Source organism: Rhizobium ruizarguesonis (genome assembly GCF_012349115.1).
GTDB classification, from domain to species: Bacteria; Pseudomonadota; Alphaproteobacteria; order Rhizobiales; family Rhizobiaceae; genus Rhizobium; species Rhizobium ruizarguesonis.
Genome location: NZ_PQIG01000083.1, coordinates 1 through 57274 on the forward strand (window position 1 = coordinate 1; position 57274 = coordinate 57274).

Annotated in this window: 53 protein-coding genes and 2 pseudogenes (1 of these 55 cut by a window edge); 39 read left to right on the forward strand and 16 right to left on the reverse strand. The window is 61.2% G+C overall.

The features are described from left to right. Positions 1-222 precede the first annotated feature (222 nt). From C3Y91_RS19165 to C3Y91_RS19175, 3 genes are all read right to left on the reverse strand, one after another. On the reverse strand, positions 223-2466 hold the full coding sequence (locus tag C3Y91_RS19165; RefSeq protein WP_168575697.1) for a glycoside hydrolase family 2 protein: 2244 nt from the start codon (positions 2464-2466) through the stop codon (positions 223-225). Between the two features lie 203 nt (positions 2467-2669). Continuing rightward, complete coding sequence (locus tag C3Y91_RS19170) at positions 2670-3668, reverse strand: LacI family DNA-binding transcriptional regulator (protein WP_105007459.1); 999 nt, start codon at positions 3666-3668, stop codon at positions 2670-2672. Positions 3669-3677: 9 nt separating this feature from the next. Continuing rightward, a complete protein-coding gene (locus tag C3Y91_RS19175; RefSeq protein ID WP_105007458.1) occupies positions 3678-4685 on the reverse strand; it encodes a Gfo/Idh/MocA family protein in 1008 nt (335 codons plus the stop codon). 202 nt (positions 4686-4887) lie between these two features. Here C3Y91_RS19175 and C3Y91_RS19180 point away from each other — a divergent pair, with 202 nt between their 5' ends. The 5 genes from C3Y91_RS19180 (at position 4888) to C3Y91_RS19200 (ending at position 9957) form a co-directional block, all read left to right on the forward strand. Then, complete coding sequence (locus C3Y91_RS19180) at positions 4888-6180, forward strand: ABC transporter substrate-binding protein (RefSeq protein WP_105007457.1); 1293 nt, start codon at positions 4888-4890, stop codon at positions 6178-6180. 106 nt (positions 6181-6286) lie between these two features. Next, entirely contained in the window at positions 6287-7174 is an 888-nt protein-coding gene (locus C3Y91_RS19185) for a carbohydrate ABC transporter permease (RefSeq protein WP_003543165.1), read from the forward strand. A 1-nt stretch (position 7175) separates the two neighbouring features. After that, on the forward strand, positions 7176-8087 hold the full coding sequence (locus tag C3Y91_RS19190; protein ID WP_105007456.1) for a carbohydrate ABC transporter permease: 912 nt from the start codon (positions 7176-7178) through the stop codon (positions 8085-8087). A gap of 19 nt (positions 8088-8106) precedes the next feature. Continuing rightward, complete coding sequence (locus tag C3Y91_RS19195; RefSeq protein ID WP_012759093.1) at positions 8107-9189, forward strand: ABC transporter ATP-binding protein; 1083 nt, start codon at positions 8107-8109, stop codon at positions 9187-9189. 18 nt (positions 9190-9207) lie between these two features. After that, entirely contained in the window at positions 9208-9957 is a 750-nt protein-coding gene (locus tag C3Y91_RS19200) for a ThuA domain-containing protein (protein ID WP_105007455.1), read from the forward strand. A 1-nt stretch (position 9958) separates the two neighbouring features. Here the strand turns inward: C3Y91_RS19200 and C3Y91_RS19205 are convergent, their stop codons facing one another. From C3Y91_RS19205 to C3Y91_RS19215, 3 genes are all read right to left on the reverse strand, one after another. After that, entirely contained in the window at positions 9959-10870 is a 912-nt protein-coding gene (locus C3Y91_RS19205; RefSeq protein WP_017995259.1) for an SMP-30/gluconolactonase/LRE family protein, read from the reverse strand. A gap of 95 nt (positions 10871-10965) precedes the next feature. Then, the gene (locus tag C3Y91_RS19210) at positions 10966-11787 is read right to left on the reverse strand and encodes an SDR family oxidoreductase (RefSeq protein ID WP_017995258.1); all 822 of its coding nucleotides are present in this window, start codon (positions 11785-11787) and stop codon (positions 10966-10968) included. 93 nt (positions 11788-11880) lie between these two features. Next, positions 11881-13068 (reverse strand): phytanoyl-CoA dioxygenase family protein, encoded by a 1188-nt coding sequence (locus tag C3Y91_RS19215; RefSeq protein ID WP_012759089.1) that lies wholly within the window; start codon positions 13066-13068, stop codon positions 11881-11883. 95 nt (positions 13069-13163) lie between these two features. Here C3Y91_RS19215 and C3Y91_RS19220 point away from each other — a divergent pair, with 95 nt between their 5' ends. Next, positions 13164-14189, forward strand: a complete 1026-nt coding sequence (locus C3Y91_RS19220) for a LacI family DNA-binding transcriptional regulator (RefSeq protein WP_105007453.1) — start codon at positions 13164-13166, stop codon at positions 14187-14189. Between the two features lie 64 nt (positions 14190-14253). Then, positions 14254-15471: an adenylate/guanylate cyclase domain-containing protein gene (locus C3Y91_RS19225; protein ID WP_105007452.1), complete on the forward strand. Its 1218-nt coding sequence runs from the start codon at positions 14254-14256 to the stop codon at positions 15469-15471. A gap of 17 nt (positions 15472-15488) precedes the next feature. Here the strand turns inward: C3Y91_RS19225 and C3Y91_RS19230 are convergent. From C3Y91_RS19230 to C3Y91_RS19245, 4 genes and pseudogenes are all read right to left on the reverse strand, one after another. After that, a pseudogene (locus C3Y91_RS19230) lies at positions 15489-15833 on the reverse strand (SDR family oxidoreductase); the annotation flags it as partial. A gap of 86 nt (positions 15834-15919) precedes the next feature. Continuing rightward, positions 15920-16321, reverse strand: a complete 402-nt coding sequence (locus C3Y91_RS19235) for a DoxX family protein (protein ID WP_105007451.1) — start codon at positions 16319-16321, stop codon at positions 15920-15922. Between the two features lie 153 nt (positions 16322-16474). Continuing rightward, a complete protein-coding gene (gene dgoD, locus C3Y91_RS19240; protein WP_064249342.1) occupies positions 16475-17623 on the reverse strand; it encodes a galactonate dehydratase in 1149 nt (382 codons plus the stop codon). Between the two features lie 66 nt (positions 17624-17689). Continuing rightward, the gene (locus tag C3Y91_RS19245; RefSeq protein WP_105007450.1) at positions 17690-18445 is read right to left on the reverse strand and encodes a FadR/GntR family transcriptional regulator; all 756 of its coding nucleotides are present in this window, start codon (positions 18443-18445) and stop codon (positions 17690-17692) included. A gap of 213 nt (positions 18446-18658) precedes the next feature. On the opposite strand from C3Y91_RS19245, the gene C3Y91_RS19250 reads away from it, so the two are divergent. The 10 genes from C3Y91_RS19250 (at position 18659) to C3Y91_RS19295 (ending at position 31813) form a co-directional block, all read left to right on the forward strand. After that, positions 18659-19642 (forward strand): arabinose ABC transporter substrate-binding protein, encoded by a 984-nt coding sequence (locus C3Y91_RS19250; protein WP_168575698.1) that lies wholly within the window; start codon positions 18659-18661, stop codon positions 19640-19642. A gap of 70 nt (positions 19643-19712) precedes the next feature. Continuing rightward, positions 19713-21218 (forward strand): L-arabinose ABC transporter ATP-binding protein AraG, encoded by a 1506-nt coding sequence (gene araG, locus C3Y91_RS19255; RefSeq protein WP_168575699.1) that lies wholly within the window; start codon positions 19713-19715, stop codon positions 21216-21218. A 17-nt stretch (positions 21219-21235) separates the two neighbouring features. Further along, complete coding sequence (araH, locus tag C3Y91_RS19260; protein ID WP_105007448.1) at positions 21236-22186, forward strand: L-arabinose ABC transporter permease AraH; 951 nt, start codon at positions 21236-21238, stop codon at positions 22184-22186. After that, the gene (locus C3Y91_RS19265) at positions 22183-23073 is read left to right on the forward strand and encodes an aldose 1-epimerase (RefSeq protein WP_105007447.1); all 891 of its coding nucleotides are present in this window, start codon (positions 22183-22185) and stop codon (positions 23071-23073) included. The genes araH and C3Y91_RS19265 overlap by 4 nt, the downstream gene beginning before the upstream one ends. After that, the gene (locus C3Y91_RS19270) at positions 23074-23853 is read left to right on the forward strand and encodes an SDR family oxidoreductase (RefSeq protein ID WP_105007446.1); all 780 of its coding nucleotides are present in this window, start codon (positions 23074-23076) and stop codon (positions 23851-23853) included. Positions 23854-24000: 147 nt separating this feature from the next. Further along, complete coding sequence (locus C3Y91_RS19275; RefSeq protein WP_017967997.1) at positions 24001-24432, forward strand: OsmC family protein; 432 nt, start codon at positions 24001-24003, stop codon at positions 24430-24432. A 285-nt stretch (positions 24433-24717) separates the two neighbouring features. After that, positions 24718-25326 (forward strand): TetR/AcrR family transcriptional regulator, encoded by a 609-nt coding sequence (locus tag C3Y91_RS19280; protein WP_168575700.1) that lies wholly within the window; start codon positions 24718-24720, stop codon positions 25324-25326. A 50-nt stretch (positions 25327-25376) separates the two neighbouring features. After that, positions 25377-26516, forward strand: coding sequence for an efflux RND transporter periplasmic adaptor subunit (locus tag C3Y91_RS19285; RefSeq protein ID WP_130763802.1), 1140 nt, complete (start codon positions 25377-25379; stop codon positions 26514-26516). Between the two features lie 29 nt (positions 26517-26545). After that, positions 26546-29689 carry an efflux RND transporter permease subunit gene (locus C3Y91_RS19290; protein ID WP_168575701.1) on the forward strand — a complete coding sequence of 1048 codons (3144 nt, stop codon included), beginning with the start codon at positions 26546-26548 and terminating at the stop codon, positions 29687-29689. A 213-nt stretch (positions 29690-29902) separates the two neighbouring features. Then, a complete protein-coding gene (locus tag C3Y91_RS19295; protein ID WP_168575702.1) occupies positions 29903-31813 on the forward strand; it encodes a beta-N-acetylhexosaminidase in 1911 nt (636 codons plus the stop codon). A 51-nt stretch (positions 31814-31864) separates the two neighbouring features. Here C3Y91_RS19295 and C3Y91_RS19300 read toward each other — a convergent pair whose 3' ends face one another. Then, complete coding sequence (locus C3Y91_RS19300; protein ID WP_168575703.1) at positions 31865-32776, reverse strand: ROK family protein; 912 nt, start codon at positions 32774-32776, stop codon at positions 31865-31867. A gap of 403 nt (positions 32777-33179) precedes the next feature. Between C3Y91_RS19300 and C3Y91_RS19305 the strand changes: the two genes are divergently transcribed. From C3Y91_RS19305 to C3Y91_RS19345, 9 genes are all read left to right on the forward strand, one after another. Next, positions 33180-33758: an exopolysaccharide biosynthesis protein gene (locus tag C3Y91_RS19305; RefSeq protein ID WP_174827078.1), complete on the forward strand. Its 579-nt coding sequence runs from the start codon at positions 33180-33182 to the stop codon at positions 33756-33758. Positions 33759-33907: 149 nt separating this feature from the next. Beyond that, complete coding sequence (locus C3Y91_RS19310; RefSeq protein WP_018072680.1) at positions 33908-34861, forward strand: sugar-binding transcriptional regulator; 954 nt, start codon at positions 33908-33910, stop codon at positions 34859-34861. A 146-nt stretch (positions 34862-35007) separates the two neighbouring features. Next, a complete protein-coding gene (locus C3Y91_RS19315; RefSeq protein WP_168575704.1) occupies positions 35008-36318 on the forward strand; it encodes an ABC transporter substrate-binding protein in 1311 nt (436 codons plus the stop codon). A 138-nt stretch (positions 36319-36456) separates the two neighbouring features. After that, positions 36457-37329, forward strand: a complete 873-nt coding sequence (locus C3Y91_RS19320) for a carbohydrate ABC transporter permease (RefSeq protein ID WP_018072682.1) — start codon at positions 36457-36459, stop codon at positions 37327-37329. 1 nt (position 37330) lies between these two features. After that, positions 37331-38161 (forward strand): carbohydrate ABC transporter permease, encoded by an 831-nt coding sequence (locus C3Y91_RS19325; protein ID WP_168575705.1) that lies wholly within the window; start codon positions 37331-37333, stop codon positions 38159-38161. A gap of 18 nt (positions 38162-38179) precedes the next feature. After that, positions 38180-39178 (forward strand): ABC transporter ATP-binding protein, encoded by a 999-nt coding sequence (locus C3Y91_RS19330; protein ID WP_168575706.1) that lies wholly within the window; start codon positions 38180-38182, stop codon positions 39176-39178. 84 nt (positions 39179-39262) lie between these two features. Further along, a complete protein-coding gene (locus tag C3Y91_RS19335; protein WP_168575707.1) occupies positions 39263-40744 on the forward strand; it encodes a mannitol dehydrogenase family protein in 1482 nt (493 codons plus the stop codon). A gap of 97 nt (positions 40745-40841) precedes the next feature. After that, the gene (locus C3Y91_RS19340; RefSeq protein ID WP_017967984.1) at positions 40842-41531 is read left to right on the forward strand and encodes an HAD family hydrolase; all 690 of its coding nucleotides are present in this window, start codon (positions 40842-40844) and stop codon (positions 41529-41531) included. Further along, the gene (locus C3Y91_RS19345) at positions 41531-43114 is read left to right on the forward strand and encodes an FGGY-family carbohydrate kinase (protein ID WP_026170945.1); all 1584 of its coding nucleotides are present in this window, start codon (positions 41531-41533) and stop codon (positions 43112-43114) included. Before C3Y91_RS19340 ends, C3Y91_RS19345 begins: the two co-directional genes overlap by 1 nt. Positions 43115-43199: 85 nt before the next feature. On the opposite strand, the gene C3Y91_RS19350 is transcribed toward C3Y91_RS19345, so the two are convergent. After that, positions 43200-44054, reverse strand: coding sequence for a MurR/RpiR family transcriptional regulator (locus C3Y91_RS19350; protein WP_018072687.1), 855 nt, complete (start codon positions 44052-44054; stop codon positions 43200-43202). Between the two features lie 235 nt (positions 44055-44289). Between C3Y91_RS19350 and C3Y91_RS19355 the strand changes: the two genes are divergently transcribed. Both C3Y91_RS19355 and C3Y91_RS19360 read left to right on the forward strand, forming a co-directional pair. Continuing rightward, on the forward strand, positions 44290-45003 hold the full coding sequence (locus tag C3Y91_RS19355; protein WP_018072688.1) for a sulfate transporter family protein: 714 nt from the start codon (positions 44290-44292) through the stop codon (positions 45001-45003). A 52-nt stretch (positions 45004-45055) separates the two neighbouring features. After that, positions 45056-45253, forward strand: a pseudogene (locus tag C3Y91_RS19360) (TetR/AcrR family transcriptional regulator); the annotation flags it as partial. Here C3Y91_RS19360 and nth read toward each other — a convergent pair. Then, the gene (nth, locus tag C3Y91_RS19365; RefSeq protein ID WP_018072690.1) at positions 45218-46024 is read right to left on the reverse strand and encodes an endonuclease III; all 807 of its coding nucleotides are present in this window, start codon (positions 46022-46024) and stop codon (positions 45218-45220) included. The pseudogene C3Y91_RS19360 and the gene nth sit on opposite strands and share 36 nt — an antisense overlap. Between nth and C3Y91_RS19370 the strand changes: the two genes are divergently transcribed. Both C3Y91_RS19370 and C3Y91_RS19375 read left to right on the forward strand, forming a co-directional pair. Then, complete coding sequence (locus tag C3Y91_RS19370; RefSeq protein WP_018072691.1) at positions 46023-46520, forward strand: DUF2244 domain-containing protein; 498 nt, start codon at positions 46023-46025, stop codon at positions 46518-46520. The two genes, nth and C3Y91_RS19370, sit on opposite strands and share 2 nt — an antisense overlap. A 79-nt stretch (positions 46521-46599) precedes the next feature. Continuing rightward, positions 46600-47472: a methylated-DNA--[protein]-cysteine S-methyltransferase gene (locus tag C3Y91_RS19375; RefSeq protein WP_024322943.1), complete on the forward strand. Its 873-nt coding sequence runs from the start codon at positions 46600-46602 to the stop codon at positions 47470-47472. Positions 47473-47508: 36 nt separating this feature from the next. Here C3Y91_RS19375 and C3Y91_RS19380 read toward each other — a convergent pair whose 3' ends face one another. After that, positions 47509-48534, reverse strand: coding sequence for a sugar-binding transcriptional regulator (locus C3Y91_RS19380; RefSeq protein ID WP_018072693.1), 1026 nt, complete (start codon positions 48532-48534; stop codon positions 47509-47511). 426 nt (positions 48535-48960) lie between these two features. Between C3Y91_RS19380 and tal the strand changes: the two genes are divergently transcribed. Both tal and C3Y91_RS19390 read left to right on the forward strand, forming a co-directional pair. Then, complete coding sequence (gene tal, locus C3Y91_RS19385) at positions 48961-49926, forward strand: transaldolase (RefSeq protein ID WP_026170946.1); 966 nt, start codon at positions 48961-48963, stop codon at positions 49924-49926. A gap of 93 nt (positions 49927-50019) precedes the next feature. Beyond that, entirely contained in the window at positions 50020-50688 is a 669-nt protein-coding gene (locus C3Y91_RS19390) for a DUF1345 domain-containing protein (RefSeq protein ID WP_018072695.1), read from the forward strand. Between the two features lie 54 nt (positions 50689-50742). On the opposite strand, the gene C3Y91_RS19395 is transcribed toward C3Y91_RS19390, so the two are convergent. Further along, a complete protein-coding gene (locus C3Y91_RS19395) occupies positions 50743-51543 on the reverse strand; it encodes an anti-sigma factor family protein (protein WP_018072696.1) in 801 nt (266 codons plus the stop codon). Further along, positions 51540-52295 (reverse strand): sigma-70 family RNA polymerase sigma factor, encoded by a 756-nt coding sequence (locus C3Y91_RS19400; protein ID WP_018072697.1) that lies wholly within the window; start codon positions 52293-52295, stop codon positions 51540-51542. Before C3Y91_RS19400 ends, C3Y91_RS19395 begins: the two co-directional genes overlap by 4 nt. 300 nt (positions 52296-52595) lie before the next feature. Between C3Y91_RS19400 and C3Y91_RS19405 the strand changes: the two genes are divergently transcribed. From C3Y91_RS19405 to C3Y91_RS19435, 7 genes are all read left to right on the forward strand, one after another. Next, entirely contained in the window at positions 52596-53570 is a 975-nt protein-coding gene (locus C3Y91_RS19405; RefSeq protein WP_024322938.1) for an MBL fold metallo-hydrolase, read from the forward strand. A gap of 20 nt (positions 53571-53590) precedes the next feature. Further along, on the forward strand, positions 53591-54055 hold the full coding sequence (locus C3Y91_RS19410) for a tetratricopeptide repeat protein (protein WP_018497505.1): 465 nt from the start codon (positions 53591-53593) through the stop codon (positions 54053-54055). A 57-nt stretch (positions 54056-54112) separates the two neighbouring features. After that, positions 54113-54559, forward strand: coding sequence for a DoxX family protein (locus tag C3Y91_RS19415; RefSeq protein WP_024322937.1), 447 nt, complete (start codon positions 54113-54115; stop codon positions 54557-54559). 136 nt (positions 54560-54695) lie between these two features. After that, complete coding sequence (locus C3Y91_RS19420; RefSeq protein WP_024322936.1) at positions 54696-55187, forward strand: hypothetical protein; 492 nt, start codon at positions 54696-54698, stop codon at positions 55185-55187. 194 nt (positions 55188-55381) lie between these two features. After that, a complete protein-coding gene (locus tag C3Y91_RS19425; protein WP_024322935.1) occupies positions 55382-55660 on the forward strand; it encodes a hypothetical protein in 279 nt (92 codons plus the stop codon). A gap of 248 nt (positions 55661-55908) precedes the next feature. Beyond that, positions 55909-56631, forward strand: coding sequence for a response regulator (locus tag C3Y91_RS19430; RefSeq protein WP_024322934.1), 723 nt, complete (start codon positions 55909-55911; stop codon positions 56629-56631). Continuing rightward, positions 56628-57274: the 5' end (the start) of a HAMP domain-containing sensor histidine kinase gene (locus C3Y91_RS19435; RefSeq protein ID WP_024322933.1), read on the forward strand. 730 nt of this gene lie beyond the right edge of the window; only the first 647 of its 1377 coding nucleotides appear in the window; the start codon lies at positions 56628-56630; the stop codon falls past the right edge of the window. Before C3Y91_RS19430 ends, C3Y91_RS19435 begins: the two co-directional genes overlap by 4 nt.

Here is a 57274-nt window from a genome sequence, read left to right on the forward strand (position 1 = left end):
TCGCCCGCCTGCGCGCCGATACCGGCATCGCTCCAGGACAAAACACCCGCCTGGCCTTCAATCTCGACAAGGCCGTGTTCTTCGATCCCAATAGCCAGCTCAGGATTGGGTGAGGGCCATTAGAGCGCCGCGCGCCTAACAAGACGCGCTAAGGACGCTCTAACACTTTGAGTTGGCGCATAATCCTTTCCGAAAATCGATTTCGATTTTCTGGGTTATGCGCTAGCCGGCCGTCACGCCCACCTTCACCGGGGGAAAACGCGAGGAGACCGCTTCGACGGTGATCTCGCCGGTGAACCCTGTCGCCTCCAGCCAGAAGCCGGCGGTGCCGCCCTGCAGCGGCACATTGGTCGGGCCGACGATCCTTGCCGGGCCGTGCACCTTCAGCGAAATGCTGTCGTTCATGAAGGGCAGGCGCTGGCCGCGCTGGTCGAGGGCGCGGATGATGACGCGTGTGCTGTCGCGTTCACGGGCTTTCAACGTCGAGCTATCGGCAACCACTTCCAGGGTCGTCGGCAATGGATCGGCCACCAGCGTCAGACTGGCCACCGGCTCGCCGCCGATATAGCCGGTGAAAGTGCCGTCGATCCATTCGAGACCCCAGGTGCCGAGCTCATCGGCGGTGAAGTGCCGATGGTCGAGCACGACGGGCGGATGCGGCAGATGCGGGTAATTTTCGCGATCCGGACCGATGCGCTTGCTGAGCGAGCCATATTGCAGCTCCACCTCGTCGCAGTTGGTCAGGATGATCAGCGGCAGCACGCCGCCGATATTGCGTTCGCCGCGCGCCCAGAAGGTCGCCGGCTTCATGACGATCTCCTCGGAAGGGTCGCACTGGCTGATATAGGCATAGGCCGCGAATTTCGGCTCGCGGAACATGTCCATGACGCCGTGATAGCAGATGCGGTCGCCGGAGCCGAAATCCTTGTGGGTGTTGTAATCGAACATGCACCAGCCGATGGCGCCGGAGATATCAGGATCGCCATAGGCGGCATTCAGCACTTCCAGGTGACGGCGCACATGCTCGGCCTGGCGCTGCTCCTGGTCATAAATCTTCGTCGGGTGCATGTGGCCGTTGAACTCGGTGATGAGGTACGGCACCTTGTGCGACAGTCCGGTATTTTCCTGCTGGGCGCGCAGCGCGGTGCGCGGGCGGTTGGCGCCCGGCAGTTCCTCATTGCCGAGGATGAAGTCGTTCATCGTGTAGACGTCTTCGAGCAGCTCGCTCTCGGTGAGATAACGCACGCCGCCGGTCTGGCGGGTGCTGTCGAGTTCACGGGCGAGGCGATTGGTCTCGGCGTAGAAATCGTGATTATCCTGCGATTCGTTGATGCGCACGCCCCAGATGATGATCGAGGGGTGGTTCCAGTCGCGCTCGATCATGCGGCGGACGTTCTCGATCGATTCCTGCTGCCAGTCGGCATCGCCGATATGCTGCCAGCCCGGGATCTCTTCGAAGACCAGCAGACCGATCGTGTCGCATCGGTCGAGGAACCATTTCGACTGCGGATAATGCGAGGTGCGGACGATATTGCACTTCAGCACCGTCTTCATGATGTCGGCGTCACGCTCCTGGGCGGAGCGGCCGGCGGCATAACCGACATAGGGGAAGGCCTGGTGGCGGTTGAGGCCGCGCAGCTTCAATGGCTTGCCGTTGAGGAGGAAACCTTCCGGCGTGAATTCGGCGGTGCGGAAGCCGAACCTGGTCGAGACACGGTCGGAGCCGTGTTCGGTCCTGATTTCGACGGTGACGTCATAGAGCGTGGGATCGGTGATGTCCCAGAGGGCGATGCCGGTGAGGCCGCCAAAGGAGAGCGTGGTGCGGCTGCCGATCGTTTCAGTGGCGGCGGTGGCGACCACCGTACCGTCGGCCTGTTTCAGCGTTGCGGTGACCGTCGCCGAGAAGCTGCGGCCCTCGGGATTGGCGATATCGACGCGTATGGTCGCCGATTTCTCCGGGCCGAGAACGTCTGTGGTTTCGATCTTGAGATTGCGGATCGAGACCGGGTCGGTGACCTTCAGCCAGACATCGCGGTAGATGCCAGCATAGGTCAGATAGTCGATACGGCCGCCGAAAGGCGGAATGTCGGGGTTTTCGCTGCCGTCGATCTTGACGGTGACGAGGTTCTCGCCCTTGACCAGCTTGCCGGTGAGGCGGGCCTCAAATGGGGTGTAGCCGTCCTTATGGGCAATGATTTCCTCGCCGTTCAGATAGACGACGCTGTCGGCCATGGCGGCGTCGAAGACGAGCGAAACTTCGCGGCCCTCGAATTCCGGCAGCCAGCGCAGCACCTTCTGATAGGTGAAGGCGCGCTGATAGCTGGTCTCGTCGAAATAGCTGAAGGGCAGTTCGACAGCGGTATGCGGCAGGCTGACCGACTTGGCGGCATCGAAAGTTTCGAGCAAGCGCTGGCCGAAGCCCTCGTGGAAACTCCAGCCTTCATTGAAGGAAACGACGGAACGCATTTCAGGCTCTCCAGATTACGGCATCAGGGACATTGCGGCACCTCTCGGCGCGTGAAAATCTGATCATCGGTATTCCTCCTCGATGCAATGGATGAGCGAGCCGCTAAAGCACGTCACAGCGAACTTGATTCATGCGACGCGCTTTAGCTTTTTTCATGCATGTCGTCACCCCGGAACCGCTGTACACTTCCAGGCGACATGCATCAGGCGGTCGAGCCCCAGCGGGCGGTGCAGGTGAGCGTGATGCTGTGCGGGCCTTCGATCTCGGCGTCATGCCGTTCGATCAATTCGACGACGGCATCGATGAAGGCGACGTGGTCGAGGCTCAGCGTGGTGAGGTCGTTGCAATCCCAGGCGGCCATGGCAATGCCGTCCTGGCCGACGATGGCGATATCATCCGGCGTGTTCTTGCCGAGCACCCGGCGGGCTGCATCGCGTGCGCCGATCGCCATGACATCGTTGCCACAGATGATGGCGTCGACCTTGTCACGGTGCAGCAGGAGCACGGCTTCCTTGAAGCCGGAATCATAGGAGTAGTCGCCGAAGGCCTGCGCCTCGAAGGCGAGGCCGCGCTTGGTCAGCGCATCGGCGAACCATTTGCGCCTGAGCTTGTCGATCCAGCTGGAATTGGTGCCGGAGAGGTAGGCGAAACGCTTTTTGCCGTCGCGAACGATCTTGCCGATGATCTCGTCGGCGGCCTCAGCGCCGTCGATGCGGATGCTGGAGACGTTTTCGTTGTCGAGCGGCTCGAAGGAGACGATGATCGGCTTCGTCGTGTGGAAGATATCAACGGCATCTTGCATCGACACCATGTCGGAGAAGACGACGACGTGATCGACCTGATAGGTGGAGGCAAGGCGCATCAATTGCAGCCGGTCGGAATGATCGGCGCAGCAGAGGATGATCGGCAGCAATTGTCTCGCTTGTAGGCGGTGGACGAGAAGCTGTTGTTCCTCAGCCTCGCAAGGGTTGCCGATCGCGTTGACGACCAGGGCGACGAGGCGCGAGCGCTGGTTGTTCAGTGAGCGGGCGATCGCGTTCGGCTGGTAGCCATGTTCACGGGCGACGGCAAGGATGCGGTCGCGCGTCGCGCTGCCGATGCGTGAATCCGGCGAGAAGGCGCGGGAAATGGTGGCGGAGGAGACGCCGGCGAGTTTCGCCAGTTCCTTCGAGGTGATCCGCCGTCTACTCATACCGCTCATCTTCAGCGCCTATCGGGCGACGATCCTGACGGAAGCGCCGTCGGCCGCTGCCGATTCCTTGATTGCATCCCATAGCCTAGCGAATCTGATGCCCATTTCAACGGAGCCGGAGTTTTCCATCTTTCCCTCGCGAATGGCGAGGAAATTCTTCATCGGATTGCCGAGAATCTCGGCTTCCTCGCGCGGCTCGGCAGTGCGCCCGACACTGATCTCGCGCCAGCCGCCCCAGGCGTCGATGCGCACGATCGCCTTTGAATAGAAGAAGGTGATGTGGGAGGCGCAGCCCGGAGGGCCTTCGCCGGCGGCCGTCAATGTCGCCAGCGCGCCGTTTTTCAGCCGGGCGGAGACGGCGGTGGCGATATCGACCTGTCTGCCGTGGTTGTTCATGTAGGCCGACACACTGTCGAAATCCGAATTGGCGAGCAGGCAGACGGTGTTCATCATGTGGGCGCCGGTATCGAACATGAAGCCGCCGCCGGAGATATCAGGCTGCTGCTTCCAGTGGCCGTCATAATTGGACGACCAGCTTTCCCAGATCATGCCCGATATGGCGATCAGCTCGCCGAATTCGCCGGCGAGGGCCCGCCGGCGTGTGTCGAGCACCAGCGGCGACAGGCCGCCCTGGAAGGCGGTGACGATGGTGACGCCGCTCTTTTTCTGCGCGGCGATCAGCCTCTCGGCTTCAGTGACTGTCGTCACCATCGGCTTTTCCAGGAAGAGGTCGAGGCCGGCCTCGGCCACGGCGGTTGCCTGCTCGGCATGGAAGGCATGCGGGGTGGAGACGTAGACGATGTCGAGTTCGCCCCGGCATTCCGCGAGCATCTGGCGATAATCCTCGAAGCTCCTCGGTTCTGGTGCGCCGGCGGCGAGGCAGACGTCGATCAGGCGCTGGCGCGACGCCGCCGTGGTGTCGGCGAGAGCAGCGAATTCGATCTCCGGCATCTTGACCCAGCTCTCGGCATATTCCGCCGCCTTCAAGCCAGCGCCGATGACGCCGAGGCGCAATTTCTCAGACATGAAATTCCTCCCTGAATACATTGTGCACACGATTACACAAACGGTATGGCGATGGCAATATCTAAATAAATAAGTAATATCAGTATATTAAAGCTCACTATCGAATCTTTTCAAAAACCGTCTTGTCAGCATTCGGAATGCGTGTACATTTTCACGACCGGTGCTGGAGGGCGCCGTGTCTCTACAAAAGGGAGGACTTCCGTTGAAGAAAATGGTTCTTGGCGGCCTATGCGCCATTCTGCTGAGCGCGGTTTCGACGCTGGCACAGGCAGAAACAATCCGAATTGCAAATCATGGTCAGGCCGGCATCGACGCGATGAAGTCGACGGTCGAGCGGATCGAAAAGAAATATGGCGTCACCGTCGAGGTCATCGAATATCCGGCGCCCGACAAGGACTACCTGACGAAACTCCTGACCGAGCTCGGCGCCGGCAACGCGCCCGACCTGTTCTCCATCCCGACGACGGCTGCGGTCGCCGACATGGTGGAAGCCGGTTACCTCGCGCCTGTTACCAAGGAGTTCAAGGCCTGGGACGGCTACGCCAACCTCTATGACGTCGCCAAGGAGCTTGCCGTCAGCCCGGATGGAGAAACCTATGTGATGCCGTTCATGCTCGGCATTCAGGAAATCTATTACCGCAAGGACGTTCTCGAAAAAGCCGCCATCTCGACCGAACAGCCGAAGACCTGGCAGGAACTTCTCGACCGCGCGGCCGAGATCAAGCAGAAGACCGGCGCCTACGGCCTGCTCTTTCCGGCCGGCGTTTCCTGGGGAAGCGGCGCCTTCGACGAAGGTTTCCAGCATCTGCTCGTCGGTTCCAAGACGCCGCAGCTCGTCGATGCCGACGGCAAGCTCGATCTGAATGGCGAAGGCATCAAGGATGTCTTCAACGTCTACAAGGAACTGATCGACAAGGATCTGATGCCGACGCAGCCGTTGCTCGGACCCGAGCCCTGGGTCGTGCCGAAGTACCAGATGTTCCCGGAAGGCAAGCTCGCCGCGACCACCTGCGGCTCCTGGTGCTATATTTTCGACTGGGGTCGCGAAAGCAAGAACCCGATCCCTGACGTGACGAAGGTGGTCGGCACCTGGACGGTTCCCGGCCAGAGCAGCGGCCAGTATGTGCTGGCCAATCTCGCTGCGCCGTGGGCCGTCAATTCCAAGTCGGCCAATACCGAGCTGGCGATCAAGGCGCTGATGGAGATCGGCTCGATCGAGACTCAGGTTTCCTACGCCGCCCGCATCGGCAACATCCCGGCCAGCAAGGATGCGGCTGGCAATGCCGAGTTCCAGAAGCTGACGGAGCTGGTTCCGATCCATGCCGCGGCCGGGAACGGCGTGTTCCTGAAGCAGGCCTCCGGATTTGGTACGGTCTCGGAAGGGGTCGCGCGGGCCACCGAAGCGCTGCTCCGCAAGGAAACCGATGCCGCCGGCGCCCAGAAGATCCTTGTCGACTACGTCAAGGAAACGCTCGGCGACGACATGGTCAAGTAAGCTCCGGCACCCTCTCTTCCGCCACGACGGGGACGCGGCGCCAACGCCCGCGTCTTCCCGCTTTCATTCGATAAGCCGGTTCCATCGATAAGGTTTGTGAGCTTCCATGGCCCGAAACTCTCATGAAAAGCGCGCCGAGCGGCAATGGCTGCTGATCCTGCTGCCCTCGCTGGTGCTGCTTCTGGCCTTCGTCATCTATCCGGCCCTCTATTCGATCTATCTGAGCTTCACCAATGAGGCGCTGACCGGGGCCGCGGCCCTTCGGCCCCGTTTCGTTGGTTTCAGGAATTACACGCGGCTCTTCAACGACGCGAAGTTCTGGAATTCGCTGTTCGTCACCTTCGTCTTCGTCATCGGTTCGGCGGTGATCGGCCAGTTCGTGCTCGGCCTGATCTCGGCAATTGCGTTGCGCCGGCCGATCCGCTTTCGGCGGGTGTTTTCGTCGATCATCCTGTTGCCGAATGCAGCCCCTGAAGTCGTCGCCGGTTTCATGTGGATCTCGATGCTGGCGGGCGGCGACAATGCCACACTCAGCCGCATCGTCAGTTTTTTCGGCATCACGCCGGCCGACTGGCTGCAGGTCTTCCCGCTGTCGATGATCATCGTCGTCAACACCTGGCGCGGCATCGCCACGGCGATGATCCTGCTAACGGCCGGCCTCAGTACCATTCCGGCGGAGATCTATGAGGCAGCGCGCATGGACGGCGCCACCCCATCGCAGATGTTCCGCCGCATCACCCTGCCGCTGATGATGCCGACGATCCTGCTCTATATGTTGATCTCCGCCGTCTCCACCATCGCCGTCTTCGGCCTCGTCTATGCGCTGACGCGCGGCGGACCGGGCGGGGCGACCGAGGTGGTCAGCATCTATATCTACAACCAGTCCTTTACGTCGTTCCAGCTGGGTTATGGTGCCGCGGTCGCCGTCGTCGCGCTCGTCATCTCGCTGATATTAGGTATCGCCTATGTCCGGGCCATGAAGGTGGAGGTCTGACATGGCCGTCGTTTCCCCAAGTGAAACTGCAAACAAGGGTCGCTCCGACCTCATCGCCTATGCGACGCTGTCGCTGATCTCGATCTTCTGCGCGGTGCCTTTCTTCTGGGTGCTGCTCGCCTCGCTCGACGGCAATGCCCAGCTCTTCCTGCATTGGCCGGAGCAGTGGACTTTCGCCAATTATATCAGGGTCTTCACCAAGGAGGACGGGGCGAAGTGGCTGTTCAATTCGCTCTTCGTGGTCGCTAGCGCGACGCTGCTCGTCATGGTGCTTTCGGGGCTCGGCGGTTATGCACTGTCGCGCACCCGGGCCTGGTGGAAGCTGCCCTTCCTCTACGCGATCCTGCTCATCCGTGTGCTGCCGCCGACGGCGCTCGTCGTGCCGCTCTACAAATTCCTGCTGACGCTGAACAATGCGGAAGCGGCGGTGCTCAGACCGATCTTCGGCAGCTATGCCCGCGACATCATGCGCTGGACCGGCTTCATCGACGGTTATCTCGGGTTGATCCTGGTGCTGGCGACGATGCAATTGCCGTTGGCGCTCTGGATCATGAAGACCTTCTTCGACGGGCTGCCGAGGGACTATGAGGAGGCGGCGCTGATGGATGGGGCGACACTCATCCAGCGCATCCGCCGGGTGTTGATCCCGCTGGCGCTGCCGGGGCTTGCCGCTGCTGGGCTGTTCGCCTTCATGTCGGCCTGGGGCGATTTCCTGCTGCCGCTGATCCTCCTGTCGTCGCCGGAGCTGCAGACGCTGCCGCTCGGTCTCTTCCGCGCCTTCCTGCGCATCAACGAGATCGATTACGGCCTGCTGACCGCGCTGGCATTCATCTATCTGCTGCCCGCCGTCGTCGCCTTCGGTTTTGCGCGGCGCTTCCTCGTCCAGACGTTTTCGGGCGGCGTGAAGGGCTGAGATCAAGAAAGAGAAACAGATGATCAATCTCAGAAACGTTCGCAAATTCTACGGCGCGCTCGAGGTCATCAAGGGCGTCGACATTACCGTGGAAGACGGAGAATTCGCGGTTTTCGTCGGCCCCTCCGGCTGCGGCAAGTCCACGCTGCTGCGGATGATCGCCGGCCTCGAAGGCATCGATGACGGCGACCTTATCCTCAACGGCAAACGCATCAACGACGTGCCGCCCGACAAGCGCGGCATTGCCATGGTGTTCCAGTCCTATGCGCTCTATCCGCATATGAGCGTTGCCGAAAACATTGGCTTCTCGCTCAGCCTGAAGAAGGTGCCGGAGGCGGAAATCCGCCGGCAGGTGGAAGGTGTCGCCGAAATCCTGCAGCTCACCGACTACCTCGACCGCCGCCCGGCCGCCCTTTCCGGCGGCCAGCGCCAGCGCGTGGCGATCGGCCGCGCCATCATCAAGAAACCGGCGCTGATCCTGTTCGACGAACCGCTGTCGAACCTCGATTCGGCGCTGCGCGTGCAGATGCGCGCCGAGCTGCAACGCCTGCACCGCGAGCTGAAGGCGACGGTCGTCTACGTCACGCACGACCAGGTGGAGGCGATGACGATGGCGGACCGCATCGTCGTGCTGAACAAGGGCGTCGTCGCTCAACAGGGCGCGCCGATGGATCTCTACCATCAGCCGGACAACGAATTTGTCGCAACTTTCATCGGCTCGCCAAAGATGAACGTGCTGCCGATGACGGCGACGCGCCGGGATGGCGGCAAGGTGCATCTGGAAAGCCCGCTCGGCCTTTCCATCGACCTTTCAGACGGCAATGGCGCCGTGCAGCAGGGCGAGGCGAAGCTCGGCATTCGGCCGGAACATCTGAAGCTCGCACCCCAAGGGCAGGGTGATTTTTCGGCCGAGGTCGTCATCGTCGAGCGTTTGGGCGTGGAGACCTATCTGACAGTCGGTTCGCAGCAGCAGCCGATCGTCGTACGCGCCGAAGGCGATATCGCGGTGCGGCCGGGCGATCGTGTGTCGCTGACTGCCGAGCGCGCCGGTTGCCATCTGTTTGATTCCGCCGGCCGGGTAATCCGTTCGGCAACCGCTTGAAACACATCGAGGAATGACATGACAATCAAGGTCACGATCTGGAACGAAGGGCGCCACGAGCAGGTCCACAAGGAAGTTCAGGATATCTATCCTGATCGTATCGACGGAGCGATCGCTGCCGGTATCGCCCACCCCGATTTCGAGGTCCGCCGCGGTACGCTAGACGATCCGGATGAAGGGCTGCCGGATTCCGTGCTCAATGATACCGACGTGCTGCTCTGGTGGGGGCATATGGCGCATGAGGAGGTCAGCGACGGGCTGATCGACCGCGTGCAGCAGCGCGTGCTGAAGGGCATGGGCCTGCTGGTCCTGCATTCCGGCCATCATTCCAAGCTCTTCCGCCGGCTGATGGGGACCAATGCCAACCTTTCCTGGCGCGAGACGCCTGATGGCGACCTGGAGCGCGTCTGGGTGGTCAATCCCTCGCATCCTATCGCCGAGGGGCTGCCGCCCTATTTCGAGGTCAATGCCTCGGAAATGTACGGCGAACCCTTCGACATTCCGCAGCCGGACGAGCTGGTGTTCATCTCCTGGTATTCCGGCGGCGAGGTGTTCCGCAGCGGCTGCACCTTCCAGCGCGGGCGTGGGCGCATCTTCTTCTTCAGCCCCGGCCACGAGACCTACCCGATCTATCACGACAAGACCGTGCATAAGGTGATCTCGAACGGCATCCGCTGGGCGCGGCAGAAACACACCGATGGCCGCATTCTGGAAAACTGGCACCGGGCCGAGCCGCTGCACGGGCGTCCCGACAAGGTGAAGGCCTGATCTATGGATATTGTGCGCCGGTCGTTTTGATATAGATCGAATAGACCGAACGTGTCGCGGTGATGAAGAGCCGGTTTTTCTTGGGGCCGCCGAAGGTGAGGTTGGACACCGTCTGTGGCACCCTGATCTTGCCGAGCAGGGTTCCGTCGGGCGAAAAGCAGTGCACGCCGTCGGAGGCACTCGTCCAGAGATTGCCGGCGACATCGAAACGAAAACCGTCGGGATGGCCGACATCGAGGCTACAGAAGTAGCGGCTGTTGGCAAGCGCCTTGCCGTCGGTGACGTCGAAAACGCGGATATGGCGCGGCACTTCATGTTTTGCGGAGCCGGAATCGGCAATATAAAGCTTCGTCTCATCGGGCGAGAAGGCAAGGCCGTTCGGCTGGATGAAATCCTCGACGACGGCGTCGATCGCGCCGCTTGCCGGGTCGATCCGGTAGACATTGCGCGTCGACTGCTCGGGTTCGGCCTTGTGGCCCTCGTAATCCGACAGGATGCCGTAGGTCGGATCGGTGAACCAGACCCCGCCGTCGGAGTGCACGACGACGTCGTTCGGCGAGTTCAGCCGTTTGCCCTGATAGCTGTCGGCGAGAACGGTGATGGTGCCGTCCGTCTCGGTGCGGGTGACACGGCGGCCGCCATGTTCGCAGGAGACCAGCCGGCCCTGCCGGTCGCGGGTATTGCCATTGACGTAGTTGGAGGGTGAGCGGAAGACGGAGACCGTCCCATCCGGTGTCCAGCGCATCATGCGTTCATTCGGGATATCGCTCCAGAGAAGGCAGTTCAGGTCGGAAAACCAGACCGGGCCTTCCGTCCAGCGGCAGCCGGAATAAAGCTCCTCGAGGCCGGCGCTGCCGATGACCATTGCACCGAAGCGTTCGTCGCGGATCTCATAAATCGGATTGTCGCCCATGCCAGTTTCCTCCCTGAATGCTGCCGTTCTTTTCCTAGCGGCAAAAAGCTGGAGGTGCCAGAGCCCGGCGATGGAAATGCCAGGCTCCGGTTTCGTCAGAGGGCCGCGACCGGATGCGGCGAGCCGTCGTAGGCTCCCCAGACCGATTGGTCGAAGCAGATGACCGAGCCGGTCATCAGGCCGGATTCGGAAGACGACAGGTAAGCGCAGGCGCGCGCCACCTCGTGCGGATCGACGAGACGGCCGAAGGGCTGGCTTGCCGCCGCCTTCTCCAGCCAGTCGGCCGGTGCGCCGTGATATTCGCGCTGAATGCGGTCCTCGCCTTCAGAGGCCATCCAACCGATGTTCAGACCATTGACGCGGATGCGGTTGCGCAGGAGCGCATAGGCGGTGTTCTTCGTCAGCGTTTCCAGCGCGCCCTTGGAGGCGCAATATGCGGCGATGAAGGGCTGGCCGGCTTTGGCCGACATCGAGCCGATGTTGACGATCGTACCCTCGATGTTTTCGCGGCGCATGACCTTCACCGCTTCCTGCATCAGGAAAAACGGCGCGCGAACATTGACGGCGAACATTGCGTCGAAGAGTTCCGGGCTGGTGTCGAGGATGGTGCCGCGATCGGTGATGGCGGCGGCATTGACCAGCGCATCGACACGACCGAAGGTCTCGTCGCAGGCGCGCACGACATTCTGTGCATCCTCGACCTTGCCGAGGTCGGACTTGACGTAGACGATCCTGGCGCCGGTCGCAGCCGAAATCTCCGCCGCCTTCGCCTTGCCCTTGGCTTCGTTGCGGCCGCAGATGACGATGCCTTTTGCACCGCGTTCGGCGAAGAGGCGGGCGATTGTCGCGCCCAATCCTTGCGTGCCGCCGGTGACGATGGCGATCTTGCCGTCAAGGCGGCCGTGGTCTGTGCTCATGTGGTTCCTCCATTGCGATGATGTGCGAATGGCCTCCCGCGGGTGCGGGAGGCTTTTATGTCAGTGCGGATGCAAGAGGCTCAAGCTTCCAAATCAGCTCAGCTTCTTCTGCGCCTGCTCGGCAAGTGCTGCCGTAAAGAGTTCATCGCTCCAGCCTTCTTTCAGCGCCTCATGCATCAGTTGCGCTTGTGTCTTCGGCGCCAGTCCGCCAAGCGGCGGGTCGCGGTCGAGGTTGGTCGGGAAGGAGTAGCCCTCGGCGCAGGCGGCGACGGCGTTGGCGATTTCGTCAGGCGAGAGCCTGCCCAGCAAGGCCTTCAAAGCGGGAAACAGCCTGGCGCTCATCTTCTCGCGGTTGACGGTTTCCATCGCCCGGCCGAAGGCGGAGGAGACCTGCAGGAGGTTGGCGACGCGCTTGATGTCGGCCGAGCGGTTGGTGCCGGCGGCATGGAAAAGGGCGGGATTGAAGAAGACGAGGTCGCCTTTTTCGAGCGGCAGCTGGACATGGTTGGTCTCGAAATAATCCAGGAACTCCTGCCGCTTCAGCGCGAGGTAACCCGGCACATAGGTCTGGCTGTGCGGCAGGAAGAGTGTCGGGCCGCTTTCGAGAGGCATGTCGCAATGGGCGACCGCACCCTGCAATGTCAGCACCGGCGAGAGCCGGTGCACATGCGCCGGGAATTGTTCGATCACCTTTGAGGACTGAAAGCCGAGATGATAGTCGCGATGCGCCGACTGCGCCGAACCGCCCGGATTGACGCGGTTGACCTGCGCCGTCATCTGGTAGCTTGGGCCGAGCCAGGCTTCGCTTGCCAGCGCGATGATGGCGTTGCCGTAATATTCGGCGAAATTTGCCGGATCGGCGAGGCAATGTTTTTCCAGCGAGTTCCAGATACGGTCGTTGGCACCAGGCTTGGCGAAGTGATCGCCGCCGCCGGTCGAAGTGCGGTGCTGTTCCTCGATGATCGCATCGAAGATCGTGCTGGCGCGGTCGATGATGCCGGTGTCTTCGTAAGCGCGCTTGAACACGACGACACCAGGACCTTCGCCGAAGGCATCGCAGATTTCCGCCAGCACGGCGCGTCGGCCTTCTGGCGTTGCGGCCGTCGTCATCACCTTGCGGCTATCATAGATCAGCACGTTTTTTTCGACCGCAGACGCCGAGGGGTAATCGGCAAGTGCCGTCGTCTTTTCCGCAAGGGCGCGAAACTCATCGAGATCGCATGCGTCTTCGCTCAGCCAGACGCGGTCGGCGCGCAGTTTCTGCTGGTTGTCGGTTTTCATGGTGGGCTCCTCCGTCTTTCCAATGGAGGCACTATACGCCGCGATGCCAGGTGATATAGATCAGAATTCCATCAAAAAACCATCAGACCGATCGCATGGCACACCTCTTTCTCGTTAAGGATATTGCCTTCCAGGCAGGGCTCAGCACTGCGACCGTCGACCGGGTGCTGAACGGCAGGCCGGGCGTGCGCCGGCAGACCGAGATGCGGGTGAAGGCGGCGATCGCGGAGCTGGAGAAGCAGCAGGCCGGGGCGATGGGCAGCGGGCGGGTGCTGGCGATCGATATCGTCATGGAGACACCGCAGCGTTTCAGCGATGCGGTGCGCGCCGCCTTCGAGGCGGAGATGGCGACCTTTCTGCCGGGCGTCTTCCGCTGTCGCTTCCATTTTGCCGAGGTGATGAAGCCGGCCGAGCTGGCGCAGCTTCTCGATCGCATCCGGCTGCGTGGCACGCACGGCATCGTACTCAAGGCGCCTGACGTCACCGAGGTGGCTGCCGCCGTCGCGCGGGCGGATGCGACCGGCATTCCGGTCGTGACGCTGGTGACCGACCTGCCGAATTCGGCCCGCATCGCCTATGCCGGCGCCGACAACCGGGCAGCGGGAGAGACCGCCGCCTATCTGATCGGCGAATTCCTCGGGAGTGATGGCGGCAAGGTGCTGGTAACGCTGTCGAGCGGACGGTTCCGCGGCGAGGAGGAGCGCGAAATCGGCTTTCGCCGCGTCATCCGCGCCCGCTATCCCGACATCGGCATTACCGAAATCAGCGAGGGGCACGGCACCGATGCCGCGACAGGAACGCTTGCCGCGGCAGCCCTTGCGGCCGATCCCGCCATCAACGCCGTCTATTCGATCGGCGGCGGCAACCGGGCGGTGCTTGCGGCCTTCGACGCGGCCAAACGTCCCGTCCGCGTTTTCGTCGCCCATGATCTCGATGCGGATAATCGCGCCCTGCTTGCGGCGCGTCGGATCGGCTTCGTGCTGCATCATGATCTCAGAACCGATGCGCGTACGGCCTTCCGAGCGATCATGAGCCGGGCGACTGCCTTGCCGCGAGCGGTTTCGCCCTCGCTTTCAACAGTCGAAATCGTCACGCCCTACAATATGCCCGCGGGCGATTGAGCCAATTGGCTTTCCTTCGATGCCGAATTCGAGCTACAACTTTAGTACGAGTGAAGGTGAGAACATGGATTACAGCGACGTCAGCACGATTGCAGCGTGGATCACGGAGCAGGGACTGAAGGGCGCTTCGGAAGCCGAGCTCATGACCGGTTTCTGCTCGGCTTGCCGGGATGCCGGCCTGCCGCTCGACCGTGGTCTGGCGCTGATGGATACGCTGCATCCGGTGCATGAGGGCCGCGCCTTCCGCTGGGACAGCGTCGAGGAAGTCCAGACCGAATTCGAATATGGTCCGACGATCTCGGGGGAGGCGGCGTCGAACTGGCAACGTTCGGCCTTCTATCATCTTTGGTCTCGCGACGAGCGGGAGATACGCCGGCGTCTCGGCTTCGGCGATCCGATCGATTTTTCCATGCTCGATACGATCGCTGAAGCCGGTCACACCGACTTTGTGGCGATGATGCATCGTTTTTCCGAGGCCGGCACGATCGGCGAGATGGATTGCTTCTTCTCGCATTTCGCGACGAAACATCCTGAGGGCTTTTCCGATCACGACCTCGCCATTCTGCGCAAGCTGGTGCCGGTGCTGGGGCTGGCGATCAAATGTATCGCGCTCGGGCGTATCGCCCGCACCATCGCCGAGGTCTATCTCGGCGAGGACGCCGCGCGCCAGGTGATGGAAGGCAAGATCAGCCGCGGCAAATCGGAGCGAATTTCCGCGGCACTCTGGTTTTCGGACCTGCTGAACTACACCAAGATCTCCGACAGCGTGCCGCCGGAGGAGATCATCCCGCTGCTCAACGACTATAGCGAGGCGGTGATTACGGCGGTCCACGAATCCGGCGGCAACGTGCTGAAGCTGATCGGCGACGGTGTGCTCGCCATCTTTAAGGGCGAGGTGCCGGCGGAGACGTGTCGTGCGGCGCTAAGTGCCGAATCGTTGCTGCGGGAAAAGCTGACCACGCTGAATGCCGCGCGTGCGGCCGACGGCCGGGCGACGACCGACGTCTATATCGGCCTGCATATCGGCGATGTCTTCTACGGCAATATCGGCAGCCAGGACCGGTTGGACTTCACCGTCATCGGACCTGCCGTCAACGAGGTCAGCCGGATCGCCTCGATGTGTCGTTCCGTCGATCTCAACCTGCTGATCTCCTCCGATTTCGCCGCGGCGATACCGGAGCAGCAGCGTACCGCACTCGCCTGCGTCGGACGCTATGCGTTGCGTGGCGTGCAGCGCGCGCAGGAACTTTATACTCTCGACAGCGCCCGGCTGAACGGCTGAGTTCCTGACTGCAAGGGCTATCGCAACAGGCCCTGACCGCCGTCAATCCAGATTGGCGTACCGGTAATGTGTCGGGCGCGCTCGGATGCGAGGAAAAGGATGGTTTCGGCGACATCCTCGCTCTTGCCTGCCTTGCCGCCGGCAATCGGGATATCGCCCTCAGGCCAGATGACCGGAACCTCCGTTTCCTCGCGGTGGCGGCTGTCGGTATTGGCGCTGATATTGGTCTCGATCTCGCCGGGGCAGACGGCATTGACGCGGATGCCGTGCCGGCCGAGTTCGAGGGCGAGCTGCTGGACCATGGCGACCTGGCCGGCCTTGGTTGCGGTGTAGGCGGTGGCACCCGGCTCGAGCGCCGTGCGTCCTTTCGGACGCACAAAGGACGCTCTAACTCTTTCAATCCTCGTATCGTGCTTTCCGAAAATCGATTCCGATTTTCGGGCCGATGCTAGAGCTTCCTGAGGAGGCTGTGGCTCAACGCCCATTTCTCCGGCCCGTGGACCGCGGCAAAGAGCAGACCGGCGAGGAAGGTAAAGTGATCGACGAAGAAGCCGAACTCGGCCTGGTTCTGCTGCCAATGGGACGGACCGTGGAAGGCGAAAGCGAGGAAGATCACATAGATGGCTGCGAGCAGGCTGGCCTCGGTGAAGAAAGCTCCTGATATGAAAGCGAGCGCCAGCGCGATCTCGAAGAAGGCGGCGACCCAGGCAAGGAATGTCGCCATCGGAAAGCCGGCAGCGGTGATATAGCCGGCCGTCGCACCGATATCGGCGAACTTGAAGCCGGCGGCCATGAAGAAGACGAAGCTGAAGATGATGCGGCCGACGATGATTGCGATTGCTCTGGCCATTTTGAAATCTCCTCTTTGAGCTTCGACTATGACGGACGGAACACGCGATATCCTACACGGGGAATGAAAAAGGGCCGCTTGCGCGACCCTATCACTTTGAGTTGCGCATAATCCTTTCCGAAAATCGGTTCCGATTTTCGGGGTTATGCGCTGTCACCACTCGGCGAAGCTGCCGTCGGCGTGCCGCCAGATCGGGTTGCGCCAGCGGTGACCTTCCTTGGCGCGCTCGATGACATAGGCTTCGTCGACCTCGATGCCGAGACCCGGACCCTGCGGGATCGAGACGAAACCATCGGCATAGTGGAACACCTCCTTGTTGGAGATATAGTCGAGGATGTCGTTGCCCTTGTTGTAGTGGATGCCGAGGCTCTGTTCCTGGATGAAGGCATTGTAGCTGACGGCATCGACCTGCAGGCAGGCGGCGAGCGCGATCGGGCCCAGCGGGCAATGCGGCGCTAGCGCCACGTCGTAGGCTTCGGCCATCGCCGCGATCTTGCGGCATTCGGTGATGCCGCCGGCATGGGAGAGATCCGGCTGGATGATGTCGACATAACCGTCGGAGAGAACCTGCTTGAAGTCCCAGCGCGAAAAGAGCCGTTCACCGAGCGCGATCGGCGTCGACGTATGGTTGACGATATCGCGCAGCGCTTCCTTGTTTTCGGAAAGCACCGGCTCTTCGATGAACATCAGCTTGTAGGGATCCAGCTCCTTGGCGAGAACCTTCGCCATCGGCTTGTGGACGCGGCCGTGGAAATCGACGCCGATGCCGATATGCGGGCCGATCGCCTCGCGGATGGCGGCGATGGTCTCGACTGCTTTCTCTACCTTTTCGTTGGTGTCAACGATCTGCATTTCCTCGCAGCCATTGAGCTTGATCGCCTTGAAGCCGCGGGCAACCACTTCCTTGGCATTGTTGGCGACATCCGAGGGACGATCGCCGCCGATCCAGGAATAGACCTTGATGCGATCACGGAGCTGGCCGCCGAGCAGGGAATGGATCGGCTGGCCGAGCGCTTTGCCCTTGATGTCCCACAGCGCCTGGTCGATGCCCGAGATCGCGCTCATGTGGACGGCGCCGCCGCGATAGAAGCCGCCGCGATACATCACGGTCCAGTGGTCTTCGATCAGGAAAGGATCCTTGCCGATCAGGTAGTCTTCCAGCTCATGGACGGCGGCCTGAACGGTGAGCGCACGGCCTTCGACGACCGGCTCGCCCCAGCCGACGATGCCTTCATCGGTCTCGACCTTCAAAAACAGCCAGCGCGGGGGAACGATATAGGTGGTGAGTTTGGTGATCTTCATCGCTGTTCTTTCAGTCTCTTCCCGGGTTTGCGATCGGCGGCACGTCCGCAGATTTGTCGTGATCGGTCATTTCGTTCTGCCGATCGCTTTTTCGGCGGCGGCTAGATCGCGCACCGCAAGATCGAGCATGCGGTTGGCGCATTCACGGGCGCCTGTTTTGTCGCGCATGCGCAGGGCCTCGACCAGCTGGCCGTGAACGAGCACCGCATCCTCGCGATTCTCGACACCGATATTGGAGGCATGCAGCGCATATTTCAGCGCCGCGTGAATGGCGCTCGACAGGCGGCGGAAGACCTGATTGTGGCTGGCGGTGAGCAGCACCGTGTGGAACATGACGTCGGCATCGGTGAAGCTTTCCGGGTCGCGGGCGCTGTCGCGCATCTGCCGCCAGGCATTGTCGAGATCGGCGATCTCCTGGGCGCTGGCGCGCTCGGCGGCATATTCGGCGGCTGCCGGCTCGATGGTGCGGCGGGCTTCGAGAATGCAGCCGAGCAGGTCGAAATCCTTGATATAGGGACCCATCCATTCAAGCACGTCAGCGTCGAGGATATTCCAGTCGTCCTTGTCGCAGACGGTGGTTCCGATGCGCGGCTTGCCACGAACAAGGCCTTTGGATTCCAGCACTTTCAACGATTCGCGAATGACGGTGCGGCTGACGCCGTAGAGTTCGCAGAGATCGTTCTCGCGGGGCAGCGGCGAGCCCGAGGGATAGCGGTCCGCACAGATATCCTGAGCGATCGCCGCCGTGACGTTGCGGCGTACGCGCGGTCGGCGCTCGATGCGGCGGCTTTCGGCCCCGCTCTGTCGCTCGATTGTTTCCAACTCACCTCTCCGCTCTGTCTCGCGTGCTAGGCAATCGAACCTGATTATCCGAATTCGATCCGCTTTGCGACGCTTCCTCCCGGCATCTCGTCAATAATCCTATTATTCCAATCATCATACATTGGCAATTGACTGGTATGATGATTTATCATAATTCATTGGACGTTGCCTGGGAGGCAGCTGCTCGGTTTTTGAGAGTTTAGGGAGAGAGACATGCGCTTGTTCAAAGCAGCCATTCTGGCTGGCACTTTTGCCATTCTGGCAGCCGGCTCGGCATTTTCCGCGGACGTCAAGATAGGGTTTATCGTCAAGCAGCCTGAGGAGCCGTGGTTCCAGGACGAATGGAAATTCGCCGACCAGGCCGCCAAGGAAAAAGGCTTCACCGTCGTCAAGATCGGCGCCGAAGACGGCGAGAAGGTCCAGTCGGCGATCGATAATCTCGGCGCTCAGGGTGCGCAGGGCTTCATCATCTGCACGCCCGACGTCAAGCTCGGTCCCGGCATCGTCGCCAAGGCTGAAGCCAACCAGCTGAAGCTGATGACCGTCGACGACCGCCTCGTCAGCGCCGACGGCAAGCCGCTGGAAGACGTGCCGCATATGGGCATTTCAGCCACCAAGATCGGCGAGAGCGTCGGCCAGGCGATCGTCGACGAAATCAAGAAGCGTGGCTGGGACATGAAGAATGTCGGCGCCGTGCGGGTCTCCTATGACCAGCTGCCGACGGCCGTCGACCGCGTCGAAGGTGCGATGTCGGTGCTGAAGTCCGCCGGTTTCCCGGCCGAAAACATCTATGATGCGCCACAGGCGAAGACGGATACGGAAGCGGCGCTCAACGCGGCAACCACCGTTCTCAACAAGCATGCCGACGTGAAATACTGGGTCGCCTTCGGCCTCAACGACGAAGCTGTCCTCGGCGCCGTCCGTGCCTCCGAATCGGTCGGTATTCCGGCCGCCAACGTCATCGGTGTCGGCATTGGCGGCGCGGAATCGGCGATCAATGAATTCAAGAAGCCGGCGGCGACGGGCTTCTTCGGCACCGTCATCATCTCGCCGAAGCGCCACGGCTACGAAACGGCGCTCAACATGTACGACTGGATTGCCAACGACAAGGAGCCGGCAAAGCTGACGCTGACCTCCGGTTCCCTAGCGCTGCGCGACGATTATGAGAAGGTCCGCAAGGATCTTGGCATCGAGTGATCGTCCTTCCAAGATGATATCGTCCGGCGGCCGCACAGCGTGCCGCCGGGTCTTTCTCGACGGAGCGATGATGGCTTTCCTCGAATTCAGCAATATCTCCAAGGGTTACCCCGGCGTGCAGGCGCTGGCGAATGTTTCCTTCACGGTCGAGAAGGGCGCCGTCCACGGACTGATGGGCGAAAACGGTGCCGGTAAATCGACGCTGATCCGCGTACTGTCAGGCGATCAGGCCGCCGATGGCGGCAACATCCTCATCGACGGCGAGGAACAGAGATACGGGTCCGTCCGCGACGCCTTCCATGCCGGCGTCATCGTCATCCATCAGGAACTGCAGCTCGTTCCGGAGTTGACGGTCGCCGAAAATCTATGGCTCGGGCGCTTTCCGGCCAAGGGCGGCGTCATCCATTCGAAGATACTGATCGAGACGGTGCGGTCGAAGCTCCAGGAGATCGGCATCGATGTCGATCCGTCGGCCAAGGTCGCCTCGCTTTCGATCGGTGCGCGGCAGATGGTCGAGATCGCCAAGGCCGTCATGCTCGATGCGCGGGTGATTGCGCTCGACGAGCCGACCTCCTCGCTTTCCTCGCGCGAAAGCGAAATCCTGTTTTCACTCATCGACAGGCTGAAGGCGAAGGGAACGGTCATCCTCTACGTCTCGCATCGTCTCGACGAGATCTTCCGTCTTTGCGACAGCCTGACAGTGCTGCGCGACGGCAAACTTGCCGCCCACCATCCTCAGATCGCCGAAACCACGCGCGAACAGATCATTTCGGAAATGGTCGGACGCGAGATCAGCAATGTCTGGGGCTGGCGCGAACGCGCGCTCGGCGACGTACGGCTGGAGGTCAAGGGCCTGTCGGGGTCAAGGCTGCGTCATCCGATCAGCTTTTCCGTCCGCCAGGGCGAAATTCTCGGTTTCTTCGGGTTGATCGGCGCCGGCCGCAGCGAGATGGCTCGGTTGCTTTACGGCGCCGACACCAGGCATCAGGGCCGGGTCACGATCGACGGCATTGCCGTTTCGCCGAACAATCCGAAGGCGGCGATCAATGCCGGCATGGTACTCTGCCCCGAGGACCGCAAGTTCGACGGCATCGTCCAAGGGCGATCGATCGAAGAGAATATCGCGATCTCGTCACGCCGGCATTTTTCGCCCTTCGGCATTCTGAGCCCAAGACAAGAGGCGGCGCTGGCGGATCGGTTCATCGCCAAGCTTCGGGTGCGGACGCCGTCGCGCAAGCAGGACATCATCAACCTCTCGGGCGGCAATCAGCAGAAGGTCATTCTCGGCCGCTGGCTGTCCGAGCAGGGCATCAAGGTCCTGGTCATCGACGAGCCGACGCGCGGCATCGATGTCGGGGCGAAATCGGAAATCTACGAAATCCTCTACGAACTTGCGGCCGGCGGCATGGCGATCGTGGTGATATCAAGCGAGTTGCCCGAAGTCATGGGCATTTCCGATCGCATCATGGTGATGTGCCAGGGCAGGGTGGCGGCCAATGTCATCCGCCAGGATTTCGACGAGCGCAACATCCTGACGGCAGCGCTTCCCGACAAGAATGCCGCAGGCACCATTTAGGATTGGGAATACAGACGATGAATTCGTTGAAAAAAATCCTTCTCGGCGAACAGGGGCTGGTGGTGATCTTCACTGCTGCCTTCGTGATCGTCTCGCTCTTCGTTCCGAACTTCCTGACCGAGCGAAACATGCTGGGGCTGCTACAGTCGGTCGTCACGATCGGCATCGTTGCCTGCACGATGATGTTCTGCCTGGCGTCGCGCGATTTCGACCTTTCGGTCGGATCGATCGTCGCCTTCTCCGGCATGATCGCGGTAATGGTCTCGAATGCGACGGGCTCCATTCCCGTCGGGCTGCTCGCTGCCCTGCTTTGCGGCGCCGTCGTTGGTTTCGTTAACGGCATCGTCATTGCGCGCTTTCGCATCAATGCGCTGATCACCACGCTTGCGACCATGCAGATCGTGCGCGGGCTGGCGCTGATCGCCTCCGATGGCCGCGCCGTCGGCATCAATGATCCCGCCTTCTACCAGCTTGCCTTGTCGCGATTTCTGACCGTGCCGACGCCGATCTGGATCATGCTGATCCTTTTCATCCTCTTCGGTTTCGTGCTCAATCGCACCGTCTTCGGCAAGAACACCCTGGCGATCGGCGGCAATCCCGAGGCCTCGCGGCTTGCCGGCGTCAATGTCGTCAACATGCGCATCTGGATCTTTGCGCTGCAGGGACTTGTCTGCGGCATTGCCGGCATCCTGCTTGCCTCCCGCATCACCTCCGGCCAGCCGAATGCGGCGACAGGGCTTGAGCTTTCGGTGATTTCGGCCTGCGTTCTCGGTGGCGTTTCGCTGGCCGGCGGCCGGGCGGCGATGAGCGGCGTCATCGTCGGCGTGCTGATCATGGGCATTGCCGAAAACGTCATGAACCTCTTGAATATCCAGGCGTTCTATCAGTATGTGGTCCGCGGGCTGATCCTGCTGATCGCAGTGTTGCTCGACAATTTGAGATCTTCGGCTGCAGGACGGCGCGGATGAGCCAGGGACAAGCCGGTAACGACATCGAACTGAGGCATGGCGATCTCGCCGTCCGGGTCAGCCGTCGGGGTGCCGCCGTCACCGCCGCGACGTATCGAGGCATCCCCTTTCTCGTGGCGGCCGGCGGTCCTGAAGGTATGATGGCGAATTTCGCGATGGTGCCGTTCGGCAATCGCGTGGAAGGCAATATCATGTCCTTTGCCGGACGCGACTATGCCTTCCAGCCGAATACTTCCGATCCGCTCTATCGGCACGGCGACGGCTGGCTCAGCCTCTGGCAGCTTGAAGACTCCAGCCCGGAGCATGCGCAGTTCTGCTTTTCCCGCAGCGCCGACAGTGTTTCACCTTATGCCTATCTTACTCGGCAGGAGATCCGTCTCGCCGGCAATGCACTGGTGCTGAGGCTTTCCGTGGAAAACCGCGGCGAAGCGGCTCTTCCTTTCGGGCTCGGTCAACATCCCTTCTTCGCGCGCACGCCAAAGACGCGACTGACGATTGCGGCCGATCGCTATTGGAGCGAGCGGCCGGACCATCTGCCCGAGATGCCTGGCCCTGTGCCGGACTATTTCGATTTCAGATCCGAAAAGCTTTTGCCGCAGAGATGGATGAACAATGCCTTCGAGGGCTGGAATGGGCGGGCGGCAATCGCCTGGCCGGAACTTGGAATTCAGGCGGCGCTGGAAGCCGACGGTGCGCTCGATCGCTTCATGCTGTATATGCCGGTCAACCGGAGCGACTTCTTCTGCCTCGAGCCGATGAGCCACCTGCCGAACGGCCATCACCTTCGTGATTTCGGTGGGCTTGCGCCGCTTGCGCCGGGGGAGGCTCTTGCCGGCACGGTGACGATCCTGATGTCGGAACTGCCGGTTCAATCGGAGGTGAGATAGATGGGCGGCCGCCTGCAGGGCAAGAACATCCTGATAACAGGTGCCGCGCAGGGTATCGGTCTTGCGATGGCGAAGGCTTTCATGCGGGAGGATGCCGCCGTCTTTCTCGTCGATCGCGATGCCGCGCTGCTGGCGAAGACAACGAAAGAGCTCCAGAGCAGTGGCGGCCGGCTTGGTTATCTGCCGGCCGATATTACCGATGCCGGGACGATCACGACATTGGTCGCTCAGGCGAATGAAGAGATCGGACAGCTGAACGCGCTCGTCAACAATGCCGGGGTGAATGTCTTTGCCGAACCGCTCGAGACGACGGACGAGGAATGGAACCGCTGCTTCGACATCAATCTGAAGGGCGCATGGAACTGCTGCAAGGCGGTGCTGCCGGGCCTGATCGAACAGGGCGGCGGCGTTATCCTCAACATCGCCTCGACGCACGCTTTCACCATCATCCCGCACACATTTCCCTATCCGCTGGCAAAACACGCTCTGCTCGGAATGACGAAATCCTTAGGGCTCGAATATGCGGCTCGCAATATCCGCGTGAACGCGCTGGCGCCGGGCTATGTCTCGACGCAGAAGGTGATCGATTACTGGAACGGCTTCCCTGATCCGGAGGCGGCAAAGGCCGAGACGATGAAACTGCATCCCGGCGGGCGCATCGCGACGCCGGAGGAGATCGCCATGGCGGCCGTGTTCATGATCTCGGACGAGTGCCCGTTCATCAATGCCACCTGCCTGACGATCGACGGCGGCCTCAGCGTGCTGCAGCATTCCGCCTGAAGGGCTTCGACCCCGCTATTTTTACAAGCCTGTCGTCTTCTCGATATAGAGCATTATATTGCCCATCGGGAAGGCTATCTGATCTCCCGCAGGCATGGAGCGGCCCCTGCCGCTTTCTGAAAACACAATTGAAAACAGGAGGACGGCATGCAGATCAATCGCACGGCTTCGGCTCATTGGACCGGTGGCCTCAAGGACGGAAAAGGCCTGATCTCGACGCAGAGCGGCGCCTTGAAGGATTATCCCTACGGCTTTGCGAGCCGCTTCGAAGGCGTTGCCGGCACCAACCCGGAAGAACTGATAGGTGCCGCCCATGCCGGCTGCTTCACCATGGCGCTGTCGTTGATCCTCGGTGAAGCCGGCTTTACCGCCGAGCATATGGAAACCTCTGCCAAGGTAACGCTCGAAAGCGTCGAGGGCGGCTTTGCCATCACCGCCATCCATCTCTCGCTCTCCGGCCGTATTCCTGGTGCCGATGAGGCGACCTTCACCGAACTCGCCAATAAGGCAAAGGCCGGCTGCCCGGTTTCCAAGGCGCTCGCCTCTGTGCCGATCACACTCGACGTCAAGATCGTCTGACACGTCACTCCATTGAAGACGTGCCGCGCGCTTCTCGCCGCGGCACTTTCCATTTGCGGCCCGCATTCTCGGGTCTGATTATTCCGAAGTCATTGGCTGTCGGCATGACGGGTTCGGTACAGGCCTTCTCCCTGTGCATCGATCTTCTCAAGTCGTCGCTTGTGCCGGATCCGTCCTCAATCCGCGACGCTTGTGCTGCGCCGCGGCATATTGACAAGTAGCGCCTGATATTTTACGACTGACGAAATTCGAAAATCGTCAGTCGTAATTCAGGCCTCGAAACTTATGAACGATCTCACGGAAAATACACTCGACATCACGCGGCAGGAGAATGTCACGCGTATTCTCGATGCGGCTGAGCGGCTGTTCCGTCACTATGGCTACAGCAAGACGACGGTGGCCGACATTGCCCGCGATCTCGGCATGTCGCCGGCCAATATTTATCGTTTCTTCGCCTCCAAGGTAGAGATCCACCAGGCGCTCTGCGGGCGCATGCTCGCCATGTGCTATCAGATCGCCTACGACGTTCGCCATCAGCCGGCCAGCGCCAGCGAAAGGCTGCGCCGTTATGTCGAGACCCAGTATCAGTGGACGCTGGATGTGATGCTCGACGAGACGAAGGTGCACGAGATGATCATCGTCGCGATCGAGCGCGACTGGCATGTCATCGAAAAACATATCGACCGCGTTCATGATCTCATTGCCGAAATCATCGCCGAAGGCATTGCAGCCGGAGAATTCGCCGAGCAGGACCCGGTCGTTGCCTCGCGTTGCTTCGGCGCCGCGACGACCACTCTCTGCCATCCGCAGATGGTGGCGCAATGTCTTGCCAAAACCAACCGCGCGAGCGTCGACGAACTGATCAGCTATGCGATCAGGGCGCTGAAGAAATAATGGACGGCGGCCGCCGTCGGAACCCCCGAAACGATCCAGGAGTGCGGAAGATGTTTTCGCTCAAGACCCTCAGCCATCGCATGCCGTCCGTCGCCAGCCTCGTGCTCGTGGGCGCCATCGGCATCGGCATTTCTGCCTGCTCGGAAGAGAAGGCTGAGGTCAAGGAGGTCATCCGGCCGGTGAAGGTCGTCGAGATCGCCAAGGCCGGCGACACGCGCAAGCTCGACTATTCGGGCTCGGTCAAGGCGCGCACGGAGATGAACCTCGGGTTTCGCGTCGCCGGCAAGATCACCGAGCGCCTGGTCGATATCGGCGACCGGGTGACGCCGGGCGATGTTCTCGCCCGCGTCGACGCCACCGATTACCAGCTGGCGGTCAGAACGGCGGAAGCCAATCTCGCCTCGGCGGAAAGGGGCGTCGAAACCACCGATCTGGTCAACAAACGCGCCGAGCAGCTTTTCGACAAGAGCGTCGCTCCGAAGTCGCAGGTCGAACAGGCCTCGCTCAGCCATGACCAGGCGATCTCACAGCGCGATGCCGCACTTTCCGCGCTCGACCAGGCGAAGAACCAGGTGAGCTACACCGAGCTCAAGGCCGGCCAGAACGGTATCGTGACTGCTATCAATGCCGATACCGGCCAGGTCGTCGGCTCTGGCACCGCCGTCGTCACCGTTGCCGTCGACGGCGAGAAGGAAGTGCAGATCGCGGTTCCGGAAAACGACATTGCCGAATTCAAGCCGGGCAAGACAGTCAAGGCAAGCTTCTGGGCCGACGACAGGCTGGTACTCGACGGCAAGGTGCGGGAGGTTTCCGGAAGCGCCGACCAGCAGTCGCGCACCTTTGCAGTCCGGGTAAGCCTGCCGAACGATCCGCGCGTATTGCTCGGCATGACGGCGACGATCGAGGCCGACGTCAGCAATGGCAGCAGCTATGTCTCGATCCCGCTCAGCGCACTGGCTGAGAAGGACGGCAAGCAGATGGTCTGGACCGTCGACCGCGACACGGCGACCGTGCATGGCCGCGACATCAAGGTTGCCGATTTCACCGGCGACGGCGTGCATGTGACCGAGGGTCTCGATAGCGGCGATCTCGTCGTTTCGGCCGGCACGCAGTTCATGAGCGAGAACCTGAAGGTGAAGGTGCCGGACCAGCAGTCGGCCCTGGCCGCCACGGACCAGACCGTCCGCTGATCGCGCCACAGGATATAGGGAACAAGACCATGGACGCCACCACCGAGAAGCGGCCCTTCAATCTATCGCGCTGGGCGATCGGACATCCAAGCATCGCCCGCTTCCTTTTCGGGCTGATCATCATCACCGGCGTGCTCGGCCTGATGCGCATGGGCCAGCGCGAGGATCCTGAATTCACCTTCCGCGTCATGGTCGTTCAGGCGATCTGGCCAGGTGCTTCCATTCAGGAAATGGAAGATCAGGTCGTCAACAAGATCGAGCGCAAGCTGCAGGAAACGCCGCATATCGACTGGGTCAAGTCCTATACGCGGGCGGGCAGTGCGATCATCACCCTGCAGGTCAAGGGCGACACGAATTCGCAGGAAGTGGCGGATGCCTTCTACCAGGTACGCAAGAAGGTCGGCGACATCTCCAGCGAGCTGCCGCAAGGCCTGCTCGGCCCTTTTTTCAACGACGAGTTCGGCGACACCTTCATCACGCTGCATTCGATCAGCGGCGACGGCTATTCCTATCCGGAACTGAAGAAATTCGCGATCCAGGCGCGTGACATGCTGTTGACGACGCCGGGCGTCGAAAAGGCCGTCATCATCGGCGACCAGCCTGAGAAGATCTATATCGACGTCTCGTCCAAGGCGCTCTCCGAGCGCGGCCTGACGATCCTCGATCTGCAAAACGCCATCAAGGGCCAAAACAATGTCGATCCGGCAGGCTCGGTCGATACCGGCCTGCGCTCGGTGCGCATATCGGTCGAAGGCGACGTGAAGAAGGCGGCCGATATCCGCGAGCTGCGCCTTCGCGCCGGCGGCCAGGTAACGCGCCTCGGCGATATCGCCACCGTCAGTTCCGGGCTCGAAGATCCCTACCAGCGCAAGTACCGTTTCAACGGCCACGACAGCGTTCAGGTCGGCGTCGTGATGGCCAAGGGCTTCAACGTGACCGATGTCGGCAAGGGCGTGGAGGCGACCTATCAACGTTTCGAGGCGGCGCTGCCCTATGGCGTCGCCGTCGATCAGATCGCCAACCAGCCCGACGTGGTGACGGATGCGGTCAGCGAATTCATGCATGCGCTCGGCGAAGCTCTCATCATCGTGCTCGTCGTCTCGTTCGTGTCGATCGGCTGGCGATCGGGCCTCGTCATCGCCATCGCCATTCCGCTGGTGCTGGCTGCCACCTTTGCGCTGATGTACGAACTCGGCATCGATCTGCAGCGCATCTCGCTTGGCGCGCTGATCATCGCGCTCGGCCTGCTCGTCGACGATGCGATGATCGTCGTCGAGATGATGGAGCGAAAGCTGGAGGAGGGGCTCGTCAAGATCGACGCGGCAAGCTTCGCCTATTCCTCGACCGCCTTCCCGATGCTGACGGGTACGCTGATCACCACGGCCGGCTTCATTCCCGTCGGCTTCGCAGCATCGACGGCCGGCGAATATGTGCGGTCGCTGTTCTACGTCGTCGGCATCGCGCTTGTCACTTCGTGGTTCGTCGCGGTCTATTTCACGCCGTGGCTCGGCTATATGATCCTCAAGCAGCGCCATCACGCAGGCGAGCATCACGACGCCTTCGACACCGGCTTCTATCGCCGGCTGCGCGGCACGGTCGGCTGGGCTGTGCGCCACCGTGTCATCGTGCTGCTGCTCACGCTCGGCACCTTCGCCACCAGCCTCTGGGCCTTCCAGTTCATTCCGCAGAATTTCTTCCCGCAATCGTCGCGGCCGGAAATCCTCGTCGATCTCTGGCTGCCCGAGGGCACCAGCATCAAGGAAGTCGAGGTGCAGGCAAAGGCGCTCGAAGCCAAGATGATGGATGATCCCGACAAGCGGTTCATCGCCACCTATATCGGCGAAGGCGCGCCGCGCTTCTTCCTGCCGCTCGACCAGCAGTTGCGCAATCCGAACTTCGCCCAGCTGCTCGTCATGGCCAATGACGAACCGGCGCGCGAGCGGCTGATCGTCAAGCTGCGGACGATCCTTGCGGAAGACTTCCCCGATATTCGCGGCAAGGTCGACCGCCTCTTCCTTGGTCCGCCGACCGGCTGGCCGGTGCAGATGCGCGTCATGGGCCCCGACCGCCAGGAAGTCAGGGAGATCGCCGATCAGGTAAAGGCGCGCTTCCAGGCCAATCCGGAGCTCGGCGCCATCCATGACGATTGGCTGGAAGAGGTGCCGGCGATGAAGCTGGTGATCGACCAGGACCGCGCCCGGGCACTCGGCGTCACCTCGCAGCGTGTGCGCCAGATGCTGCAGACCGCCATGTCAGGGGCTGCGCTCGACGATTTCCGCGACGGCGAGGAGACGGTTTCGATCGTCGCCCGCGAGCCGGATGCCAGCCGTTCGCTGCTGTCGGCGGTCAACTCGGTCTATGTGCCGACGGATTTCGGCGGCTTTGTGCCGGTCTCGCAGGTTGCCAAGGTCGTGCCCGTCATGGAGCAGGGCATCGAGTGGCGGCGCGACCGCCTGCCGACGATCACCGTGCGCGCGACGCTGCCTGACGATGTGCAGCCGAACGACGTGGTGATGAAGATGTATGCCGACATGAAGGACCTGCGCGACAGCCTGCCGGCCGGCTACAATGTCGAGATCCAGGGCGGTGCCGAAGATGCGGCGGAAAGCCAGATGTCGATCGCCGCCAAGGCGCCGATCATGCTCGCCGTCATCGTCGTGCTGTTGATGGTGCAGTTGCAGCATTTCGGCAAGGCGATGCTGGTGCTTGCCACCGGCCCACTCGGCATCATCGGTGCCGCGGCCGCATTGCTGATCAGCGGCGCGCCCTTCGGCTTTGTCGCCATCCTCGGCGTCATCGCGCTGCTCGGCATCATCATGCGCAACTCGATCATCCTGGTCGATCAGATCGACCAGGATATCAAAGCCGGCATGCACCGGCAGGAGGCGATCGTCGGCGCGGCCGTGCGGCGTTTCCGGCCGATCATGCTGACGGCACTGACCGCCGTGCTGGCGCTGATCCCGATCTCGCGCGGTGTCTTCTGGGGTCCGCTCGCCTACGCGATGATGGGCGGCATCCTGGTTGCGACCGTGCTCACCATTCTGGTTCTGCCCGCCGGTTACGCTCTTTTCTTCGGCCGGGAGCCGAAGGCAAAGGACGAGCCGGGCGAGCATGCCGACGCCATCCAGGAAGAGGCGGATGACAGACATCCGCCGGCGTTGGCAGCAGAGTGAGGACGGCGCGGCGAAAGCCGCGCCGTTTTCCTTGCAGGTCACAGCTTACTCGTCAAAGCGCGTCGCTGCCTACAGCGCCGCGCAGTCTTTACTGCCTGTTCCGTCTTGGAGCTGCGCGCCGATTCCATTGCCGCCTCGAAAAAGCTAAGCTGCGAAGCATGCCGGGAGACCAACCGCGATCCCGGCCACTCATTGACGAGGCAGGACCCGACCATGGCCGATTACCATCTGGAAGCAAGCTGGAGCCCGATCGAGGGCAGTTTCGGGCGCCTCACCTTCACGCTTTTCAATCTTTCGACCGAGCCGCTGTCCGGCTTCTCGCTCGCCTACACGTCAGAGACGCGGATTGCCGACAAACATGTCTGCGACGGCGGCAGCCTGAAGCGGCAGGTCGCGCATTTCCATGAATTCCTGCCGCCCCAAGACCTGAGCGTGCCGCCCGGCGGGCGCTGGCGGTTCACCGTCGAGGGGCTGACCAGGGAGCCGAAACATAGGACGGCCGGCGTCAAATCAGCCTATCTGACACTTGGCGACGGACGCCACGTTCCTGTTGGTTTCGGCGATCTCATGCTCGAAGGCCGGGATGGTGGCGTGGCGCCGCCGCTTCTGCCGCCCGGCCGGGCCGAGGAACCTTATTCGCTGCTGCCCTGGCCGCTGGCGCTCGGGCTGAAGGCGGGAGAGCTGCCAGTCGTCCTTTATCCGGCCGAGCGGACGCGGCCTGATGCGGTCAAGGCGCTGTCGCTGGTTATGGAACTCTACCAGCGCCTCTATCCGGTCGACAATATGCCGTTTTCCCTCGGTGCCGTCGAAGGCGGGCGGGCCATTCGTTTCGTCACCGAATCGTCGATCGCCGCCTTCGCCTACGAATTGCGTTTTACGGCGCATGAGATCGTGCTTTCGAGTGCGGATGCCGCCGGTCGGCATTACGGGCTGATCAGCCTGGCGCAACTGCTGCACGGCGCCCGCGCCGATCCTGAGCGCTTCAAATTTCCCAATTTCGGCACGATCGCCGACCAACCGCGTTATGACTGGCGTGGCTGCCATCTCGATGTGTCCAGGCAGTTCTATCCGGTGGCAGACGTCGTGCGGCTGATTGATATTCTCGCCTGGAACAAGCTCAACATCTTCCACTGGCATCTGACCGATGACGAAGCGTGGCGGCTGGAGATCAAGGCCTATCCCGCGCTGACGGAGATCGGCGCACGGCGTGGGCCGGATGAAGTGCTCGTGCCGCAGCTCGGCGACGGGGCGCAAACGCGCTCCGGTCATTACACGCAGGAGGATGCCAAGCGGATCGTTGCGCATGCAGCCTCGCTGCATATCGAGGTACTGCCGGAAATCGATATTCCGGGCCACAGCATGGCGACGCTGTTCTCCCTGCCCGAGCTCGTCGACGGCCAGGAGGCGCCGGACAGTTACCGCTCGGTGCAGGGTTATCCGAACAACGCCCTTAATCCGGCGGTGGAATTCACCTATGAATTTCTCGGCAAGGTGTTCGACGAGATGGTGGCGCTGTTCCCCAGTGAATATCTCCATATCGGCGGCGACGAAGTGGCGCATGGCTCCTGGCTTTCCTCGCCGCTCTGCAAGGCACTGATGGAGAGGGAGAAACTGGCAGGCACCGCCGAGCTGCAATCCTATTTCCTGAAACGTATCAAAGCCATGCTGTCGGAGCGCGGCAAGAAACTCGTCGGCTGGAACGAGGTTTCGCATGGCGGCGGCGTCGACCGCGACGGCACGCTGCTGATGGCCTGGGAAAAGCCCGCCGTCGGCATCGAGCTGGCACAAGAAGGCTACGACGTGGTGATGACGCCGGGGCAGGCCTATTATCTCGACATGGCGCAGGCTGAAGCTTGGACCGAGCCCGGCGCCAGCTGGGCGGGCTACGCGCCGCCGGAACACACCTACGCTTACGAGGCCGAGGGCGAGCTGCCGGAGGCGCTGCAGGAGAAGATGCGCGGCATCCAGGCCTGCATCTGGACCGAGAACTTCGTCTCGCGCGCCTATTTCAACCGGCTGGTTTTTCCGCGTCTCCAGGCGGTCGCCGAGGCTGCCTGGACGCCTTCTGCGCGCAAGGACTGGGATCGGTTCGCAGCGATCGTGCGGATGTGGCCGGTGCTTTAAGGAATCGCAATTCCGGATGGAAAATCGCTTCGCACTTTTCGTGGAATTGCTTCAGGCCGCCTCGGCCTTCAGCCCCAAAAGCGCTGCGCCGATCAGGCCGGGTTCGATGCGGCATTCGCTGCGCACCACCAGCGGGCGATCGAACTTGCGCAGGATGCGGGCGCGCACGGCGTGGTCGAGCTCGGCAAGCAGCGGCTCGACATTGGAAAGCCCGCCACCGACCGGCACGATGGTCGCGCCGGTGATGTTGATCGTCAGCGCTAGGGGCGAGGCGACGAGATCGACATAGACGTCGATCGTCCGTGTCGCCTTCTCCTCTCCGTGTCGCCACTGAGCGATGATCTCCTCGCTGGCAAAGTCGAGATCGTGCAGCGTCTTGTGCAGGCGCTCCAGGCCGCGGGCGCCGCCGACGGTGTCGACGCAGCCTTTCTGGCCGCAGCCGCAGGCATAGGCGGGAATGGCCACAGGCGGATTGCCGGCTGCGGATGCGATGATCGGCCCGTGACCCCATTCGCCGGCAAAGCCGCCGGCCTCGTTGACGAGGCGACCGTCGGCAACCAGGCCGCCGCCAACGCCGGTGCCAAGGATGGCGCCGAAGACGATGCGGTGGCCGCGGCCAGCGCCGAGACCGGCTTCGGCCATAGCGAAACAGTCGGCATCGTTGGCGATCAGCACCGGCAGGCCGAGTTCGGCTTCGAGATCGGCCGCGAGCGTGCGGTCGTGGATGCAGGGAATGTTGGCGCAGATCAGGCGCTGCGTATCGGGATCGACGACGCCGGCGATGGAGAGGGCGATGCCGTTCGGCTGTTCGCCGGTTTCGGCGATGATGCCGCGCAGGGTCTCGACGAAAGCGGCAAAATCATCCCTGGGTGTCGGGCGGCGGCCGAGGGGAACGATGTCTGTCTCGGAACGAGCGATGCCACCCTTGATGGCGGTGCCACCGATGTCGAATGAAATGATCATTGCCACTCTGCCGTTTTCTGGTCTCCCAGCGTCTGCTTGCATTGTTGGCGGGGAATTTCAAGCGCTCATTCGGCGATGATGTCGCCGGCTTTATGGTCGGGCCTTGTGCCAGCCCCTCTGTTTTGCCGGACACCTCTCCCACAGGTGGGGAGATCAGATAGGCGGGACGGGTTTGCGTCTTCCATTCCGTCATGGCAAGACGTTGGAGAAATCGGGTGAGCCCGAGCCCATCGGCTCCGATTACAGCTGCAATTTCTAACCCCGCAAGTCATTCAATTGGCATATTGCATCGCCAGAATCCGGCCCTACACTTTCATCAACTGCCGGACCCACGACGATCGATACGAGAGAAAACAGTACCATCCGAAGACCACGTCCCAAAGGCCGCCGCCTCTCATCCATTTTGCGGCAGATGGCTGCCGATCAGAGCCGCGAACGGATCTCGATCGGCGATCTGTTTGACACGATGGGTGACAGGGCGATCAGCGCGTTGATGCTGATCTTCGCGCTTCCGAACGCCTTTCCCACTCCGCCCGGAACCTCGGCCGTGCTCGGGGCGCCATTGGTCTTCCTGGCAGCGCAACTGACCTTCGGGCTGAAACCCTGGCTGCCGAAGGTGATTGCCAACCGTTCGATGCGCCGGGAGGATTTCGAGTCCATCGTCGGCCGCATCCACCGCTGGCTCGCCTGGGCCGAACGCATGCTGAAGCCACGGCTGGCGATCTTCGCCGAACCGCCGGCGGAATATATTGCCGGGGCGGCATGCCTGCTACTGTCGATCGTGCTGTTGCTGCCGGTCCCGCTCGGCAACATCCTGCCGGCGATCACGATCTCGGTCTTCGCTTTCGGCATATTGGGCCGTGACGGTCTCTTCGCGCTCATCGGCTTCGTGATGACGGCCGTGTCGCTCGTCATCGCCGGCGGGGTGATCTATGGTCTCGTGAAGGCGGCGATCTATCTCGTCGTGCAATGGTTTGCCTGAGCGGGTTTGCCCGAGTGACGGCGGTTATTTGGCGGGGCTCCTTGCAACAGGCTCGACATTTGCCGGAATTTTGTTTTGATCTGGCGCGATACAGACTCAAATCCTGTTCGGCGGCGGCACGCCGGCTCACTTTGCGCGGTAGGCATTAGATGGTAAAAAGATCCGAGACCCCTGCACGGCTCGACGATGCGGCGCGTGCCGGCTGGCTTTACTACGTCGCCGGGCGCACGCAGGACGAAATCGCCGCTGCGATGGGCATCTCGCGGCAATCGGCGCAGCGGCTGGTGTCGCTGGCGGTCGCCGAGCGCCTGATCAAGGTGCGGCTCGATCATCCGATCGCCGCCTGCCTGGAGCTCGGCAGTCAGCTGCGCCGGAAATTCGGGCTGAAACATGTGGAGGTGGTGCCGAGCGATCCCGCGTCGTCGTCGACGACGGTCGGTATCGCCGAGGCGGCCGCTGCCGAGATCGAGCGGTGGCTGAAACGGCCGGAACCCATCGTACTCGCCATCGGTACCGGCCGCACGCTGAAGGCGGCCGTCGACCAGCTTCCGGCGATCGAATGTCCCAATCACCGCATCGTTTCGCTGACCGGCAATATCGCCCCGGACGGATCGGCGGCCTATTACAACGTCATCTTCAGCATGGCCGATGCGGTGAAGGCGCGACACTATCCGATGCCGCTGCCGGTGCTCGTCACCTCGGCGGAGGAGCGCGAGTTGCTGCATGGCCAACAGCTGGTGCGCTCGACGCTTAATATGAGCGCGCAAGCCGATGTCACCTTCGTCGGCATCGGCGAGCTCGGCATTGATGGGCCGCTTTGCGTCGACGGTTTTCTCGAGAAGGACGAGATGATGGAGCTGATGCGCGGGGGTGCTGTCGGCGAAATCTGCGGCTGGATCTTCGATGTCGATGGCAGGTTGATCGACAACCCGATCAACGAGCGCGTCGCGTCCGCGCCGATCCCGTCCCGCGACGCGTCGATGGTCATTGGGCTGGCCAAGGGCAAGCGCAAATTCAAGGCGATCAGGGCCGCCGTTGTCGGCCATCAAATCAACGCTCTGATCACCGACGAAGAGACCGCTGAGTTTTTGCTCAAGAACTGAGCAAAAAATATTCTAGTTAAATCAATGGGATCACTACCGCCTTCGGCGTTGCAGCAACGATTGCCGATTGACATTCTTTATCGTTTGTTGAGTAATTGCCCATGAGCGAAGCGAATGCTCACACCCCATCTTCTGGGAGGAAGATTATGACATTGAGAACTTTTCTGCTGGGCGCCTGCTCAGCACTGGCGTTTGCCGGTATGGCTTCGGCCGAAACGCTTACGATTGCGACCGTGAACAACGGCGACATGATCCGGATGCAGAAGCTGACGGATGATTTCAAGGCGAAGAACCCCGGCATCGACCTTGAATGGGTAACCCTCGAAGAAAACGTGCTGCGCCAGAAGGTCACGACCGACATCGCGACCAAGGGCGGCCAGTACGACGTTCTGACGATCGGCACTTATGAAGTGCCGATCTGGGCAAAGCAGGGCTGGCTGGTGCCGCTCGACAATCTCGGCGCCAATTACGACGTCGATGACCTGCTGCCGGCGATCCGCAGCGGCCTGACCATGGACGGCAAGCTCTATGCGGCGCCGTTCTACGGCGAAAGCTCGATGGTCATGTACCGCAAGGACCTGTTCGACGCCGCCGGCCTGAAGATGCCGGACGCGCCGACCTGGGACTTCATTGCCGACGCTGCCCGCAAGATCACCAACAAAGACAAGGAAATCTACGGCATCTGCCTGCGCGGCAAGGCCGGCTGGGGCGAGAACATGGCCTTCCTGACGGCCATGTCCAACTCCTTCGGCGCCCGCTGGTTCGATGAAAGCTGGAAGCCGCAGTTCGATCAGCCGGAATGGAAGGACACGCTCGACTTCTACGTCAAGCTGATGAAGGATGCCGGTCCTCCGGGCGCTTCCTCCAACGGCTTCAACGAGAACCTGGCGCTCTTCCAGACCGGCAAGTGCGGCATGTGGATCGATGCGACCGTTGCTGCATCCTTCGTCAGCAACCCGAAGGAATCGACCGTCGCCGACAAGGTCGGCTTTGCGCTGGCTCCCGACAAGGGCCTCGGCAAGCGCGGCAACTGGCTCTGGGCCTGGAGCCTCGCCATTCCGGCAGGTACCCAGAAGGCCGAAGCTGCTGAAAAGTTCGTTGCCTGGGCGACGAGCAAGGAATACAGCAACCTCGTCGCCGAGAAGGAAGGTTGGCTGAACGCACCTCCGGGCACCCGCAGCTCGCTCTATGCGAATGCGGATTACCAGAAGGCGGCTCCCTTCGCCAAGACGACGATCGACTCGATCAACTCGGCCGATCCGAGCAAGCCGACCGTCAAGCCGGTACCGTATGTCGGCGTCCAGTTCGTGGCGATCCCGGAATTCCAGGGCATCGGCACGGCAGTGGGCCAGCAGTTCTCCGCAGCTCTTGCCGGCCAGCTTTCGGTCGACCAGGCCCTGCAGGCCGCACAGCAGCTGGCAACCCGCGAAATGACCAAGGCCGGCTACATTAAATAAAACCTCCTGAGCAAGAGGCGGATCCTTGACAATCCGCCCCTCTGGGCCGCCGATTGCCCGAACTGCATCGGCGGCCTCTTTTTTCAGACAAAGCTGCCTTGCGGCCGCTCCCCGCTTCAGTCCAGATCGGTGATTGCCATGGCAACCTTACATACCCGCTCCGCCGCGCGCCTGATGATCGCGCCCTCCGTGCTGCTGCTCTTTGCATGGATGATCGTCCCGCTTGTGATGACGATCTATTTCTCGCTGCTGAACTACAATCTGCTCAGCCCCGGCATGGAAAACTTCGTCGGTTTCTTGAACTACGAATATTTCCTGTCCGATCCGGCCTTCATCGCCGCGCTGATCAATACGCTGCTGCTCGTCGCCGGCGTGCTGTTGATCACCGTCATCGGCGGCATCGCCTTTGCGCTGCTGCTCGACCAGCCGATGTACGGCCAGGGCATCGTGCGCATCCTGGTGATTGCGCCGTTCTTCGTCATGCCGACGGTGGCAGCACTGGTCTGGAAGAACATGTTCATGAACCCGGTCAACGGCCTGTTTGCGCATCTTGCCAAGGCGCTCGGCTTGCAGCCGATCGACTGGCTGGCGAATGCGCCGCTGTTTTCCGTCATTCTGATCGTCGCCTGGCAGTGGCTGCCCTTTGCCACCCTCATTATGCTGACCGCGCTGCAGTCGCTCGACGAGGAGCAGAAGGAAGCCTCCGAAATGGACGGCGCTGGTCCGATCTCGAAGTTCATCTACATCATCCTGCCACACATGGCGCGTGCCATCACCGTGGTGATCCTGATCCAGACGATCTTCCTGCTTTCGGTCTTTGCCGAAATCCTCGTCACCACCAATGGCGGGCCGGGCACCGACAGCACCAACCTTACCTATCTCGTCTATGCCCAGGCGCTGCTGCAGTTCGATATCGGCGGGGCATCGGCCGGCGGTATTGTGGCTGTTATCCTCGCCAATATCGTCGCGATCTTCCTCGTGCGCCTCGTCGGCAAGAATCTGGAGGCTTGAGATGGCCAGAAAAGTCACAACCAAGCGCAAGCTCATCGTCACCGCGATCGCCTGGACGCTCGGCACCCTGATCTTCTTCCCGATTCTCTGGACGTTTCTCACCAGCTTCAAGTCGGAAGCCGACGCCATCGCCTCGCCGCCGCAATTCCTGTTCTTCCACTGGACGACGGAAAACTATGCGGAGGTGCAGAGCCGGTCGAACTATCTCAGCCACTTCATGAACTCGGTGATCATCTCCTTCGGCTCGACGCTGATCGGCCTGATCATCGCCATTCCGGCCGCCTGGGCGATGGCGTTTTCGCCGACCAAGCGGACCAAGGACGTGCTGATGTGGATGCTGTCGACCAAGATGATGCCACCGGTCGGTGCATTGATCCCGATCTACCTGCTGTTTCGTAATTCTGGCCTGCTCGACACGCGCACCGGCTTGGTGATCGTGCTGACGCTGATCAACCTGCCGATCATCGTCTGGATGCTCTACACCTATTTCAAGGAAATCCCCGGCGAGATCCTTGAGGCGGCGCGCATGGATGGGGCGTCGCTGATGAAGGAGATCGTCTACGTGCTGACGCCGATGGCCGTGCCCGGCATTGCCTCGACGCTGCTCTTGAACATCATCCTTGCCTGGAACGAGGCGTTCTGGACGCTCAACCTCACCGCCTCGAAGGCGGCGCCGCTGACGGCCTTCATCGCCTCCTATTCCAGCCCAGAGGGCCTGTTTTATGCCAAGCTCTCGGCGGCATCGACGATGGCGATCGCGCCGATCCTGATCCTTGGCTGGTTCAGCCAGAAACAACTCGTCCGCGGCCTGACCTTCGGCGCTGTGAAATAACATAAAAGGGAGAGAAACATGGGCAGCATTACTCTTCAGAAGGTTTCCAAGGTCTTCGGCGAAGCCAAGGTCATCCCTTCGATCGATCTCGACATCAAGGACGGCGAGTTCGTCGTCTTCGTCGGCCCGTCGGGCTGCGGCAAGTCCACGCTGCTCAGGCTGATCGCCGGGCTCGAGGATGTCTCCGGCGGCAAGATCGTCATCGACGGCAGGGACGCTACCGAAAAGGCGCCGTCTGAGCGCGGCCTTGCCATGGTGTTCCAGTCCTATGCGCTTTATCCGCATATGAGCGTGCGCAACAACATCGCCTTCCCGCTGAAGATGGCGGGCATCGACAAGGCCGAGATCGATCGCAAGGTCAGCGATGCCGCCCGGGTGCTCAATCTCACCGACTATCTCGAGCGCAAGCCGCGCCAGCTGTCCGGCGGTCAGCGCCAACGTGTGGCGATCGGCCGGGCCATCGTGCGCCAGCCTTCGGCCTTCCTGTTCGACGAACCGCTGTCGAACCTCGATGCCGCCCTGCGCGTCAACATGCGCCTCGAAATCAGCGAGCTGCATCAGCAGCTGAAGACGACGATGGTCTATGTCACCCACGACCAGGTCGAGGCGATGACGATGGCCGACAAGATCGTCGTCCTGAACAGGGGCAATATCGAGCAGGTCGGTTCGCCGCTCGAACTCTACAGCCGTCCCCGCAACCTCTTCGTCGCCGGCTTCATCGGATCGCCGAAAATGAACTTCATCACCGGCCAACACGCCGCCGCGCTCAACGCACATACCATCGGCGTTCGGCCCGAACATGTGCTGCTGTCGATGGAGAGCGGCGACTGGAAGGGCAGGGTCGTGGTCGCCGAACATCTCGGTTCCGACACCTTCCTGCATATCGACGCCGATGGCCTCGGCATGCTGACGGCGCGCGGCAGCGGCGACTTCGCGGCCAAAGCCGGCGACACGGTCTTCCTGACGCCGGACCGTTCGCGTATTCATAAATTCAACGAAGGCGGTCTTGCCATCTGAGGCAGGCGGCCGGGCTGGGGGCAGGCATGCGAGCCGGACGATGGCGCCTGGCCGACTCGGCAAGACCTTCAAGAGGACTGAAACATGACGTGCAAATTATCGCTGGCAACACTTTCGGATGTGGCGCGCACTGCCGCCATCCCTGGATATGACAGGGCTTCGCTGAAAGCCGGCATCGTGCACTTCGGCGTCGGTAATTTCCACCGTGCCCATCAGGCGATCTATCTCGACGATCTCTTCAACGCAGGCACGGATCACGACTGGGCGATCGTCGGCGCCGGCGTGCTGCCGTCGGATGCTGCCATGCGCGAAAAGCTTGCGGCGCAGGACTTCCTGACGACGGTGGTCGAACAGGACAACAACAAGACGGCGGCGCGCGTCACCGCCCCGATGATCGACATCCTGCCGGTCGGCGATGCCGCTGTCATCATTGCCAAGCTTGCCGATCCCGAAATCCGCATCGTCTCGATGACCATCACCGAGGGCGGCTACTTCATCGACGCATCGGGCACGTTCAATCCGGCCCATCCGGCGATCGCCGCAGACGGAGAGAACCCCAACGCGCCGAAGACGGTGTTCGGCCTGATCGTCGCCGGCCTGAAGGCGCGCAAGGACAAGGGCATCGGACCCTTCACCGTCATGTCCTGCGACAACATTCCCCATAATGGCATCGTCACCGCCAATGCCGTTGTCGGCACGGCAGCGCTTTCGGACCCAGCCTTTGCCGACTGGATCCGGGCGAATGTCGCCTTCCCGAACGGCATGGTCGACCGCATCACGCCGGCGACCAGCCAGCGCGAGGTCGATTTCCTCAGGGACAATTTTGAGATCGAAGACAGTTGGCCGGTCTATTGCGAGGAATTCAAACAATGGGTGCTCGAGGATAAATTCACCGCCGGCCGGCCGGCGCTGGAAAAGGTCGGCGTCACTTTCGTTGCCGATGTCACGCCTTACGAGCATATGAAGATCCGTATCCTCAACGGCGGGCATGCCGCGATCGCCTATCCGGCGGCGCTGATGGACATTCATTTCGTTCATGATTCCATGGAAGATCCGTTGATCCGCGCCTTCCTCGCCAAACTCGAGAAAGACGAGATCATCCCGATCGTGCCGCCGGTGCCGAACACGTCGCTGACGGATTATTTCGCGCTGATCGAACATCGCCTGCTCAATCCGAAGATCGCCGACACCATTCCGCGTCTGGCGCAGGACGGCTCGAACCGCCAACCGAAATTCATCCTGCCGTCGACGCTCGACAATCTGCGTCAGGGCAGGGACGTCGTCGGCCTGGCGCTGGTTTCAGCACTCTGGTGCCGTTATTTCGCCGGCAAGACCGACAGTGGCAAGGATATCGTCTTCAACGACGCGAGCGCCGAGCGCCTGCATGCGGCGGCGCTGAAAGCCAAGGACGATCCGTCGGCCTTCCTCGTCTTCGACGATATTTTCGGCGAAGTGGCGAAATCCGAACTTTTCCGCAAGCGTTTTGCCCATGCTCTCAAAACCCTGTGGGAAAAGGGCACGCGGGAGACGCTGCAGCTCTATCTCGACGGCAAGCTCGCAGTGTAAGGAATCCGGATGGCGGTATCTGCTGCCGCCATTCGTCCGGCCTTGCGAGCGCCGCGGGACGGTAACACGTCCGAATTGAACTCAGGTTGGGTGTTCCATGGCTGATGCTGAAACACGGCTGGTGATCTTCGATTGCGATGGCGTACTCGTTGACAGCGAACCGATCTCGATCAGCGTGCTCGTCGGGGCGATGAACGATCTCGGCGTCTCGATCACCGAAGACCAGGCTTATGAGCGTTTTCTCGGCCGCAGCCTGTCTACTCTCATCGATACGCTGGAAACCGAATTCAACGTTCATGCCGGCGAGGAATTCCTCGAGCGTATCCGCACCGATCTCTACGCCCGCTTTCGCACAGAACTGAAGCCGATCGAGGGTATCGCCGCGGCGATTGACGGCCTTGGCGTTCCCTGTTGCGTTGCCTCGTCCAGCCAGATGGAGCGAATCCGGCTGTCGCTGTCGGTGACCGGACTTCTCGACAAGCTGCCCGACATCTTCAGTGCGACGATGGTCAAGCGCGGCAAACCGGCGCCCGATCTCTTCCTGCATGCGGCGCGTGAAATGCAGGTCGAGCCGGCTCATTGCCTTGTCGTTGAAGACAGCCCGGCCGGCGTTGCCGCGGCCAAGGCGGCAGGCATGACGGTCTTCGCCTTCACCGGCGGATCACACGCCAACTTCGCCGGATACCGTGCCGAACTCGACCGCCTTTCGCCGGAAGTGGTGTTTGACGCCATGCCGGATTTGATACACCTTGTCCGCAACCATAAGCTGGACGGGACCAAGACTTGATGCGTGATCATGTGGTTGCGGTGGATATCGGCACGGGCAGTGCGCGCGCCGGCGTCTTCGACGCACGCGGCCGATTGCTCGCCAAGGCCGAGCATCCGATCGTGATGAACCGGCCGCGCGAAAACCATGCCGAGCACGATTCCGAAGATATCTGGTCGGCCGCCTGCATGGCAGTGCGCAGGGCGATGGAGCAATCCGGTATCGCCGCCGCCTCGGTCGGAGCGATCGGCTTCGATGCCACCTGTTCGCTTGTCGTCCGTGACGTCGAGGGCCGGCAGCTCAGCGTTTCCACAGGCGGGGAGAGGCGTTTCGACACGATCGTCTGGCTCGATCATCGGGCGCTGAAGGAAGCCGATTTTTGCACGGCGACGCAGCACAGGGTGCTCGAACATTCCGGCCACGTGATGTCGCCGGAAATGGAGATGCCGAAGCTGATGTGGCTGAAGAAGAAGCTGCCCGCCACATGGGAAAAGGCTGGCTATTTCTTCGATCTCGCCGATTTCATGACGTGGAAATCGACCGGATCGCCCGCCCGTTCGCGCTGCACGCTGACGGCGAAATGGAACTATCTCGCCCATCTCGAAAAGGGCTGGCAGCAGGATTTCCTGGAACGGATCGGCCTCGAGGACCTTCAGGCGCGCGGCCATCTGCCGGATGAGACCACGCCTGTCGGAGACAGCGTCGGCCGGCTGACGCAGGAAGCGGCGGAAGCGCTGGGGCTGACGACGGACTGCCATGTCGCCGCCGGGATGATCGACGCCTATGCCGGCGCACTCGGCGCGCTCGGCGGCTACGCCGCCGATCCTGTCAAACGCGAGCACCAGCTGGCGCTGATTGCCGGCACGTCGAGCTGCATCGTTACCTTCTCGCGGGAACGCAAGCCGAGCCATGGCATGTGGGGTCCCTATTACGAGGCTGTCTTCCCGCAGTCCTGGCTGGTGGAGGCCGGGCAATCGGCGACCGGCGCGTTGATCGACCACATCGTGCGCATGCATGCGGCCGGTGGCGAGCCGACGGCAGCGCTGCATCAGAAGATCGTCGCGCGCATCGCCGAATTGCGGGCCGAGGAGGGCGATGACTTCGGTGCGCGGATCTTCGTGCTGCCGGATTTCCATGGCAACCGTTCGCCGCTCGCCGATCCGCACGCCGTCGGCGTCGTCAGCGGGCTGACACTCGATACGTCCTTCGACGGGCTCTGCGCGCTCTATTGGCGCTCTGCGGTGGGGATTGCGCTTGGCATCCGCCATATCCTGGAAATGATGAAGGAATACGGCTACATGCCCGATACGCTGCATATTGCCGGCGGGCATGTGAAGAACCCGGTGCTGATGGAGCTTTATAGCGATGCGACCGGCTGCAAGGTCGTGGTGCCGAAGATGAACGAGGCGGTGCTGCTCGGCACGGCAATCGCAGCATCCGTCGCGTGCGGCTTGTACAAGGATCTGGCGGCGGCCGGCGAGGCGATGTATCCGGGCGGCGACGAACGGCTTCCCGACAAGGCCAAGCAGGCGCTTTACGACCGCGACTACCGCCGTCTTCTCGCTATGCACCGGCACCGCGCCGAATTGGAAACGATGCAATAGAGCGCCGCTCTATCACTTTGAATCTGCGAATAACCCTTTCCGACAATCGATTCCGATTTTCGGGGTTATGCGCTGGCCTTTTAAATTAATGGTTTGCCGTCTCGCCGAGGACGGTTGCGAATTCCATCATGCGGCGGCGGCGAAGCGCCGCCTCCTCTCCGACTTGGAGGATGACGGATTCAGACAGGCAATCGAGCAGCGCGATCAGCGGCGGAAGATTGTCGAGATCGGGGGCGCGAGCGGGCGGCAAGGGCAGCATGACGTTCGACTGGTCCGCCATCCAGTCCGCTTGCTGCGGCGAAATGAGCACGACCTTATAGCCGTAGCGCCGCGCCGTTCTGGCAAGCAGCCGCGCCTTGGCGAAGCGGCGGCAATCGATGATGACAAGCAGCGCGTCGTCGACCGCCAGCCGGGCGAAGAGTTCCGCAAAACGGTTGTCGGCAGCGTCGAGCGTGCGAACGCCGTCGCGGGCTTGCGTCAGCCGCTGACAGAAATGATTGGCCAGGCTTGAGAGCCGCGCATGCGTGGCGATCGACACTTCGCGGGCAGTGCTGATCAAGCCGACGGCTTCCGACCAGTGCGGCTGCGCCGTCAGATGATAGATATGATGGAGGGCCTGGATCTGTTCGGCAACCAGCACGGCGAGCGGTTTGCCCTCCGCAGCGTCGGCATGCAGCTCGCTCATAGCGCTCTGCAATTGCGCCGGCGATGTCGTCACGGTCTCGCGAATCTCCACCTTGACGCTGTCCAATCCCTGATAACCGAGCGAGCGCAGGAAGCGCCCGACGGTCATCGGCGAGAGATCCAGCCTGTCGGCAACGGACGCAGCCGTCTCGAACGGCAGGTCGTTCAGGTGTTCGGTGAAATATTTCGCGATACGGCGTTCGGCCGGTGTGCCGGTTTTTGCGTATTGCCTGAGTTTTTGCACAAAGTCTTCCACGTCAGCCTCCCCGTCTTCCCTCAGAGGCGTTCCGTGGATGCGCTGTTGCGACCCCTTGTCTTTGCAACTATTTCGGAAGCTGCTTCTCAGGCCCGTGTGTATTTTATATGCGTCACAATATTATATTAGTATTTAGTTTTCGACAAGTTTTCTATTACTGCATGCAATTTTATTCTCTCTTGTCGGTGGCCTCCATCTTTCCTACATCTTCGGCGCAACCGGAGACGCCTGAGACATGATTCTTGACGCCGCTCGCCTTTCGCTCGCCAATTTGTTCGCATCGGAAACACGTTCTGTCTTCTGGAAAGTGCTCGGCCTGACGATTCTCGTGCTCGTCGGCCTCTGGTTCGCGCTGCGCGGGGCCTTCATGGCCTTCCTCTTTCCCTGGCTCACGGGTTTCTTTCCCGATATGCCGGATTGGGCAGGGTGGCTCGCTTTCCTCTTCGCGATCCTGGCCGGTATCGGCCTTGCGTTGATGCTGGCGCTGCTGCTGTCGCCGGTCACGGCGCTGATCGCCGGCCTGTTTCTCGACGATGTCGCCGATGTCATCGAAAAGCGCGACTATCCCAAGGACGCGCCGGGCACCGCCATGCCGCTCGGTCCGGCGATGGCAAGCTCGATCAAGTTCCTCGGCGTGGTGATCCTCGGCAATATCGTGGCATTGTTGTTGCTGTTTATCCCCGGCGTCAATCTGGTCGCGTTCTTTCTGGTGAACGGCTATCTGCTCGGACGGGAATTCTTCGAATTCGCCGCTATGCGCTCCCGTTCGCCTGATGAGGCACGGCTCTTCCGCGCCAAGCATGCCTCCACGGTCTTTCTCGGCGGGCTGGTGATCGCCCTCTTTCTGGCGATCCCGATCGTCAATCTTCTGACGCCGCTTTTTGCCGCCGGCATGATGGTTCATCTGCACAAGCTGGTTTCCGCCAAGGATCCCGGTTTGCGCGCCTGAGGCTCAACGGGGCAGGGCGGAGACGTCGTACATCGCCGCAAATTCAGCGCTCGGCGGGGAAGCGACGCTGCGGGCAGGGCTTGCAGCCATGCTTCCGGAGGCCGGGACTATGCTCGAACCGCTGACGTCGCTGCTATCGGCGGCCTTCGACCGCGCGGCGATCGCGATCGAGGCGGGCGCTGAAAGGCGGCAGTACGAACAGGCGATCGCTGTTCTACTCGACGGCCTCGCCGATCACCTGCGGCGGTAGCTCGACGAGCGGCGCCGGCACATCCCAACTCTTCTCCGGCGATTTGCAGAGATCGGCGATGACGCAGCGCTCGCATTCGGGCCGGCGCGCCTTGCAGGTGTAGCGACCGTGCAGGATCAGCCAGTGATGGGCGTGATAGAGGTAGTGTTTCGGGATCACCTTCATCAGCCGCGCCTCGACCTCGTCTGGCGTCTTACCGGGGGCAAGCCTGATGCGATTGGCGATGCGGAAGATATGCGTGTCGACGGCCATCGTCGCCTGGCCGAAGGCCATGGAAAGCACGACATTGGCGGTCTTGCGCCCGACGCCCGGCAATCTCACCAGCTCGTCGCGCGTCTCCGGCACCTTGCCGCCGAACTGGTCGACCAGCATCTGCGAGAGCGCGATGACGTTTTTCGCCTTGTTGCGGTAGAGGCCGATCGTTCTGATGTAATCGCGCAGCCGCTCCTCGCCGAGATCAAGCATCTTTTCCGGTGTATCGGCAACCTTGAAGAGCGTGCGCGTCGCCTTGTTGACGCCGACATCGGTCGCTTGCGCCGAAAGCGCGACGGCGACGACGAGCGTGAAGGGGTTAGTGTGCTCGAGCTCGCCCCTCGGTTCAGGCCGCTGCACCGAGAAGCGACGGAAGATCTCCTCGCGCTCGGGCAATAAATAGGCCGTGCGCACCGCTGCCGCGGATTTGCGGCTGACGATCACTTTCGCGTCCTGAGGCGTCTTGCTAACGGATTTGGGTTTCGGATTTGCCATGGAAACTCTATACTCAGCAGCCATGATGGAAAGCAACGCCGACAGCTTCAACGAGCAGCCTGTTTTCGCTGCCGAGCTCTTTCCCCACCGGTCGCTCGGCCGCCGGGGCTTCAAGGTGCTGCTTGCCCTATCCGGTGCCGTCTGCTTGCTTTACGGCATGTTCTTCATCGCGACGGGGGCCTGGCCGATCGGCTTCTTCTTCGGACTGGATTTCGTGCTTCTCTATGGCGCCTTCTGGCTGAATTACCGCTCCGGGAAAGCGCGCGAACAGGTGACGGTGTCGCGTACTGACGTGTCGGTGCGCAAGTTTACGCCATCGGGACGGATGGTGGAGCACCATTTCAATCCGTTCTGGGCACGCTTCCTCGTTCGCCGGCACCAGGAGATCGGCATCCTTTCCATGCATATCTTCGGCGAGGGCCGGCGCACCGATATCGGCTCCTTCCTCAATCCCGACGATCGTGAAAGCTTCGCCAAAGCCTTCAAGGGAGCACTGGCGACGGTCAAGCAGCGGATCTGAACCTATCCGGCAGATGCGCAAGAATCGGGTGGTTTGCTCACCCCCTATTGACTATCTCCTTGTGACAAGGAGAAAGACGATGAATATGATTGCCAACCTGCAGACAGATATCACGCCTGACGGTCCTGATTATGACATTGTCCGTCGGGTAATCGAACTCATCACCGAAGATTACCGTGACCAGCCTTCGCTGGAAGCGATCGCTGCGCGGCTCAACCAGTCGCCGACCCAGCTGCAGAAGACCTTCACCCGCTGGGCCGGCCTGTCGCCCAAGGGCTTCCTGCAAGCGGTGACGCTCGACCACGCCAAGCGACTGCTGCGCAAGGAAGACATGCCGCTGCTCGAGACCTCGATCGAGGTCGGCCTCTCCGGGCCGAGCCGCCTGCATGACCTTTTCGTCACGCATGAGGCGATGTCGCCCGGCGAATGGAAGGCCAAGGGCGGTGGTCTCACCATTCGCTACGGCTTCCACATCTGCCCCTTCGGCGTGGCGCTGATCATGGTGACCGACCGCGGTCTTGCCGGCCTTGCCTTCAGCGATTCCGGCGACGAGAGGGCCTGCCTCGAGGATATGACCTGCCGCTGGCCGAACGCCTGTTATGTCGAAGACCTGCAGGCGACGGTTCCCTATGCCGCCCGCATCTTCGAGCCCGGCAAATGGTCCTCGGACCAGCCGCTGCGCGTCGTGCTGATCGGTACGGATTTTCAGGTGAGCGTCTGGGAAAGTCTGCTGAAAATCCCGTTCGGCAAGGCCGTCACCTATTCCGATATCGCCAACGATATCGGCCGGCCGACGGCGCAGCGCGCCGTGGGTGCGGCGGTCGGGGCAAATCCGATCTCCTTCGTGGTGCCTTGCCATCGGGCGCTCGGCAAGAATGGCGCGCTGACGGGCTACCATTGGGGCCTCACCCGCAAGCGGGCGATGCTCGGCTGGGAATCGGCGCACGCCTGAGTGGGTTTCGCGGGCGGAGGGCGGAGTCGTCGCCGCTCATCGCTCTGCCACTTCTCCCTGCTGCGGAGAAATGGCAGATGGTGATGTCTCGGCCAGTTCCAGCAACGCCCGGGCAGCACTTTCATCGGTGATCAGCGTGTTGCAGCCGATGCGCTTGATCGTCGCACGGATCGCCACGGCCCGATGGGCGCCGCCGGAGGAGAGCACGATGTGCTTGGCCTCCTTCAGCGTGTCGAGATCGACGGACATCACGCGCCGATTGATCGAATGGTCGACCGAATTGCCGTCCCTGTCGAGGAAGTTGAACATCGTGTCGCAGACGCAGCCGGCATCGACCAATTGCTGCAACTCGGCCTTTGATATCCAGCCCTCCGACAGCGAGGTCGAATGCGGGCCGATATCGCCGCAGCTGACGATCGCCAGATCGAGGTTCTCGGCGAGACGATAAATCGTGTCCAGCCCGCATTTCTCGATCAGATTGCGTTTGGTCTCGATGGAATCGACGAGAAGCGGTGCCAGGAACATGTAGCATTCGGCGCCAAGCTGGTTTGCCAGCCGCCATGTGTAATCGATCGGGTTCGTCTGATGCACGGCGACGATGCCGCCGAGCAGCGAGACGACCTTGCAATTGGCGCGTCGCGGCGGCCGGAAGCTCGACAGCGAGGCAGTCATGGTGCGGCCCCAGCCGACGCCGATGGTGTAATCGTCCGGGATCGCTTCTGAGAGGAACTGGCCAAGCGCCAAGCCGACATTTTTAGCCAGCGAGTTGACGTCGCCATTGACCGGTGCAGGGACGACGATCGCCTCGTCCAGGCCATAGGCACGCTCCAGCTTCACCGAAAGTTCAACGCAGTCGCCGATCGAATCGTTGATCCAGATCTGGACTTCGCTGCGTTTCATCGCCTCGTCGAGCAGGCGGATGACGGTGGTGCGGCTGATGCCGAGCTGTTCGGCGACGTCCTTCTGGGTCAAGCCCTCGTTGTAATAGAGCCATGCCGCCCTTAGCCGCAGCGAGGATGCCTCGGAATAGGCCGTGTGCGTGCCGCGTTTGAGCTTGACCACATCTCCTCCGCACGATTTCCCGCCCTAGATCCCTCATGGGATGAAAGGCCTTAGCGACGCTTTTGTTGCCGGGGATAATGACGGGTGTGACACTTATGTCAATTGAAATGCACAAATGTCCTTGACTTTTCGTTAGCCGAATGGCGATAGTCCGGGTGATACACGTCGTTCTTGTCCGTCCGAGGAGGACATAGTGCGGGCATGCCGAAAGTCACGACCGGCCTTCCAGCCGCAAGCGGCATCGCTTGCGTCCGAGCAGCCGTTGGTTCACGGCCGGAACATGGCCACTGTCCTTCACGTTTATGAATCATCCGTGACGGATGCGCGCATTTTCGCCTGCAGTATGCAAACAACCTGTCGGTAGATCACCTTTGCCCGGCGGAACGCGCGCCGGTCGCAGCCCAAGTTCAACAAGGATTATTGACCATGACATCCAAGCTTGACCAACTCCGCGAGATTACCACCGTGGTCGCCGACACCGGCGACATCGAGGCCGTCGCCCGCCTGAAGCCTGTGGATTGCACGACGAATCCGAGCATCGTGCTCAAGGCTCTTGGCACGCCGATGTTCGCCGACGCCATCAAGGAAGCCGTCGCCTGGGGCAAGAAGCAGGGCGGTAATCCGGAAGCCGTTTCTTCTGCCGTCGCCGATCGTCTCGCCATCTCCGTCGGTGCAGCCCTGGTGAAGCTCGTCCCAGGCCGCGTCTCGACCGAAGTCGACGCCGATCTTTCCTTCGATACCGAGGCTTCGCTTGCCAAGGCGCGCGCAATCATCGCCGCCTACAAGGATCGCGGCATCGGCCAGGACCGCATCCTCATCAAGCTCGCTTCCACCTGGGAAGGCATCCGTGCCGCTGAAGTGCTGCAGAAGGAAGGCATCGACTGCAACCTGACGCTTCTCTTCAGCAAGGCCCAGGCGATCGCCTGCGCCGACGCCAAGGTGTTCCTGATCTCGCCCTTCGTCGGCCGCATCCTCGACTGGTACAAGAAGTCGACCGGCAAGGACTACACGGCCGAGGAAGATCCGGGCGTTATCTCCGTCCGTGAAATCTACAACTACTACAAGACGAACGACATCAAGACGATCGTCATGGGCGCCTCGTTCCGCAGCGCCGGCGAAATCGAAGCCCTTGCCGGCTGCGACCGCCTGACCATCAGCCCGAATCTGCTCGACGAACTGGCCAAGGACGAAGGCAAGCTGGAGCGCAAGCTCTCGCCGGAGAGCCGCAAGCCGGACCCGAAGGTCTCGGTCGACGAGAAGACCTTCCGCTGGATGATGAACGAAGACGCCATGGCGACGGAAAAGCTCGCCGAAGGCATCCGCGCCTTCGCCAAGGATCTGGGAACGTTGCGCACCATGGTGCAGAGGGAACTGCAGCTCGCCGCTGCCTGATAAGGCACGGCATGCAATCGAAGGCGCGGCTGCCGGCTGGCAGGCGCGCCTTTTTCGTACTTTTATCAAGGGCATATGCTGTCGGAGACTGATATGGCGGATGAGGAACGAGCAAATTCGCTGGTGGCATTTGCCTACAAGCATGCGAGCTTCATCATCGCCGTCCTTGCCGGGCTGGCGGTCTTCTTGGCTGTGACCTCGCGCGAGGCGAACGCCGGCAACATCCTGTTCGGCTGGAATGTCAGCGCCGGCGTTTTTGTCGCACTCAGCTGGCGCAAGATGCTGCGGGCGACGGTCGAAAGCATCAGGAAGCGCTCCGAGGATCTCGATTTCTCCGACACCGTCCTGCTGGCTCTCTCGATCGGCACCGCCCTTGCCAGCATCGCCGGCATCGGCCTCGAGCTGCATTCGATCAAGGAGGAGGCGCCCGACATCGCGCTCTTGCGGGCAGGTGCCGCTGTACTGACGATCCTGATCTCCTGGATCTTCCTGCATACGCTCTTCACCATCCATTATGCCCACTATTTCTACGGCGGATCGGACGAGGAAGGCGGCCTGAAGTTTCCTGACGGGATCACGGAACCCGGCTATTGGGATTTCCTCTATTTCTCCTTCACCATCGGCGTTGCTGCGCAGACGGCCGATGTCGCGGTCAGCTCGACCAGCATGCGCAAGCTGACGCTGCTGCATGCCGTGCTATCATTCCTCTTCAACACGACGATCCTGGCGCTCGCGATCAATGTCGGGGCGAGCCTGCTTTAGATCATCAAAAAGTGGAGCATGATGTCGTCCGAAAACCGCTCACACTTTTCGGCATCATGCTCTCGCCGCCGCCCTGAAGAAGGACTCGAACTCGCCGAGATCACCTGCGGCAACATCCGAAATCGCCCAGAATACGAGCCCGCCATCCGACCATTGTGTCATGTTGTAGCCGTCATGCACCGTCGTCGTTTGCGTGGCCGATGCTGCAGGCCAGATGAACAGGTTGATGACGTGGCCGTGGCGCCGGTAGACGAGGGCGGCAACGGCGCGATCACCGATATAGTCGACACGCCCGCCGACCAGCGGAAAGCCATCCTTGGTGAGATCGCTGACGGGCGGGGAGAAATCGATCTTGCCGTTGAACCACGGTTTGACCGTATGCTGGTCCGAGGTCAGCACGTCGGTCAGATGATCGGCCATCATCGACCTGACATGGCTGGCCATGATCTGATCCTGCAAAAGCAGGGTCTGCGACGGTACATTGGCGAACAGGAAGGCGCTTGCAGCCAGGACCGCGAGCGAAGGCACGAAGCTCCATTGCCGGATGAAATCCAGGGCACGGCGCCAGATGGGCACCCGGCGCGGCAGCGGCAGGCTGGATGCCGCCGCCGTCTCTTCGAACGACAGCATCGACAGGACTTGCGAACGCAATGCCTCCGGCGGCTGCCACTTGACGCCTTCCTGATCGATAATCTCTCTCACGGCACGGACCCTTTCCATCTCCGCCCTGCAATGCGCGCAGGTGGCAAGATGATCCTCGAATTGCGCCGCATGGACGGAATCGAGTTCGCCATCGACAAAGCCGTGCAGCATGACGCGCCATTCCGGGCAGCCTTTCTGATTGGCCTCACTCATCCTGCCGTCTCGCTCTTGTTGCATGCATCCCAGGCATCGCCAAAATCACGCCGCGCTCTGGCAAGCCGCGACATGACGGTGCCGATCGGCGCATCGATGATCTCGGCGATCTGCCGGTAGGAGAGATCCTCAAGCTCGCGCAAGACAAGAATTTCCCGCATCGCTTCCGGAAGGCTGCTGATAACAGCGCGCACGCGTTGCTGCTCGCTTCGCCGGATCGTTGCCGTTTCCGGCGAATCCTCCTCCGAGGCGATCTGGTACTCACCACCCTCATCAGGGTCAGGGTAGCCGTCATTGCCCAAAGGCTGCTCGAACCGCGCCTTGCGGCGATCCTGCTGGCGCCAGACATGGCAGCAGTTCCTCACGATGGCAAAGAGCCAGGCGCGCGGATCGCCGCCACGATAGGTGTCGAAATTGCGGTAGGCGCGCAGGAACGCTTCCTGAACAATATCCTGTGCGGCATCCGCGTCGCGGCTGAGGAAGCGGGCAAAATTATAGGCCGCGTCAAGATGCGGAACGATCATGTCCTGAAAGCGCTGCATGAACTCGTGCTGCATGGTCGCATCCGCCGTCGAAGCGATCGGATCGCTGCTCGATTTTTCCGAGACCATGAGGTGCAATAGTCGGCCCACGCCACCGAGAAACATCGCTAGCGGTGATGGTCGAATGCGGGTCCCTGACGCGTGCCTGGCCAACAGCAGCATCCAATCGGTCGATCCGACGGGATAGGTGATCTGAGCGTTTGTCATCATCCTCCCTGCCTCAACAGCAGCCGAATTTAGGCGTGAGACCGGCAGGCATGCAATGCGGCCCCTTGCCGTCTAGACCGATCGGCACGCGGTTTTATTCCACGCCGGCGCCGATTTTTCTGCATGCAGCGGGATACTGGCCGCACGCGATAGAAATCACGATTGTTTTTCAATCACTTGAAGAAATAAAGCCCAAGATCGGGAATAAGCGTTCCCTGCCGGCGATCTAGTTCGTCAGCGAGGACATCTGAGCAATAGCCGTCTTCGCCACCAGAAATGCCATCAACAAGAGGAGGCATAGTCATGTTTACCATGTCACGTCGCGCCGTCCTGGGGTCGGCTGCTGCGGCTGCTGCATTCGGGCTGTCGTCGAAGCTTGAATTCGTCATGCCGGCATTTGCTGCAACACCGTTGGAGCCGGCGGTCGGCTTCTATAAATACAAGGTCGGCGATATCGAGATCACGGCAATCTACGACGGCATCTGGAGAAAGCCGCATGACCCGGCCTTCATCAAGAATGCCTCGATCGAGGATACCAAGGAGGCGCTATCGAAAGCCGGGCTTACCACCGAATTCATGCCGATCCCGCTGACCGTCGTGGTCCTGAAGCTCGGTAACCGCCTGATCATGATGGATGCCGGCTCGGGCGTCGGCCAGTGGCAGGAAAATGCCACCCATCTGCCGGCGAACATGGCCGCGGCGGGGATCGACTACAAGAAGATCGATACGATCATGATCTCGCATTTCCATCCCGACCATGTCTGGGGACTGATGGAAAAGGGCACCAACAATCCCGTCTTTCCGAATGCCGAGCTCATCGTCAATGCCGACGAATACAATTGGTGGACCGCGCCCGGCCGCGTCGAAAAGCTCGCCGAAGGCCGCAAGCCGGCAGGCAAGCGCATCGCCGGGGTCTTTCCGAAATGGAAGAACTGGAAGCTCGTCGCCGATGGCGCCGAAGTCGCACCCGGCGTGCAGCTTGTCGCCGCGCCCGGCCACACGCCAGGCCATTCTACCTATCTTGTCGCCTCCGGCAGCAAGCAACTGCTCGTCTCGGCCGATATCATGTATGTGCCGGCGCTGCTCGCACCCCATCCTGAATGGCAGGGCAGCTACGACCAGGATGGACCGACGGCCATCGACACGCGCCGCCGTCTTATCGACCGCATCATTGCCGACAATATCGCGATTTGCGGCTCACATTTCCCATTCCCTGGCTCCGGCACCTTTGTCAAGGACGGAAGCGCCTATGGCTTCACGCCGACAATCCAGGCCTGAAAGGCCGAAAGGAGATCACCATGACGAAATATGCAATTCTCGGATACATCTGGCTTTGCGCTATATCCGCAGGCTTCTCCGCGGTGACGGCGCTTCCCGCCTTTGCCGTCGACAACATGCAATCGACAGACGCTCCCGACCTGACCTCGGTGCGCGCCAAGATCGATGCCAAGGACTATGCTGATGCGTTGGCAGAGCTTCGCGGCCTTGCCGAAGACAACCAGCAGGCGGATGTCTATAATCTGATGGGATATACGCTGCGCAAGACGGGCGACTACAGAACGTCGCTGACCTACTACACCAAGGCGCTGGAGCTGCAGCCCGATCACAGGGCAGCGCGTGAATATCTCGGCGAACTCTATGTCGAGACGGGCGAGATGGCGAAGGCGGAGGAGCAGGTGTCATCGCTGAAGCAACTTTGTCCGAGCGGCTGCGAGGAACTCGAAGATCTGCAAAAGGTCATCGCGGCCAAGGGCGGCAATTGACGAGCATATGAACGCAAGAGCAGGCGGGAGAGCCGCCTGCTCTTCAAACCGGAGGGTATGATGGAAAGCGCCTCAAGCCGGCCCGGACTGGCCGATCTCATTCTTTTCCTCGGCAGGCTCCTGCTGTCGCTGATTTTCCTGCACGAAGGTTGGTCGCTCGCGGGAGATATCACGGCGACCATCGACATTTTCGCGAAACTGGGGCTATCGGCGCCGGTCGCGCTTGCCACCATTGCCCTTCAGATCGGCGCCGGCCTTTCCGTCGCGACAGGCTTCCTCACTCGGCTTGGCGCACTGGCGCTGGCGCTCTTCTGCCTGGCGACCGCCTTGCTCTTTCACACGAACTTTGCGAGCCAGAACGAGCTGCTGCATTTCGAGAAAGACCTGGCGATTGCCGGCGGCATGTTCGTCCTGGCGGCTTCGGGTGCGGGAGCCATATCGATCGACAGGCTGCTGAGAAAGCGGGCCGGGATGCATCCCTGGCTTAGAGCGGCGTTGTCGTGAATATGCACGGAGGTACCACCACATTCGGATGAACGTTGACGAACCTTGCGAGCGCTCGCGCGCGCAATAAAATCGAATAAAACCGAACAAACCAAAGCATCGATGCGGGCTACACTTTTGGCGACAAGTCAGGAGTGTGCCAGTGATGTCTTCCGCGCAAAGCAATCAGCAAAAGCCAATTCTCGTCTTTCTCGGCAAAGGCGCTGCCTTCGACATCGTCTCGAAATTGACTGAGAACGGATATGTCGCGGCGGCTGTGTCCTCGGTGCCGGAGCTCTTCGACGCCCTGCGTTCGGACCGATATTTTCTGGCCGTAACGATGCGATCGGATATCGATATGGTCCGAAACATCCAGCCGATACCGGTCATCAATCTGGAGGTATTTTTCCACACGGCCCAATCGACAGCAAAGTCGGTTCGCTCCTCGAAGGAATTCGACAGCGACGCATTTCTGCGAAGGGTCGCGGCCCTCACGGAATCAAGGACAGGCAGAATTGCTGCAGTCCAAAGAGCCCCGGCTGCAAACGAGACAGTGACTGCAGGCACGGCGAAGGCATCCCGGTGGCGTGCCGCCACATCTCTTCTTTTAAGTCGCCGCGCCACATCAAGCGCGGAGCGAGCTGATTAGACGTGGGCGAATTCTCATCGCCGACGCACCGGTCTTTGCCCGGTTCAGATCCCGATGGCCCGGCACTGTCTCTCCAGCCGGCCATGCCGCGCCTCGTTCCGGACGGATCCTATGGGCATCTTTCTGCCGGGTTTCGTGGGCTCGAAAGCGTCATTCCGAGACCAGAACTTTTTACGTGGTGCGGGTGCCTTCTCGTGTTTCAGTTGCTCGGGGCAGCGTCAGCAAGCGGATATATCATCACGGCATTGTTCCTGCTGGTGGCGATCGGTCGTCTCGCCAGAAACGTTCTCCACAAGCTCACCGCACGGCTCCCGAAGCGCTCAGCGTTGAAGCATTACACGACGGCGATCGTCTCTCTGGTGTTCTTTTGCCTGCTGGTCGTTCGGATGTGTTTCATCGCCACCGTCATCATCGATAGCGCAATCCAAGGTGGCAAGGTGGAAATCAGTGGCGATCCCGAAAGCCAGTTTTGACGGCGGACTCCGTGTCGAAAATCCCGCAACATATCTCAACATTATCGAATATAGCATTGCATGACATTTGATATCCTAAAGGCGGAGCCGTGTCGGTGCGGGGCAGGTCGCGTGGTGTCCGATGACCGGGAGAATACCACCGCGGTTGACAGTGGCCGAGCCCGCCTGACCTTGACACGGTGAAACGTGGTAATTTCGCGCCGAGGGACATCTCCCGGCAAGAGAGCGAATGACGAATGGCATATGAAATGGCAGCTCCCAATCAGGCTCATATCCTCATTGTCGAAGACGATCCCGCCATCGCGGATATGCTGGTGGACCTTGTCCGAAGCAGTGGCTTCGAGGCCTCGTCGGTGGAGAGCGGCGCGGCTATGGATCGAATGATGGCGCGACAGCAATTCGATCTCATCGTCCTCGATGCGATGTTGCCGGGCGAGGACGGCTTCAGCATCTGCAGGCGGCTTCGTGCGTCGTGCTCGGTGCCAATCCTGATGCTGACGGCGCTCCAGGAGGATATCGATCGTATTCTCGGCCTGGAACTCGGAGCCGACGACTATGTCACGAAACCATTCAACTCCCGCGAGCTGCTGGCCCGGATCAAGAGTATTCTCCGAAGAGCGTCATATGCGCATCATCAGGAGGAAGCACTTGGACCGATGGTGTTCTCAGGATGGCGCATCGATCCCAAAAGCCGTCAACTCCACGACGCGGACGGAGCGCAGGTTTCCATGACAACCGCGGAGTTCGATATCCTCCTGGCGTTCTGCTGCAATCCCAACAAGGTTTTGACGCGCGAACAGCTCTTGTCGATGACACATGCCGGATCGGCAGGACCGGTCGAGCGCAGCATCGACGCCCACATCAGCCGGGTCAGGCAAAAGATCGAACCAAATCTGAAAGATCCGACGTTCATAAAGACGGTGCGGCTGGGGGGATATCTCTTCGCATCCAAGGTAGAGCGTCTCTCTTGAGAAATTTTCGGCGCGCTTCGATCCAAAGTCAGATCCTCGTATTGGCGACCTTCCTTGTCGTGCTCGTTTCCGTGGTGGCAACCGCCATGGAACCCTATATCTACGGCCGTCATGACCGCGGGTTTCAAAACGGCCTGTTTGCTGCCAGGGCGGCGATGGTCACGGAGCAATTTGCGCAGGCAAGTTCAGCGCAAGACGAAGTCGCCGTTCTCAAGAGAGCAGCGGCACTCGGCGTTGGGGTCGAAAAACTGTCCCTGGACCGGCCGCTTGCCGGCAAACAGCAGATGGTATCTCCAGGCGAGTTGGTGGCACGTATCAACACCATGCTCGCCGACAATATTTTTGCGGCATTTCATCGCTTCGTCATCGGTCAATCGCACCCTGATGTCCTGACTGTCGGAATCGACGACAAGCGCGCCCTCGTCTTTCAACTGCCGGTTTTTCCCAGCCATGTCTGGTTTGTTCCGGCTGCCGCAAGTGGATTTTTGAAGATCGTCATCCCATTGGTGCTGCTCGCATATTTCAGCAGCCGGCTCATCACCGAGCCTCTAAGGCACTTTGCCGCCGCTGCAAAGCGAGCGAGCATGGAGGGCAGCTGGGAAAAGCCTTTCGAGCCGGACGGCGCATCCGAGATTCGAAGTCT

Bases quoted from the DNA above. Each gene is read 5' to 3' on its own strand.
- C3Y91_RS19280 (WP_168575700.1), top strand. From the start codon at position 24,718: ATGAACGATCTCACGGAAAATACACTCGACATCACGCGGCAGGAGAAT.
- C3Y91_RS19300 (WP_168575703.1), bottom strand. From the start codon at position 32,776: ATGATCATTTCATTCGACATCGGTGGCACCGCCATCAAGGGTGGCATC.
- C3Y91_RS19410 (WP_018497505.1), top strand. From the start codon at position 53,591: ATGACGAAATATGCAATTCTCGGATACATCTGGCTTTGCGCTATATCC.
- C3Y91_RS19290 (WP_168575701.1), top strand. From the start codon at position 26,546: ATGGACGCCACCACCGAGAAGCGGCCCTTCAATCTATCGCGCTGGGCG.
- C3Y91_RS19330 (WP_168575706.1), top strand. From the start codon at position 38,180: ATGGGCAGCATTACTCTTCAGAAGGTTTCCAAGGTCTTCGGCGAAGCC.
- C3Y91_RS19275 (WP_017967997.1), top strand. From the start codon at position 24,001: ATGCAGATCAATCGCACGGCTTCGGCTCATTGGACCGGTGGCCTCAAG.
- C3Y91_RS19190 (WP_105007456.1), top strand. From the start codon at position 7,176: ATGGCCGTCGTTTCCCCAAGTGAAACTGCAAACAAGGGTCGCTCCGAC.
- C3Y91_RS19250 (WP_168575698.1), top strand. From the start codon at position 18,659: ATGCGCTTGTTCAAAGCAGCCATTCTGGCTGGCACTTTTGCCATTCTG.
- C3Y91_RS19400 (WP_018072697.1), bottom strand. From the start codon at position 52,295: ATGATGACAAACGCTCAGATCACCTATCCCGTCGGATCGACCGATTGG.
- C3Y91_RS19205 (WP_017995259.1), bottom strand. From the start codon at position 10,870: ATGGGCGACAATCCGATTTATGAGATCCGCGACGAACGCTTCGGTGCA.
- nth (WP_018072690.1), bottom strand. From the start codon at position 46,024: ATGGCTGCTGAGTATAGAGTTTCCATGGCAAATCCGAAACCCAAATCC.
- C3Y91_RS19345 (WP_026170945.1), top strand. From the start codon at position 41,531: ATGCGTGATCATGTGGTTGCGGTGGATATCGGCACGGGCAGTGCGCGC.
- C3Y91_RS19325 (WP_168575705.1), top strand. From the start codon at position 37,331: ATGGCCAGAAAAGTCACAACCAAGCGCAAGCTCATCGTCACCGCGATC.
- C3Y91_RS19370 (WP_018072691.1), top strand. From the start codon at position 46,023: ATGATGGAAAGCAACGCCGACAGCTTCAACGAGCAGCCTGTTTTCGCT.
- C3Y91_RS19170 (WP_105007459.1), bottom strand. From the start codon at position 3,668: ATGAGCGGTATGAGTAGACGGCGGATCACCTCGAAGGAACTGGCGAAA.
- C3Y91_RS19210 (WP_017995258.1), bottom strand. From the start codon at position 11,787: ATGAGCACAGACCACGGCCGCCTTGACGGCAAGATCGCCATCGTCACC.
- C3Y91_RS19390 (WP_018072695.1), top strand. From the start codon at position 50,020: ATGGCGGATGAGGAACGAGCAAATTCGCTGGTGGCATTTGCCTACAAG.
- C3Y91_RS19295 (WP_168575702.1), top strand. From the start codon at position 29,903: ATGGCCGATTACCATCTGGAAGCAAGCTGGAGCCCGATCGAGGGCAGT.
- C3Y91_RS19225 (WP_105007452.1), top strand. From the start codon at position 14,254: ATGGATTACAGCGACGTCAGCACGATTGCAGCGTGGATCACGGAGCAG.
- C3Y91_RS19265 (WP_105007447.1), top strand. From the start codon at position 22,183: ATGAGCCAGGGACAAGCCGGTAACGACATCGAACTGAGGCATGGCGAT.
- C3Y91_RS19195 (WP_012759093.1), top strand. From the start codon at position 8,107: ATGATCAATCTCAGAAACGTTCGCAAATTCTACGGCGCGCTCGAGGTC.
- C3Y91_RS19340 (WP_017967984.1), top strand. From the start codon at position 40,842: ATGGCTGATGCTGAAACACGGCTGGTGATCTTCGATTGCGATGGCGTA.
- tal (WP_026170946.1), top strand. From the start codon at position 48,961: ATGACATCCAAGCTTGACCAACTCCGCGAGATTACCACCGTGGTCGCC.
- dgoD (WP_064249342.1), bottom strand. From the start codon at position 17,623: ATGAAGATCACCAAACTCACCACCTATATCGTTCCCCCGCGCTGGCTG.
- C3Y91_RS19395 (WP_018072696.1), bottom strand. From the start codon at position 51,543: ATGAGTGAGGCCAATCAGAAAGGCTGCCCGGAATGGCGCGTCATGCTG.
- C3Y91_RS19220 (WP_105007453.1), top strand. From the start codon at position 13,164: ATGGCACACCTCTTTCTCGTTAAGGATATTGCCTTCCAGGCAGGGCTC.
- C3Y91_RS19415 (WP_024322937.1), top strand. From the start codon at position 54,113: ATGATGGAAAGCGCCTCAAGCCGGCCCGGACTGGCCGATCTCATTCTT.
- C3Y91_RS19165 (WP_168575697.1), bottom strand. From the start codon at position 2,466: ATGCGTTCCGTCGTTTCCTTCAATGAAGGCTGGAGTTTCCACGAGGGC.
- C3Y91_RS19335 (WP_168575707.1), top strand. From the start codon at position 39,263: ATGACGTGCAAATTATCGCTGGCAACACTTTCGGATGTGGCGCGCACT.
- C3Y91_RS19310 (WP_018072680.1), top strand. From the start codon at position 33,908: ATGGTAAAAAGATCCGAGACCCCTGCACGGCTCGACGATGCGGCGCGT.
- C3Y91_RS19355 (WP_018072688.1), top strand. From the start codon at position 44,290: ATGATTCTTGACGCCGCTCGCCTTTCGCTCGCCAATTTGTTCGCATCG.
- C3Y91_RS19315 (WP_168575704.1), top strand. From the start codon at position 35,008: ATGACATTGAGAACTTTTCTGCTGGGCGCCTGCTCAGCACTGGCGTTT.
- araH (WP_105007448.1), top strand. From the start codon at position 21,236: ATGAATTCGTTGAAAAAAATCCTTCTCGGCGAACAGGGGCTGGTGGTG.
- C3Y91_RS19270 (WP_105007446.1), top strand. From the start codon at position 23,074: ATGGGCGGCCGCCTGCAGGGCAAGAACATCCTGATAACAGGTGCCGCG.
- C3Y91_RS19185 (WP_003543165.1), top strand. From the start codon at position 6,287: ATGGCCCGAAACTCTCATGAAAAGCGCGCCGAGCGGCAATGGCTGCTG.
- C3Y91_RS19430 (WP_024322934.1), top strand. From the start codon at position 55,909: ATGGCAGCTCCCAATCAGGCTCATATCCTCATTGTCGAAGACGATCCC.
- C3Y91_RS19375 (WP_024322943.1), top strand. From the start codon at position 46,600: ATGAATATGATTGCCAACCTGCAGACAGATATCACGCCTGACGGTCCT.
- C3Y91_RS19200 (WP_105007455.1), top strand. From the start codon at position 9,208: ATGACAATCAAGGTCACGATCTGGAACGAAGGGCGCCACGAGCAGGTC.
- C3Y91_RS19175 (WP_105007458.1), bottom strand. From the start codon at position 4,685: ATGTCTGAGAAATTGCGCCTCGGCGTCATCGGCGCTGGCTTGAAGGCG.
- C3Y91_RS19405 (WP_024322938.1), top strand. From the start codon at position 52,596: ATGTTTACCATGTCACGTCGCGCCGTCCTGGGGTCGGCTGCTGCGGCT.
- C3Y91_RS19215 (WP_012759089.1), bottom strand. From the start codon at position 13,068: ATGAAAACCGACAACCAGCAGAAACTGCGCGCCGACCGCGTCTGGCTG.
- C3Y91_RS19285 (WP_130763802.1), top strand. From the start codon at position 25,377: ATGTTTTCGCTCAAGACCCTCAGCCATCGCATGCCGTCCGTCGCCAGC.
- araG (WP_168575699.1), top strand. From the start codon at position 19,713: ATGGCTTTCCTCGAATTCAGCAATATCTCCAAGGGTTACCCCGGCGTG.
- C3Y91_RS19320 (WP_018072682.1), top strand. From the start codon at position 36,457: ATGGCAACCTTACATACCCGCTCCGCCGCGCGCCTGATGATCGCGCCC.
- C3Y91_RS19235 (WP_105007451.1), bottom strand. From the start codon at position 16,321: ATGGCCAGAGCAATCGCAATCATCGTCGGCCGCATCATCTTCAGCTTC.